The following is a 55221-nucleotide window of genomic DNA, read 5'->3' on the forward strand; positions in this document are numbered from 1 at the left end:
CGCCTTAAGGCGATGCGAGTTTGGCCCCCGGCCGCTCTTTTTGCCTGACGACGAGGGGAAGTCGCCCCATCCGGCGCGCCTTCTTTGCCTACTTTCTTGGCAAGACAAGAAAGTAGGTCGCCCCCCGCAGGGGGGTGAAACCGCCTTTGACTTTAGGCTTTTGAAGTTGAAATTGAAGTTGAAGTTGAGTCCAATCTCCCAGCCTCCTCATCGCTAAACAACTCCGACCGCGTCAAAAACCGCATCCCCGTCGGCCCCTCCAGCGAAAACATCCCCCCCGACCCCGCCACCACATCAATCACCAGCCGCGTATGCTGCCAGTACTCGAACTGCGCCCGCGTCATATAAAACCGCGCGCCGCCAATCTCGCCGAGGCAAACGTCGGCATCGCCGATAATCAGCTCGCCATCCGGATAGCACATCGGCGCGCTCCCATCGCAGCACCCCCCTGACTGGTGGAACATCAACGCGCCATGCTGAGCGCGCAAGCGCTCGATCAGCGCAAGCGCGGCAGGGGTGGCAACGACGCGTTGCACCGCGTCGGGTGAAGTGGCATCAGCGTTGGACATCGGGTGGCTCCTTGCCTACAGACCGTTCAGGCGATCGTTCAGGCCACAAACCTCAGGCAGCAAAGTCCATCACCACCCGGCCTTCGATATCGCCGGCGCGCATGCGCGTGAAGATCTCGTTGATCTTCTCCAGCGGCGCGGTGGACACGGTAGCCTTGACCGCCCCATGAGCGGCGAAGTCGAGTGATTCCTGCAGGTCGCTGCGGGTGCCGACGATGGAGCCGCGGATGGTAATGCCCTTGAGCACCACATCGAAAATCGGCGTGGGGAAGTCTCCCGGCGGCAAGCCGTTCAGCGCAACCGTGCCGCCGCGCCGCACCATGCCGATGGCCTGGCCGAACGCCTTGGGCGAAACCGCCGTCACCAGCGCGCCGTGCGCGCCGCCGATTTCCTTTTGCAGGAACGCCACGGGATCGGTCGTACGCGCATTGACCGTGACCTCGGCCCCCAGCTTGCGGGCGAGATCGAGTTTCTTGTCGTCGATATCCACCGCCGCCACGCGCAGGCCCATGGCGCGCGCATATTGCACCGCCACATGGCCAAGCCCGCCGATGCCGGAGATCACCACCCATTGCCCGGGGCGAGTATCGGTAACTTTCAAGCCCTTGTAGACTGTGACGCCCGCGCACAGGATGGGCGCGATCTCGACAAAGCCCACGCTGTCAGGCAGCAGCCCTACGTAGTTGGGATCGGCAACCACGTATTCGCCATAGCCGCCGTTGACCGAATAACCGGTATTCTCCTGCTTTTCGCACAGGGTTTCCCAGCCCTGCAGGCAGTGCTCGCAATAGCCGCAGGCGCTGTAGAGCCAAGGCACGCCGACACGGTCGCCTTCCTTCACGCGGGTCACGCCGGCGCCTACCGCCGATACATAGCCCACGCCTTCGTGGCCGGGGATAAAGGGCAGGGTGGGCTTGACCGGCCAGTCGCCTTCGGCGGCGTGCAGGTCGGTGTGGCATACGCCCGAGGCTTCAATCTTGACCTGGATCTGGCCGCGTCCAGGTTGCGGCACCGGTACTTCATCGATCGTGAGCGGGGCGCCGAACTCGCGCACCACGGCGGCTTTCATCATCGCTGTCATCTCGACTCCTGATGCTGTTGGCAAGGACGCCCGCGCTGCGCGGCAGGAGGCCGGCAGCCCGGGCACCATGCCGATCATGGCATGGGCGGATACGCCCATTCTTGCGCTATATCAAAAGAAGCCGAGCGCGTTCGGGCTGTAGCTCACCAGCAGGTTCTTGGTCTGCTGGTAGTGATCCAGCATCATGCGATGGTTCTCGCGCCCGATGCCGGATTGCTTGTAGCCGCCGAACGCCGCATGGGCCGGATAGGCGTGATAGCAGTTGGTCCACACGCGGCCAGCCTGGATGCCGCGGCCCATGCGGAAGGCGCGCGCGCCATCGCGTGTCCATACACCGGCGCCCAGGCCGTAGAGCGTATCGTTGGCGATTTCCAGCGCTTCCTCCTCATCCTTGAAGGTGGTGACAGAAACCACCGGGCCAAAGATCTCTTCCTGGAAGATGCGCATCTTGTTATGGCCGGCGAATACCGTGGGCTTGACGTAGTAGCCGCTGGACAGGTCGCCGCCCAGCGCGTTGCGCTCGCCGCCGATCAGGCACTGCGCGCCTTCCTGCTTGCCCAGGTCGATGTAGGAGAGGATCTTTTCCAGTTGTTCCTGCGAGGCCTGCGCGCCGATCATGGTGGCCTTGTCGAGCGGGTGGCCCTGCTTGATCGCCGCCACGCGCTTGAGCGCGCGTTCCATGAAGCGCTCGTAGATCGATTCCTGGATCAGCGCGCGCGACGGGCAGGTGCAGACTTCGCCCTGGTTCAGCGCGAACATGGCGAAGCCTTCCAGCGCCTTGTCGAAGTAGGCATCGTCGGCGGACAGCACATCCTCGAAGAAGATGTTCGGCGACTTGCCCCCCAGTTCCAGCGTGACCGGGATCAGGTTCTGCGAGGCGTACTGCATGATCAGCCGGCCGGTGGTGGTCTCGCCGGTAAAGGCAATCTTGCTGATGCGAGAGCTGGATGCCAGCGGCTTGCCGGCTTCCAGGCCGAAGCCGTTGATCACATTGAGCACGCCCGGCGGCAGCAGGTCGCCGATGATTTCCATCAGCACCAGGATCGAGGCCGGGGTTTGTTCCGCGGGCTTGAGCACCACGCAGTTGCCGGCGGCCAGCGCGGGCGCCAGCTTCCACGTGGCCATCAGGAGCGGGAAATTCCACGGGATGATCTGGCCGACCACGCCGAGGGGCTCATGGAAGTGATAGGCCACGGTGTCGTGGTCGATCTCGGAGATGCCGCCTTCCTGCGCCCGGATACAGCCGGCGAAATAGCGGAAGTGGTCTACCGCCAGCGGCAGGTCGGCCGCCGTGGTTTCGCGGATGGGCTTGCCGTTGTCGATGGTCTCGGCCACCGCCAGCGTGACCAGGTTGGCCTCGATGCGGTCAGCGATGCGGTTGAGGATGTTGGCGCGCTCGGTGGTGGAGGTACGGCCCCAGGTGCCCTTGGCGCGGTGCGCTGCGTCCAGCGCGGCTTCCACGTCCTTCTGGTTGGAGCGCGGCACGCGCGTGAAGGTCTTGCCGGTGACCGGCGAGATGGCTTCGAAGTACTGGCCATCGGCCGGGGCCACCCAGGCGCCGCCGATATAGTTCTCGTACTGTTCCTTGTAGGGATACGCAACGCCCAGCTGGGCGATTTCCGCCATGTTCATGTCTCGCTCCGATTTGTGATTTCGCTCTGTACTGCGTGTCGTGCCGCTTTGTTTGCGCACGGATACCCTTCCGCAAGAGCTGTGCCCGGCGGACATTACGGAGCGAGAACGCCAGAAACCGGGCAAAGACGGCGCTTGGCCGGGCTATGCCGGCTGTAGCCGATGTGCCACGGCGCGAGGCAGTGTTCCAATCTGGAACACCAGGTGTGGCGATGCGGCGCAGCGGCGCAGTCAGCTGCCGCTGGTGTGGATCAGGAACTCGCGCAGGGCGTCCGCCGCCTTCTCCAGCTTGCGCCCGGGCTGCCACAGCAGCCCGACTTCCATGTCCGGCACGCCGTCGGCAATCGGCCTTGCCTCGATCTGCCTGCCCTCCAGCGACCACGGGCGGTACACCATGTCGGACAACACGGTCACGCCGAAGCCGTGCGCCACCAGGCCGCGCAGCGCTTCCATCGAACTGGTGCGAAATGCGATCGACGGCGCCAGCCGCTTGCTGCGCCAGTAGCGCAGCGTGGAGCGCTCGCCTTCGTCCACCGTGAGCAGGATGTAGGGGTGCGCCGCGATGTCCTTCAGCGTCAGGCGGGGCAGAGCCAGCAAAGGGTGCGACGGCGACGCCCAGAGCTGCCGCCGCGAGCGGATTACCGTGTGGTGGGCAAACCGCGGCAGCTTCTCGATATTGGACAGCAGGCCGATGCCTAGCTCGATCTCCCCGGACAGCACGGCCTGCTCGATGCCCGGGCGGTCCATGTCGTGCAGGTCGAAATCCACATCCGGATAGTTGGTGCGAAAGCGCGCCAGCAGTCCCGGCAGCAGGTAGCCCAGCACGGTATAGGACGCCGCCAGCCGGACTTTGCCCTGCAGGTTGTGCGCCTGGAAGCGCGGCTCGCGCAGGGTGTCCTGCACGGCGTCCAGGATCTGGCGGGCGCGCTGGTGTAGCCGGTGGCCCTCCGCCGTCAGTGCCACGCCGTGTGGCAAGCGATCGAAGAGACGCACGCCGAGCTGCTGCTCGAGCATCAGCACGGCATTGGTAATGGCCGATTGCGACACATGCTCGGCCGTGGCAGCCATCGAGAACTGCCCGGTTTCCGCCGCCGCCGAGAAGTAGCGGAACTGCCGCAAGGTGATTTCCTTGGCAATGCGCTGCCCGCCTTCTTCCTTGCCGTGCCGTTCTTTCGCCATGTGCGCTCCAGCTATGTGTTTTTCAGATACCAGCTCTCTGAATTCGTGATTTTACGATATCGGCGCGCCTTCCTACACTCAGCTCCAGCCCCATAAGAGCGTACGGAGACAGCATCGATGAATGCCCCCCTATCCCAAGCCCAGCAAGATGCCCTGGCGTCGGTTACCCTCGACGACAAATACACCCTGGAAAAAGGCCGCGTCTATCTCAGCGGCACCCAGGCGCTGGTGCGCCTGCCCATGCTGCAAAAGGCGCGCGACCGCGCTGCCGGGCTGAATACCGCCGGCTTTATCTCGGGCTATCGCGGCTCGCCGCTGGGCGGGGTGGACCAGGCGCTGTGGAAGGCCAAGAAGCACCTGGCCGCCAGCGACGTGGTGTTCCAGCCCGGCGTGAACGAGGACCTGGCGGCCACCGCCGTGTGGGGCACCCAGCAGGTCAATCTGTTCCCGCACGGCACCCGCGACGGCGTGTTCTCGATGTGGTACGGCAAGGGCCCGGGCGTGGACCGTTCCATCGACGTGCTCAAGCACGCCAATTCCGCCGGCTCGGCGAAGCATGGCGGCGTGCTGGTGCTGGCGGGCGACGACCACGCCGCCAAGTCGTCCTCGGTGGCGCACCAGTCCGAACACGTGCTGCTGGCTTCCGGCATCCCGGTGCTGTATCCGTCCAATGTGCAGGAATACCTCGACTATGGCCTGCATGGCTGGGCCATGAGCCGCTACTCCGGCCTGTGGGTGTCGATGAAATGCGTGACCGATGTGGTGGAATCCACGGCCTCGGTCGAAGTCGATCCCGATCGCGTGAAGATCGTGCTGCCGGAGGACTTCGCCATGCCGGAAGGCGGCCTCAATATCCGCTGGCCCGACCCGCCGCTGGCGCAGGAAGCCCGCCTGCTCGACCACAAATGGTATGCGGCACTGGCCTACATCCGCGCCAACAAGCTCAACCGCGTGGTGCTGGATTCGCCCAACGCGCGCTTCGGCATCATGACCGCCGGCAAGGCCTACCTCGACGTGCGCCAGGCGCTGTCGGACCTCGGCCTGGACGACGACACCTGCCGCCGCATCGGCATCCGCGTGTTCAAGGTGGGCTGCGTGTGGCCGCTGGACGCGCACGACGCGCGCGACTTCGCCACCGGCCTGGAAGAGATCCTGGTGGTGGAAGAAAAGCGCCAGATCCTCGAATACGCGCTCAAGGAAGAGCTCTACAACTGGCGCGACGACGTGCGCCCCAAGGTCTACGGCAAGTTCGACGAGCGCGGCAACCACGGCGGCGAATGGTCGCTACCGCGCGGCAACTGGCTGCTGCCGGCGCACTATGAGCTATCGCCGGCGCTGATCGCCAAGGCCATCGCCACCCGGCTGGAGAAGAGCGACCTGCCGTCTGACGTGCGCGAACGCATCGCCGCGCGCGTGGCGCTGATCGAGGCCAAGGAGCGCGAAGCCGCGCGCCCGCGTATCTCGGTGGAGCGCAAGCCCTGGTTCTGCTCGGGCTGCCCGCACAACACGTCCACCCGCGTGCCCGAAGGCTCGCGCGCGCTCGCCGGCATCGGCTGCCACTATATGGCGATGTGGATGGACCGCAATACCGACACCTTCAGCCAGATGGGCGGCGAAGGCGTGGCGTGGACCGGCCAGATGCATTTCACCGGCGAGAAGCATGTGTTCGTCAACCTTGGCGACGGCACTTACTTCCACTCGGGCCTGCTGGCGATCCGCGCGGCCATCGCGTCCAAGGCCTGCATCACCTACAAGATCCTCTTCAACGATGCCGTGGCGATGACCGGCGGCCAGCCCGTGGACGGCGTGCTGACCGTGCCGCAGATTGCGCACCAGGTGCTGGCCGAAGGCGCCAGCAAGATCGTGGTGGTGACCGACGAGCCGGAGAAATACGGCGACGGCAGCATGTTGCCCGGCGGCGTCACGGTGCATCACCGCGACCAGCTCGACGACATCCAGGTCCAGCTGCGCGACACCGCCGGCGTCACCATCCTGATCTACGACCAGACCTGCGCCACCGAGAAGCGCCGCCGCCGCAAGCGCGGCACCATGGCCGATCCCGCCAAGCGCGCCTTCATCAACGACGCGGTCTGCGAAGGCTGCGGCGATTGCTCGGTCAAGTCCAACTGCCTGTCGGTGGAGCCGCTGGAAACGCCGCTGGGCACCAAGCGCAAGATCAACCAGTCCTCCTGCAACAAGGACTTCTCCTGCGTCAACGGCTTCTGCCCGAGTTTTGTCACGGCTGAAGGCGCTCAGGTGCGCAAGCCGGCCGCGGCGGGCGGCAAGGGCGCGGGCGCCGATTTCAGCGCGCTGCCGCAGCCGGCGCTGCCCATGCTCGAGCGGCCCTACGGCGTGCTGGTAACGGGTGTCGGCGGCACTGGCGTGGTCACCATCGGCGGCCTGCTCGGCATGGCTGCCCACCTGGAGCAAAAGGGCGTGACCGTGCTCGACATGGCCGGCCTGGCGCAGAAGGGGGGCGCGGTGATCAGCCATGTGCAGATTGCGCCGACTCCCGCCGCGCTGCATGCTACCCGTATCGCCACTGGCGAGGCGCGGCTGGTGATCGGCTGCGACGCCATCGTCTCGGCCTCGCCCGAAGTCCTGTCCAAGACCCGCGTCGACGTGACGGCGGCCGCCATCAATAGCGCCAACACGCCGACCGCCGACTTCATCAAAAACCCGAACTGGAAGTTCCCGGGCGCCTCGGCCGAGCAAGACCTGCGCGCCAGCGTCGGCGAAGCCTGCGACTTTATCGATGCCAATGCCTGGGCCGTGAAGCTCCTGGCCGATTCGATCTACTCCAACCCGCTGCTGCTCGGCTTTGCCTGGCAGAAAGGCTGGGTGCCGCTGCAGCGTGACAGCCTGGTGCGGGCCATCGAGCTGAACGGCGTGTCGGTCGAGAAGAACCTGCTGGCCTTCGACTGGGGGCGCTATCTGGCGCACCATGGCGAAGCGGCGCTGAGCGCGCAATTGCAAATGGCGCCGCGCGCGCAGGTGGTGGCCATGCCGGAAACGCTCGATAGCGTCATCCGCCAGCGCGAAGCGCTGCTCACGGCCTACCAGAACCCGGCATACGCCGCCCGGTACCGTGCCGTGGTCGACGGCGTGCGCGCCGCCGAGACGCGCGTGGGTGCCAATGCCCGCCTGCCGCTCAGCGAAGCCGTGGCGCACAACCTGGCCAAGCTGATGGCCTACAAGGATGAGTACGAGGTCGCCCGCCTGTACGCCGACCCCGCCTTCCTGGACAAACTGCGCGCGCAGTTCGAAGGCGAACCTGGCCGTGACTACCAGCTCAGCTTCCACCTGGCCCCCCCGCTGCTGGCCAAGCAGGACTCGCATGGCCACCTGGTCAAGCGCCGCTTCGGCCCGGCCATGCTGACCGCATTCCGTTTGCTGGCACGCGCCAAGGGCTTGCGCGGCACCGCCTTCGACGTGTTCGGCAAGACCGCCGAGCGGCGCGCGGAGCGCAAACTGATCGAGGATTACATCGCCATGGTGGAAGAGTTTGGCGCAACGTTGAGTGCCGATCGCCTGGACACGGCGGTGGCGCTGGCCAGCCTGCCCGACGACATCCGTGGCTTCGGGCATGTCAAGGAAGCCAATATGGAAAAAGTGGCGGCACGCCGGGCGGAGCTGCTGGCCCGGTATCGGGGCGAGGCGGTGCGCGTGGCGGCCTGAGCGGCCCCGGATGCACCGTGCCGGTCAGCGAGTGCGGCGGCGCGCCCGCTCCTGATCGGCAATCGCAAGCGCATCTGCAATGGCGTCCAGGGAGTCGACGCCCATCGCCACCACGAGATCGACGGCATCGCCTTTTCTGAAGATGATGACCCTGAGATTGCCGTTGCCAGCGCGGAACTCGTCGACGGCTTGAATGACGCTCGGGTCAAGGTCTTTCACCAGGTCCGCGCTCTCAATGCTCCCGGAGGACCAGTACGTGCGTTTCTCGTCAGGGCGGCCAACAATAAGGCGTTCTCTGGCAGGCAGACGTTCGACAAGACCGAACGCTTCAATCAGGGTCATCATATGAGTCAGGCAACGGCGGGCCGCCAAAGAAAAAAGTGCCGTCCGCGGGGGGGCGCGGCGTTCATTATAGCGAGGCCGTGCCTGCAGCCTCGTACCTATCCATGCCCGCTTTATCTCACCGTGGCTGGAACACGATAATCGCCATGCCCGCAATTGCCACCGCCACCCCGGCCAGATCCCAGTGGCTGGGCCGCACCCCATCCACCAGCCATAACCACGCGATAGCGACCGCGATGTAAATCCCGCCATAAGCCGCATAGACCCGCCCGGACGCGTCCGGGTGCAACGACAGCAGCCAGGCAAACAACACCAGCGCCAGGGCGCCGGGGATCAGGATCCAGGCGCTGGCGCCCTGGCGCAACCACAGGTAAGGCAGATAGCAGCCGAGGATTTCCGCGCAGGCAGTGACGAGGTAAAGGGCGAACGTTTTCATTCAACGGAAGAGGCAGCGGACTCAGACGTGTCTACAGGGGGCGCATCGGCCCGCGGGTTCGTCACGCGCTTGCGCGCAGCCGTACGCCGCTTGCCGCCGCCCAGTTCGCCGCCCTTATAAGGTACCCGCCCCGACGGCACCACCGCCGAAGCCAGTTCCACATGTCCCTCCTGGTCATCGAAGAACATATGCGCGCCGAAGGCCTGCAGGACCTGGTCCTTGGGCAGCCCGCCCAGGAAGAACGCCTCGTCGATGCTGACGTTCCACGCCCGCAAGGTATGCACCACCCGCGTGTGCGCCGGGCTGTTGCGCGCAGTCACGATGGCGATGCGCACCGGGCACTGTCCCGGCTCGAAATGCGACTGGATCTCCGCCAGCCGGAGCAGCAGCTTGGCGAACGGCCCTTCGGCCATGGCCTTGTGGCGGTGTTTCTGCTCATGCCGGGTAAAGGCCTCCAGCCCTTTCTGCTTGAAAATCTGCTCGGACTCGGGCGAGAACAGCACGGCGTCGCCGTCGAAGGCGATGCGGATCTGGCCGGCGGGGGCGTGATAGTCGGCGGGCGCGGCGTAAAGCTGGGCCGCGGCCACGCCACCGTCGATGGCGGCCTGTACGTCGGAGGCTTCGCGCGAGAGGAACAGGTCTACCTTGAAGGCTTGCAGGTATCGAGAGATCGGCTCGCCGCCGGTGAAGGCCGCGCGGGTGATGTCCAGCCGATGCGTCTCGATGGCGTTGAACGCGCGCAGCCCGGTGTCGGGCGAATTGCGTGAGATCACCACCACCTCGACCAGCCTGCGGTCCGGGATCAGGTGATTGAGTTCGAGCAGCGCCTGCACCAGCGGGAAGGCCGTGCCCGGCAGCAGGGGCTCGTCCTCATGCTGGCGCTGGTAGGCGGAGTAGGAAGCCACGCCTTCGGATTGATAGATACCGTTCTCGTGCTCGAGGTCGAATAGCGCTCGGGACGAGATGCCGATGACGAGTTTGTCGGTGAGATCGTAGGCCATGCCGCAGTATAAAGGCAGACGATTCGACGCTATGGCGCCAACATCGACATTGAGGATGGCGTGGGCGTGATCAGGGCCAAGTCTGCGCTGCGGTGGCTCAGGCGCGGGCAAGCGTCTGAGAATGCCTATCGAGCATGAGTGGTGCTTGATACATGCCGATGGCACGGTCCAGGATGACTCGGCCGGCCTGGTGGTGGCGTTCAGCCACAGCCGTCCTGCTGGCTAAGGCTAGCCGGCGGTAATACTGGCCCTTGCGCGGGTAATCTCAATTTGAGATACACTGCCGTCATGCGCGTGATCTCTAACAAAACCCTGGTGGATTTCGCGGCCCGATATCCGGATGCCAAAGTACCCTTACAGGCTTGGCGCAAACTGGTCGAGGCCACCAGCTTCGGCAGCTATGCCCACTTGAAGGCAACCTTTGACGCTACCGATCGTGTGGGAAATTTCTACGTCTTCGACTTTGGTGGCAACAAATACCGTCTCATCACCGCGATTCACTTCGACCGCCAGATGCTCTACGTGCGCGAAGTCCTGACTCACAAGGAGTACGACGAATGGAAGCCCTCTTGAACGTGGCTGCACTGACCGCTCACTTCCGCGCTTTGTCCGAAGTCGTACCCCTGCACCCCATCCGGACTGAACGTGATTATCACGAGGCCGTCAACGTCATGAACGCACTGCTCGATGCGGGCGCGGCAGACGAATCGCATCCTCTGGCGGATCTGGTCGCGACGCTCGGTGAGTTGATTGCAGACTACGACCAGGCACACTACGCATTTCCTGCCGTAAGCGGCGTGGATGCCTTGCGATTTCTGATGGAGCAGCACCACCTTACGCAGGCACAAGTCCCCGAAATCGGTAGCCAGGGCGTGGTTTCGGAAATCCTGAAAGGGCGCCGCGAACTCAACGTGCGCCAGATTCGGGCCCTCGCTGCCCGTTTTGGCGTCGCTGCATCCGTCTTCCTCCCGGCCGATGCACCTGTCGTAGCCTGAGGCCGCGATACGCCAAGCCCATCCGCCGCCACTTGCAGCCAGCGCGCCTGTCCCCGCAGCACGTTGCGCTGCCAGCGGCCCAGCCGCAGCACGCTACGCTGCCAGTGGCCGGTGTCGCTTGCCAATTCGGCAGCTTCTGCCGCGGCCTCCTCCCTACAATGAATTCCTCGATTCGCGGCATCCTTGACGCTGTCGCCGGATACAGAAGAACGAAGCCCACGGAGACCGCAATGAGTGCCCTGCAAAAGCCCGCCGCCATCGAGATTGCCTCAGGCCAAAGCCACGACCCCGACCACGAAGAGACCCGCGAATGGCTCGACGCCCTGGCCGGCGTCTTCCGCGCCAGCGGTGCCCCGCGCGCGCGCTTCCTGCTGGAACGCCTTGCCGAGCATGCGAGCCATCTCGGCCTGGGGCCAAGGGCGAATCCGTACTCGGCCTACCAGAACACGATTGGCGTGGGCGAACAGCAACGCTATCCCGGCGACCTGGCGCTCGAGCAAAAACTGACGTCGATCATCCGCTGGAATGCGCTGGCCATGGTGGTCCGCGCCAACAAGGCCTATGGGGAGCTTGGCGGCCACCTGGCCAGCTATGCTTCCGCCGCCGAGATCTTCGAGGTGGGCTTCAATCACTTCTTCCGCGCGGACGAGGGCGAGCGCAAGGGCGACCTGGTCTACTTCCAGCCGCATTCCGCGCCGGGTGTCTATGCGCGCGCCTTCCTCGAAGGACGGCTGTCCGAAGCCCAGCTCGCCAGCTACCGGCAGGAAACAGGCGGCGGTGGACTCTCCTCCTATCCGCACCCCTGGCTGATGCCGGATTTCTGGCAGTTCCCGACCGGCTCGATGGGCATTGGCCCGATCAGCGCCATCTACCAGGCGCGCTTCCTGCGCTACCTCGGCCATCGCGGCATTGCCGACACCGCGGCGCGCCGCGTCTGGGGCGTGTTCGGCGACGGCGAAATGGATGAGCCGGAATCGCTCGCCGCGCTCTCGCTCGCCGCGCGCGAGAAGCTGGACAACCTGACCTTCGTGATCAACTGCAACCTGCAGCGCCTGGATGGCCCGGTGCGCGGCAACGGGCAGGTGATCAATGAGCTGGAAGCGCTGTTCAGCGGCGCCGGCTGGAACGTGGTCAAGGTGGTCTGGGGTTCCGAGTGGGATGCCCTGTTCGCCCGGGATACCAGCCACGCGCTGCTGCGGCGCTTCGCCGCGATGGTGGATGGCGAATACCAGAACCTTGGCGCCAAGGATGGCGATTACAACCTCGCGCACTTCTTCAACCGCGACCCCGAACTGAAAGCGCTGGCCGCCAGCATGAGCAGCGCGGATATCGATGCGCTGCGCCGGGGCGGGCACGATTTCCGCAAGCTGTATGCCGCATTCCGCGCCGCGCAGGAACACAAGGACCGGCCGACGGTGATCCTCGCCAAGACCAAGAAGGGCTACGGCATGGGCGAGGCGGGCGAATCCCGCATGACGGCGCACCAGCAGAAGAAGCTGGACATCGACGCGCTGCTGGCCTTCCGCGACCGCTTTGCGCTGCCGCTGGACGACGATGCCGTGGCGGCGCTGCGTTTCTGCAAGCCGGCCGAGGACAGTCCCGAGATGGCCTACCTCCGCGCGCGCCGCCAGGCGCTGGGCGGTTACCTGCCGGCGCGTGCGCGAACCGCGCCCGCGCTGCGCATGCCGGAACTGATGCAGTACGGCCGCTTCGCCATGGAGCCGGACGACCGCGCGGTCGCCACCACCACCGGCGTGGTCCGGCTGTTCACCAACCTGATCAAGGACAAGACCGTCGGCCCGCGGGTGGTGCCTATCGTGGCGGACGAGGCGCGCACCTTTGGCATGGCCAACCTGTTCCGGCAGATCGGCATCTACTCGCCCATGGGCCAGCTCTACGAGCCGGAGGATGCCGGTTCGATGCTGTACTACAAGGAAAGCCAGCAAGGGCAGTTGCTGGAAGAGGGCATTACCGAAGCCGGGGCGCTGGCCTCGTGGACGGCCGCGGCCACGTCATACAGCGTGAGCGGCGTGGCCATGCTGCCGTTCTACATCTATTACTCGATGTTTGGCTTCCAGCGCGTCGGCGACCTGATCTGGGCGGCGGCGGACCAGCGCGCGCGGGGCTTCCTGATCGGCGCCACGGCCGGGCGTACCACCCTTGCCGGCGAAGGCCTGCAGCACCAGGACGGCACCAGCCAGCTGATTGCGGCCACGGTGCCGAACTGCCGCGCCTACGATCCGGCCTTCGCCAGCGAGGCTGCGGTCATCATCCATCACGGCGCGCGCAGCATGCTGGAAGAACAGCGCGACGAGTTCTACTACCTGACCGTCAACAACGAGAACTACGTGCAGGCGCCGTTACGCGAGGACGCGCATGACGACGTGATCAAGGGCATGTACCTTTACGGCACGCGCGGACCCGAAGGCGCCGCCACCAGCGTGAGGCTGCTCGGCTCGGGCGCCATCCTGCGCGAAGTCATCGCCGCCGCGGACCTGCTGGCGAGCGACTGGGATATCAAGTCAGAGATCTGGAGCGTGACCAGCTTCTCCGAACTGGCCAGGGACGCCCGCGAATGCGAGCGCGCCAGCCTGTTCGCCAGCGGTGGCGAAACGGAAAGCCATTTGCAGCGCTGCCTGCCGGGCGCAACCCCGGTCATTGCCGCGACCGATTACGTGCGGGCCTATGCGCAGCTTATCGCGTCGTACCTGCCCGCGCCGTTCACCGCCCTGGGCACGGATGGCTTCGGGCGCAGCGATACGCGCGCGGCGCTGCGGCGCTTCTTCGAGATCGACCGGTACCACGTGGCAATTGCCGCGCTGCGGTCGATTTCTCCGGCGCTGCATGCCAAGGGGCTGGAGCGCTATGGCGTGAGCACGGAGGTGGACGCGCCCTGGGCGCGTTAAGGCAGCGCCCGCGCGATATCCGCCAGCAAGTCCGTCGCATCCTCAATGCCCGCGCTGAGGCGGACCAGCCCGTCGGTCACGCCGTTCTGCAGGCGGATGTCCTCGGCTACCGCACTGTGCGTGGTGGAGGTGGGATCAGAGTGGCCCCGTACGCCGTTTTCATTCCATGCAACGCGACCGGCGTGCCACCAATGGTGTAGGCACGGTTGCCTTCACTGATCGGAAACACACCTTTGCATTTGGGACACGAAACCATGTGGCCACGCCCGGCGATCAGCCTGCCATTCAGATTGGTGCCAGCAAATCCCTCCAGCACCACACCACCGTGGTCGGTCATATCGCCGACGCAAGCAATGCCCTCCATCATGCGTTACTCCCGAAAGCCATCATTCTGCCAACAAACTACGACGAGCTTGCGCCAGCGCTGCCCGAAGCTTCTGCTGGCTTTCTAATGTGACTTTAAGCTTCGGCATCAAATCAACAGACCGGTTCAACGCATCGAAGATCATCGTCATCTGCTTTTCAGGGCTGGCCTGCTTGAACTCAGCGTGAAGAATGTGCAGGCGAAATTCCAGCGTCCGTCGCTTCAACGACCTTCGTACTATTTCTGGATATGCGTCCAAAAATTTTTCCGAAAGAATGATTGCGATAAACGACCACCTTTCCATACCTTCGGGGAACGACAGATCATCCAAGATCCGGTTAACTTCCGGCTCAACTATATTGAACCGTTTTCTGTAATCCTCCGCAGTGTCATCCTCCGTTTCTCCTGATATCCACAATTTCATTCCCACTCCTCAATAGTCATTTTTGTTTAGACGTGGCCGTTCGCCGCCATGCGCGGTCTTGTACTCCAGAATTTTCTTATGCTGCCAACAGTGCATCTCTCGCTTGGTACCTGCTGCCACAGGAATCATTTGGGCGTTCTCACTATTGAGGTACTGATCCATATATCTCGCTTTGCCGCGAGTGGTTTCCCCATACTTGAGAATCTCCCCCGTCGTCCGGTCTCGCAATATGTAGCCAATCGCCGGCACCTTGCTGTCCAGATCATTGCCGTGAAGGTCGCATCCCTTTGGTGGTAGTGGGGGCTTGTTCGGGTTCTGGCCTGAGCCAAACCGGCCATTCGAGCGTCTGGGCTGCCCTGGCCACAATCCTAATGGATCGACCCACTCGGTCGGGTTGGGCGCGTATTCGTGAACGTTGATCCCACCCGCCAACCCAATCGGGTCCTTGCTAATAAACCGCCCCGTACCCGGATCATAATACCGATGCCGGTTGTAATGCAGCCCCGTCTCATGATCGTAATACTGCCCCTGGAACCGCAACGGGTTATAGATCCCCGCCTTGCGCGCCGCCTCCGTCATCACCTGCTGCGCTGCGCCCCACGCCTTGTACTGCGCGCTCCACGCAATCTCGCCTGCCTCGTCCGTCAACTCCTGCGGCGTGCCCAGGTGGTCGCACTGGTACCACGCGATCGCGTCAAACGCCTGCGGCTCGACGGCCTGCGTCCATAGCGGATCCTCGTCAAGGTCGTAGTCCTCCTCCGCATAGGCCGGCTGCGCTTGCAGGGTGATGCCTTCGTGCCGCACCGCCTGCGCCAGCGGCACGAAGCTGCCGGGTTCATGCAGGTAGTGCGTGGTGCGCGCCGCCCCCGGCACAAACCGGAACGAATCCCCCACGCGCACCTCGGGCTCCTGGCGGCTTTCCCACGCCAGCTGGTCGCCATCCCACCCATAGAGCGTGAAGGCGCAGCCGTGTGCCTTGTTCAGCCGCGCCCGCTCGTTGATCCGGTAGCCCTCGCCGTCATGGGGGTTGTCGAAGTAGACGACCGACGACGACTTGCTGAGCCGCCGCCCCAGCGCATCGTACCGGTAGCGCACTTGCAGCTCCGGATTGGAGTAGCCCACCAGCCGGTTGAAGCTGTCCCAGATAAAGCGCCCGCCCGTGCCGTTGGTCACGCGATGGGTCAGGTTGCCGCGCTCGTCCCAGCGGTAGTGGGTGCCGGCATATTCCTTGAGCAGGTTGTCCAGCAGCGCCGGCCGCCCCGACAGGCGGCTGTGGAACTCCGGCCTGCCGCGCGCCGGGTCCGCGGCGAAGGTGCGCGTGGTCGGGTCATGGAGCAGGTTGCCCGCCGGGTCGAAGTCGAAGGTTTCCTCGCCCAGCGCGCTGTTGGCGCCCAGCAGCCGGCCCACCGGGTCGTAGCGGTATTGCAGCGCACCGCGCCGGGTGTCGCGGATATCGGCGAGTTGCCCCGCGGCGTCATAGCGGTACTGCCTGTGCAGCATCCGCTGGCCGCCCCGGGCTTGGTCCGCCTGCGAGAGCGTTTGCTCCAGCAGCCGCCCGGCCGGGTCGTACACCTGTTCCTGCGCCAGGCGGTTGCCCTGGGTACGGAACACCTCGCGGTGCAGGTTATCGCGTTCGAACTGCACCAGCTCCCGGTCGTCCAGCATCACCCCGTGCACATGGCCCGAGCCGTAGGTTAGTGCGCTCACGCGGTGCCCGTCCGGGCGCACGGTGGCGATGCGCTGGTTCAGCGCGTCGTACTCATGCCGCCAGACGGCCACCAGGGGCTTCGCCAGGCAGTGGTAGTGCTGGTGCTCGCGCTTTACGTTGCCGGCGGCGTCGTGGAACCATTGCAAGCGGCTGTCGGCGTTCTCTGCCAGGATCAGGCGCCCGTTGCCGTCGTAGGCAAAGGTCTCCACTTGCATATCGTTGGCCACGTTGTCCTCGTCCAGCAGGCCGGCGCGGCGGCGCGTGAGGCGGCCTGCGGCGTCGAAGTCGAGCGTGGTCAGCAGCTGGTTGGCCTCGATGACCTGCCTGAGCAGCCCGCTGGCCGGCTCGTAGTGGTAGCGGGTTGCCTTGCCGTCGAACCCGGTCTGATGCAGCAGGCGGCCTACCGGGTCGTAAAGGAACTCCGTCCTGGCGGCGTTCTCGTTGGTGAGCACGGCCAGCCGCCCCAGCTTGTCCCACTGGTAGCCCAGCGTCTGGTTGGCGGCATCGGTGCGTCCGGCAACCAGCCCCGCTTCGTTGTAGCGCCAGGCGGTGCGCCGGTGCAGTGCGTCGGTGTGCACCAGCAGCCGCCCCTCGGCGTCGCGCTTGAAGTGCTCCACCCGTTCGTCGGGGTGAACAATGCGGGCGAGCTGGCCGGCTTCGTAGTGGTACTGCGTGATGGCGCCCGCCGCATCGGTGAACTGGATCAGCTCGCCGCGCTCGCCGTGCTTCCAGGCGCTGGTCTTGCCCGAGCAGTCGGTGTAGTTGGCAAGTTGCCCCGACGGGGTGTAGGCCAGTTGCTTCTTGCCGCCCTTGGCGTCCGTGATCTCGACCGGCAGGCCCGCCTTGTTGTAGGCGTACGCCGTCTTGTGGCCCAACGGGTCGGTCTCTTCGGTCAGGTTGCCGTGCAGGTCGTAATCGCGCTGCCACAGGCCGCCCTCGGGGTCGCGGATCTTGATGAGCTGGTTCTTGTCGTCCCAGGCGTAGTGCACCACGCTGTCATCCGGGCGGATGTGCTCGACGAGGTTGCCGTTGGCATCGTAGGCATAGCGGTCGACCGCGCCATCCGTGTGCACGTGCTTGACGACGTTCTTCGCGTCGTCGCGGAAGAACCATTCGGACAGCCCGTCGGGGTACTTGATGCGATAGGTGTAGCCGAGGATGTCGTAGTAGTGCCAGGTCTCGTTGCCCAGCGCATCGATGACGTAGGTCAGGCGGATGTTCTCGTCCCACTCCAGGCGGGTATCGAAGCTGCCGTCGTCGGCCCATTCGCGCACCGCGCGGGCGTCCGGGCCATCGCCGAGCCACTGCAGGTTCATGCCGCGCCCGGTGCGGTCGGTGTAGCGGGTGACGAGGTGGCGCTGGTAGGTGTAGTCCCAGTGCGCGGCATGCTCATCCTGCGCCATCACCAGATCGCCGGCGTCGTCGTAGGTGTAGCGCGTGAGCTGGCGCACCAGCTTGCCGCCTGCGATCTGCCACAGCTCGGCGATGCGCCCCGCGTCATCCAGGCGGATGCCGACGTGGCCGAGCACGGTCTCGCCCTGGTAGGCGATCACCTCCGAGAGCACCGTGTCACCGTTCACGCGATGGTCATAGTGCAGCGCCACCCCGGCGCCGCTGCGCAGCGTGATGCCGGTCAGCCGGAAGCGCTGGCCGTGGCGCTGGTACGCTTCCTGGCTCTCGAAGCCCCGCGCCAGCGTCAGGGTCTGCTCCGAGACCCGCACCAGGGTGACGTCCTCGATGGGATCATGGTGGAACTTGCCGACGTCCGGCAACGGATAGGCTTGGCTGCGGCCGTCCGCGCCGTGGTAAAGCACCCCGTCCTTGACGATGTCGAAACGCGTCGTGTAGAGCGTGATCCAGCGCGCGCCGGCTTCGCCGTGGTCATAGGCGGCCAGGCTGGAGCGGTAGGTGCGCGTCCATGCGATGGGGAACAGCCCCGGCAGCACAAAATCGGTGTGCGACAGGGTTTCGTCGCCGGTGGCAAAGCTGATGCTGGGTCCGGTCCCGGCCGGTGCCGGGCAGTTCTTGCAACCGGGCGCACCCTTGGCCGGTACCTGGTTGTTGATCGTGCCCAGTTCGCCGTCGTGCGCCCGCTTCCTGGCTTCGCCGGTTTGACGGGCAGGCACGTTGGTGCTTTGCCCGGCGCCTTTCTTCTTGCGCCAGCGCGCCACCGCCTGGGCCAGCACCGCCAGCAGCCAGCCAATGCTTTGCTGCGCGGCCGGATCGCCGAGCCGGGTCATCTGCGCGCGCAGCAGCGGCCCCATCTGGCGAAGTTCGGCCGCGCTGGCGACCACATTGCGCTGGACTTCGTCCGGCACGGCCAGCCTGACCGCGGTATTCGCGGCGGCTTTCCCGGCCGCCTTGTAGACGTTCCACGCGGCATCGAAGATGTTGACGATGGCCGCCTTGGGATCGTTCACGATCTGCTTGGCGGCGGTGCGGGCTTGCTTGCCCGCCGCCTGCGCGTTCCCCGCCGCATCGAGTTTGCCCAGCGCCGCCCGCTCCAGGCCGCTGGCGATCTCCAGCGTCATCTTCTCGCCCAGCACCCCGGCGTCGTTCAGGATGCCGGCCAGCTTGCCTTGCGCCTTTTGCACGAAGTCGTCGATCTCGCCGACGATGGTCGCGTTCAGGTGCCCCACCAGCACGTCGATCAGGCCATCGCCCAACATGCCCCTCGCGCTCTGGCGCAGCTCCTGGCGCACCAGCGCCAGCGTGGGCCGCAGGCTCATGCGCGCCGCCGCCATGGTCGGCGGCGCGGGCAGCACGCCGATCAGGTTGATGCCGAGGCTCACCCAGTCGAGGAAGTGCCGCGACTTGCTGCGCGCAAGCGTCATCACATCGCCCAGCGCATCCACCAGCGCCATCGCGTTGCCCACCACCGGCAAGCTGCCTGCCACCATCTTGATGCGCGCCAGCGTCACCACGCCGCCGCTGGCGCTTTGCAGCCAGGCATCGACCTTGGCGGCGCCCTTGCCGACGTCCTCGACGGCGATCGTGTTCAGGGGAGCAACTGCGGATTGCGGCTCGCGCGGCTTGGCTGCGGGGGTCGGGTCTGCCATGGATTCAATGCGAAGACGTGAAGGGGGAAGTGAAGGGGGTCGCGTCGCTCAGGCGAAGCCGGGCGTGTGCAGGGAGGGGAGCCGGGGATGCTGCGTTGCCTTGGCCAGCGCCGGCGCGCCTGCCGCCGGCATGGCGCCGAGCAGCGTTTGCACACCGGACAGGCCGAGCGCGGCGGGCCCGGCCTTCACCGCCCCCGCTACCTGCTGCGCCACCTGGACCGCTTGCGTGGCTTGCCTGGTGGTGGCCAGCAACTGGCTGGCTACGGCGCCCGCAGCCGGCGCCGGCGCGCCGTCGGTAAGCGCCTGCGCCGGCGGCCACGTCGGCTTGGCGACGTAGCTGCCCTCGGCCCAGGTGTCCGCCGGGTCGATGCCAAAGACCACCTTGGCGGGCCCTGGCGCAATGCCGCTGGCAACCGCGAAGCCCCGTGCGTCGAGCTTGCCGATGGTCACCTGGCCCAGCGCGTCCTCGACCCGGAAGTCGCCGCCTTGGATCCCGCGCCGGTTGGCGTAGTGGTTGAACAGTTCCAGGTTGCCCTTGCCCGGCTTGGGCGCGTCGGGGAACTGCGCGGCGTGCGTCTGCGCGCCGATGAAGGCATAGCTGCCCGCGTGGATCGTGTAGGCCGCGCCCGTGCGGTGCGTGATGCCGCCCGCGTTGTAGGTCGTGGCGCTGCCACCCCCGCTGACGACCAGCTCCTCCTTGGCCGACAGCGTGATGCGGTTGGCCGTGGCCGTGACATTGAGCTTGGCGAGCAAGTTGATGCTGTCCTGCAGCGCGCGCAGGTCGATGTCGCCGCCCGCGGCCACCAGGCGCCAGCCCATGCTCTGGATAAAGACGCGCACCCCGCGGCTCACGCTGACCAGCAGGCGCTGGCCAACGGCAAGGCTGGTGTGGCCACCACTGGTCAGCGCCAGGTGCTCGCCCGAGGCCAGGTGTGTCGAGCGCGCCGTGCTGGCCTCGATGCCGGCGGGGCTGGCCAGCACCAGGTGGGGCGCTGCCAGTTCGGGGAAACTGCCGGCCTCGCCGCTGCCGCGGATGTCGTCGTTCTGCGCCTTGATGGTCTTCGCCACCTCGGCCTGGTCGGCACTTTCCTGCGCCTGGTTTTCCTGCGCCAGCTCGGCCAGCGTTGCCTGCTGGCCGCGCGCCTGCGTCAGGCGCTGGACCGTTTCGCCCATGTCCTTGTGGTGGGCGCTGGCGTTGCGGCGCGGCTCGGTGGTGACCAGCATGCCGTTGGCACGCACCACGCCCTGCCCGTCGGTGCGCAGCTCGAACCCCTCGCCGCGCTTGTCCTTGCGTCCGCTGCCGCGCAGCACACGGGTGAGAAATCCCAGGCCCAGCCACGAAGTCTGGTGGTCGCTCTGAAGCTGGGTCTGGATCTCGCCCTCGGTGTCGTCCTGCACGAAGGTGTTGGTGCGCTCGCCGCGCAGTTCCTTGCTGACGAAGCCCGAGAGCGCATGCTGGCCGGGCATCGGCCACTGCGGCATGTTCAGCTTGTTCGGCACACTGCCCGTTACCAATGGGCAATCGGGGTCGCCATTCAAGTGTTCAACGATGACCTCCTGGCCGATGCGTGGCACGTGCATCGCGCCAAAGCGCTCGCCCTGCCACGACGAGGACACCCGCACCCAGCAGGAACTGCCGGCGTCGCGCTTGCCCTGGCGGTCCCAGTGCATCTGGACGCGGATACGCCCGTATTCATCGGTCCACGTCTCCTCCCCGGCAGGGCCCACCACGGTGGCCGTCTGCGGCCCGCCGGTACTCGGTTTCGGCTGGGTGCGTTCCGGGCGGAACAACGCGTTGGAAGGCTGGGCGGTGAAGGCCACTTCGCAGCGCCAGGACTGCTGGCCGCCCGAGGCCTCGGGCACCTCCTCGATCAACAATCGTGCAAAGAGAATCAGGTACTCGCAATTGGCCTTGCTCTGGATGAAATGCGTGAGACGGAAGGTGCAGCCCGGCACCATGGCGCGCACGTTGCCACGACCGCGCGCGCGGGTGCCGTGCTGGCGCAGCGTCTCCATGCGAATGCGGGCAATCTGCTCGCCTTCCTGCCACGGGTCGTTACCGGTGGCGGCCTGGCTGTGGTCGCCAGGGAACGCATAGATTTCCGCTTTGGCGTGCGCGGTATCGAGTGGATCGGATGCCCGTACCGTCAGGTCAGCGCGCGACTTGACGAAGTCGTAGTCCGAGCTGGTCCATTGGCCCGATACCATCCGGTCGTGCAACTCGAACTCATGCAGGTGTTCTTCGTCGATCCGGTCGGCAGTGCCCTGCCAGCGGATGTCGTGATAGGCGGAGCTGGCGAAGGGCACAAAGGCGCTGTTGCCATCGGTCAATACGAGCCGGTGCCGGCCCTCGCTGTGTTCCATGTGCCAGGCAATCCCCCACTCCTGCGTCAGGCGCTGGAAGAAGTCGAAGTCGCTCTCGCCGTACTGGACCTGGTATTCGCGCTTGGGGTAGCGCGCCACATTCAGGCGCCGCTCCACCGGGAAGGTGTAGTCGGACAGCAGCGTATCGAGGATTTGCACCACGCTTTGCTGCTGGAAGATGCGGAAATCCGTGGTGAGGGTCGCCAGCCACAGCCACGGGCGCAGCGTGAGGCGATAGACAATCTGCCGGCCCACCGGGATCGGGCCGCGCACGTCGGTGACAAGCCCCGTGATCTCGCGCTCGCCCGCACCCACACCACCGGACGATCCGCTGCCGCTGCCATCGAGCGCAATCGTCACCGTCAACTCCTGTCCGCGCAGGGCCTTGGTATCAAGATCCGCCGCCGGGCCAAAGTGGGCATTGCGATCGTCGGGGGTCTTGAGCTCCAGTTCGTATTCGAACAGGCTGCAGATCCCTTCGTTGCCAGACAGCTTGGAAAAAACCAGGGCGGGTCGCCCAAGGATTTCAGGCATGCCCGGACCCGTCACGCGCACGGTACGATTGGAAGCCGATGGCAAACGAATACCCATGCGAAAACGCTCCGCCGCAGGTGAAGTTGCAAGATCCGCAAGGCCATGAGGCTTGAACCCGATGTGCCTTGCGCCAGTGCTGGCGCACAGACCCGCAAGTGATTTCATAAATACCAGAGCGGCATCGTGCAGCGAGAAACGCTATGCCGCAATCGGACAAGTACGAAATTCGATGAGAAATTAGGCGATGAGGGCGGCTATGAAACAATCAGAAGAGCGGCTACCGTTCAGTTCATTCAGCACACTGTGGGTGCTCAGGCGCGAACAGGCGGGATGCACCATTGAGGATGTGAAAGCGTTCTAACCTCCTACGGAACACCCTGCCCCTCACAAATGCGCTGGCGCTAGCCATTCACCGATAGCGCCTGCTTGCGCAACATCGGTTGCACGGCCGGCCCCAACCGCTGCGCACTGCCTTGCACCAGGGCACGAACCAGCCGCGGCTCAGTCCGGCTGAGCTTGCTGTACAGCGCGGTGATGGAAACCGGCAGCGCCGGACTGGCTTTGGCATGCCGCATGCACCGACGGGCGCAGCCCCACGGCGACCAGCGACATGATTTCCACCGTCGTCGAGAGCAATATTTCGTCACATTGAAAGGGATGCGCCCAAGTCCTCCATGCAAAACCCGCCGCGGCTTCGCCGCCTTCCAGCGCTGCCATCTTGGCTTCGAAGGTCAGCACGGTCGGGTTGGCGAAGCGGCTGTACAGGAAGCCCGGCTAGTCGCTGGAGAATCGCTGCACACCCGCATCGAAGTCGTCGTAGGCATAGGCGGAGGTGGCGACGACGGACGGGGCGATGGCGATGAAGCGGGCTTTTGAGAACGCATGACTGCGCCTTGGCGATGTGGGTTCGATAGCCATCCAGGTCTTTCCCGGAGGCAGGAAGACTATGCTTCTCGTTGAAAACCTCGGCCGGCTGCCCTGGTGCGTGTGCCGATGCATTCCTTGTGCATCGGCGTGCGCAACATGCATCACGCGTTCGCCCGCGACGGCAGCCGCGCAATATCGCGGATGCACTCGGCGATGATACGGCGCAAGGGGGTCGACGGCAGATCGATGAAGGAAGCGAAGTATGTCTGCGTCGGGAACGGCCGGGAGAGCCCGAGAAATCTCAGCGTCCCCGTCTCGAGCTCGTTGCGGATGAGGTCAACGGGCAGCACCGCGTATCCAACGCCAGCACAGGCGAGGCGCAACATCACGGACAAGGAGCTGAGAACGTTCAGCTTGAAGCCGGCCAGATGCGGCGTGTCAAAGTAGGTGGCAACCGAGGCGAAGAGGTCCGAATCGACTGGATACGAGAGCAACATCTGCTGTTTTAGCGCCTCGACCGACGGCGATACGTTGCCGGGAATCAGGCGGGGGCTCGCGACCCAGGCGTAGTCAAGCTCTAGCAGCTTACACTCATGCCACCGAGATGCCGCATGCCCAAATTGTTCCACCTCGCCGCCGCCAGTCTCGCTTCACTGTGCTGCGCGGTACCAACCCTTGCTGTGTCGGCCGACTGGCCGGCCAAGCCCGTGACGCTGGTTGTGCCATTTCCCGCGGGAGGAGGGAACGACTTGGTCGCGCGCCTGATCTCCGCCGCGATGAGCACGGCGCTCGGGCAGTCCCTTGTTATCGACAACCGGCCCGGCGCCGGTGGCACGATCGGCGCGGGATTCGTCGCCAAGGCGCCGCCGGATGGCTACACCTTGCTGCTTTGCTCTACCGGGAACCTGGCGGTCGCCACGGCGCTATACCCAAAGCTGTCCTATGGGATCAAGGACCTGGTCCCGGTGAGCCACATCGTCAATACGCCGACCATCTGGGTGGCAGCCCCGCAAATTCCCGCCAATACCCTCAAGGAATTCATCAACCTGGCCAAGCGCGAGCCCGGCAAGTACAACTTCGCATCTGGCGGCAACGGGACGACGCCGCATCTTGCCGGGGTGGCCATGAAAATGCGGAACCACCTGGACATGCAGCATGTGCCTTACAAAGGCTCGACGCCCGCATATACGGACCTTACCGCCGGTCGCGTCAGCTTGATGATGGATAGCGTCATCTCCGCGTTGCCTTTCGTTGAATCCGGCCGCGTGAAGGGCCTGGCGACAGGGACGGCCAAGCGCCTGCCGCAGCTTCCCGCGGTGCCCACGCTGGCCGAGCAGGGCCTGAGCGAGCTGAGTTTTACGGGGTGGGTAGGAATATGCGCCCCCAGTGGAACGCCGGTCCAGGTGGTGTCCAGGATCGGCCAGAGCGTGAAGGAGGTACTCGCGCGGCCAGAGGTGCGCGATGCCTTTGCCAGGCAGATTGCGGAGCCGATTGGCGATGGCCCCGCGAAATTTGCAGAGACGATCCAGCGCGATGCCCTGACCTGGCGCAAGATCGTTACCACCTCACACGCGGAAATGGACTGAAGCGGAGAGCCGGAAAATGAAAATCGCCGCCATTCAAATGGTGTCTTCTCCGAGCCTGCCGGACAACCTTGCCGTCGCGGAAAACCTGATCGATGAAGCCGTGCACGGCGGTGCCACGCTTGTCCTTCTGCCCGAGTACTTCTGCCAGATCGGTCTTCACGAGACTGACAAGTTCGCGATTGCCGAGGCGTTCGGCGAGGGGCCGATCCAGGCTTGCCTGGCCGCCAAGGCGAGGCAGCACGGCGTATGGATCGCGGGCGGCTCGCTCCCGCTGGCTACCACGCAAGCGCCAAAGGTCACCAACACGATATTGTTGTTCGGGCCCACGGGAGAGGTGAAGGCGCGCTACGACAAGTTGCATCTGTTCAGTTACCTGGATGGCACCCGCGACATTGACGAGAGCCGGACGATGGTCGCGGGCACCGAAATGGTCACGGCGCGGACGGAGTTCGGCTGCGTGGGGCTATCCATTTGCTATGACCTGCGCTTTCCGGAGCTCTACCGGGCCATGCGGCAAGTGGACCTCATCCTCGTGCCGTCGGCATTCACGCAAACCACTGGCCGTGCGCACTGGGAGATCCTGCTCCGTGCGAGAGCGATCGAGAACCAGTGCTATGTGCTGGCCGCGGCGCAAGGCGGGACGCACGCCAATCAGCGGCAGACGTTTGGCCACAGCATGTTGATCGACCCATGGGGAGACGTGGTTGCCAGCCTGCCCCAGGGCGAAGGCGTTGTCATCGGCGAGATGAGCCAAGACCGTTTGCGCAGCGTCCGCGAAGCCATTCCGGCTCTCAAGCACCGACGGATTCCGGGGCCGACGGCCATCGGCTTGTAGTACAGCAGGCCACGTCGGCGCACCTCAAGCCTCAAGCACTTCAATCAAGCGTTCCAATTCTTCCCTCCCTCGTTCCAGGCGGGGGTGTGGCCCTCGTATTGCTTAACGGTTTGAAAGCTATGAAGACAAATGCCGCAACATTGGCTGCTGTGACGGGGCTGAGCATCTCGGTCTGCACCTCGGACGCAAAGGCCGAATCGGCGGTCTTTGGTGTCGTGGATATGGCACTCGATATCTCGAAGCAAGGACTGGGAACGCTGACACGCCTGCAGAGCGGCAGCGATTGGGGTTCGCGTTTCGGCATCAAGGGGGTCGAGCGCATCTCGCCGGGCCTGAGCGCCGTTTACTGGCTGGAGAGCGGCTTCGGGGCAGACGACGGGATGTCCCAGCAAGGCGGGAGGCTGTTCGGGCGCCAGGTATACATGGGTCTTTCCAGCGAGCAGCTGGGCCGGCTGACGTTCGGTCGCCAGTACTCTCCCGAGAACCGGATGTTCTGGAACATCGATGCGTTCAACGCAGGGCTGGCCGGCGGCCTTCCGGCCATTATTCCCGCCGGCGTGGCGCGTGCCACGCTCGGGCGGGTCGACAACTCCATCCTATGGACGTCCCCGGATCGCTGGCCGGGTGTCACTTACGTGATGTACGCACCAGGAGAGGTCGCGGGGAACCAGCGGGCCGGGCGGATGTGGGGCGTGTCCACGCGGCAGAAGAACGACCTCGCCGACTTCAACATCGGCTTCGTGACACACCGCAACGCGACCGACACGGGAAAGCTGCAGGCCTTCACCATGGGGGGAAACTACACGGTGGGGCCGGCGAAGCTGTTTACCGGCTGGCACCGCGACTGGAATAGCCAGGCGAATACGCCGTCAACAAAGGGGCCGGAGCAGGTCTACGACATGTTTCCCTTCGGCGTGAAGTACGGCGTCGGTGCGCAGGCCACGCTTATCGCCCAGTTCGTGCTGGTCAAGGACCGTACGCAAGGCGTGGCCAACAGAAACACCAATCTCATTGCCATCGGCGGCCACTACGCATTGTCAAAGCGCACGGTCTTGTTCGCCGCGTCAGGGCGCATTCTCAATAAAAATGGGTCACAGTACTCCCTTGGCGGTGGCTTGTACGCCGGGGGCACTGTCGGACCGGGTAACCCAACGGCTCGCACTGTCCAGATCGGCATGCGGCACAATTTCTGAGAGATTCCATGATTTCAAACTGGATCGCGCAGCATATAGGATGCATCCGCGTATTTAGATTCGAGGTGTTGCCTGGCCAGGAACTGGCCTACCGGCAATACTTGAGGAATGTGGTGGAGCCCATCGACGAGGTTGCTTTTGCCGATGGTGCCTTCCTTGAGGTGCTTTGCCTGACCCAAGCCAATCCGTGCGGCAAAAGCGGGACGCAGTGCCGTGTGTTCGCATTCCGCGACGTGGCGCAACGCAATGCCTTTCCCGGGCTGATTGCCGAAGCCGCCAGGCAGTTCGATCGGACCGGGGAAGCCCGCAATCTACGCAAGGCCTACGCCGATACGCTTCGGACCGTGGTCGGGGTCGACGACTATGAATTGAGCGCGTAGGTAGGGACGCCATTCCGCGACATGGGGAGCGTCGACGCCCACTGTCGCCGGCGATCTCCCTCCGTGCCCCTTGCCCGCCTCAGCGCGCAACGCCAGGACGATAGCGAAGTCTCTGCGGAAGATTCATTTGGTGTGTCGATGCGATTTGCGCGTTGCATGGAAAGCTGCGCTTGCCATGCGCCGCGGCCTAGATCAATCCCCGCTCGCATCCTCTGAACGTTCGTGCAAGACGTGCCCGAACTCATCCAGTTCCTTCTGGATCCTCGCCATGCTAGCGTCAATGGTCTGCTGCGTAACTTCGCCATCGACGAACTCAACCGAGACGCGGGTAATACGGGAGTCCTTGTCGACGATGCCTTGCAGCACCTTGTCAAATAGCTTCTCCCCCGCACGCAAGCCGAGCGGGCGGGGAACAAGCACCTTGACCAGCAGGATCTCCGCCTCACTCTCCGCTTTCTCCGTTTGCGCCGCATCGGCAAAGGCAGTCCGCAGATACGATTTGAGTTTCAAGACACTCAGGTTGCCGGGAACACCGATATGCGACACCCGAACCTTTTTCTCCGCCATGCTATCTCTCCACCGAAATTGAACGCGAGGACTATACCGCAGGCGGCATCGGTCCAACAAAGCGCAGCACTGTCGCAATGGATTACGCCAACGAGGATGCAGGTGCGGGTAAAGGGCTGAGCGTGACCGTGCTCATTCCTACGGCTGCTGCGCGCTAGGAAGCAACTGGTCCGGCAGCATGCCTGAGCGTGCGCAGGCGCCGCCGGTTGGCGTCCAGCGCCGCGTCATACTCCATGATGCGGGCGGTCTCGTGGCTCACTTCGGAGCCGAGGTACCGCTCAAGGAGGTAGAGCGTCAGGTCAATGCCGAGCGTCACGCCGCCGCCGGTAATGACATCGCCTTCATCGACCACCAGCGCCTGGACGGCTTGCGTGTCCGGATATAGTCTGGCCAGGGTGGTGCCCGGGCATTCCTCTGGTCCTGTGACAGGAAACTTTGTCGTGGCGGTCTTGCCTTCGAGCAGGCCGGAGGCCCCGAGGATCATGGCGCCCGTACATACGCTCGCCACGCGCTCGCCGCTGGCGTGACGCCGGCGGATAAACGAAAGCATGCCATTGTTATGCACCTGCTCGCGCCAGCCCGGGCCTCCGGTCACGATCACGACATCCGCCGGCGGCGCATCGGCGAACGCGTAGTCGGTTTCGACGCGCAGCCCGTTCTGCAACCGGACCATGCCGCCGTGCTCTGAAACGGTGAAGTACGAGAGCTTCTCCGTCACGCGTTTCGCCATCGATAGCGTCCCGATGACAGCGAGTTCGATGGGCTCAATGTGTTCATACAAAACGACCGCGATGCGCATGGTGTTGTCTCCGAGTGGGTTGTTTCCCAATCTTATGACATTGTTTCCTTTTGGGCAACTTACTCATTTCGCTAGCCTGCTGTTTTGCTACGTCTCACTTGAGGTCTGGCTCGGCAGGCTCCATTACAACCACCACTGCCTGTGCATCGCCCTCCAGGGCGCGGCCCCGATGCGGCGTGCTGGACTCGAAGTAAAGGCTGTCGCCAGCTTCCAGGATGCAGCGTTGAAGCTTGCCTTTGACCTTGAACTCGAATTCGACTTTCCCCGACAGGAGAAAGACGAATTCCTCTCCCGCATGCTCGAAGAAGAAGTCGAGATTGATCTCGGAGGGGAAGGTAAACATGAAGGGGTCCATGTGCTTGCGCTGCTTCTTGTGCGCCAGGCTCACATAGTCGTACCCGTAGGCGCTGCCGCCGCGAAACACGGGTTTGCGCTCCCAATGATGTACCACGGAGACGGGGGTGTCGGCACTTTCGGGCGAGACCGCGTCCGCGGCATCCGTGTCGACAAAGAAATAGCTCAGTTCCATGCCCATTGCGCGTGCGATGCGAGCCAGCGAGCCAATCGGCGGCGCCTTTTTCCCGTTCTCGATCTTGGATAGATAGCCCTTTGTGAATCCGGATAGCTCCGCAAGGGCTTCAAGCGTAAGGCCATGCTCGATGCGTGCCGTGCGCAGGCGCAGGCAGACGGCTTCTTCATCATCTGTTGGCGCCGTGCTCACATCCTGAGCGGCTTGCTTCTGCCGTGATGCGAGAAGTGTTTTATCGAGGGTTTTTGCCGTCATGGCTTGCAAGTTCCGTTCGCCCGTCTGGTAGGGGAATGGGAAACTTGGGCAAGTTTCCCGGTTGGAATTGTAAGCCTTGTTGCGTGGCGTTTGTTGCCCAGGGGGTTTGGGCGCCGCTTGCGCTGCCCTTGCGCCAGGAAGGCGACGGCACCGCAAGCAGCCATCCGTCAGGATTCGTAGAGGTTGTCCCGATAGGTTTCAGTGCTGGCCGCGGTAGCGATCAGGGTAACGAGGCCAAGCACGGCAATCATGATGGCCACGCCGACGAAATGTCCTTGCCTGGCCAGCAGGGCGGTCGCCAGCATGGGCGCAAGGCCGCCCCCGATGCCCGCCGCCACCTGGCACCCCAGCGATGCCCCGCTGTAGCGTACCTTGGTGCCGAACAGCTCGGGAAGCAGGGCGGCTTGTGGACCGTACATGGAGCCGTGGCCCAGATTCATGCAAATTGCCACGGCCAGCGCAATGATCGCGGGATTGCCGGTCTGGATGCACATGAATAGCGGATAGGCCGCCGCGATGGTGAAAAGGGATCCCAGGAAATACAGCGGGCGCCGGCCCCAGCGGTCCGACAGATGGCCGAACAACGGGATCGTCAGCAGTTCCAGCGCGGCACCAAGCAGCACGCCGTCCAAAATGACCGTCTTGGGAATTTTCAGTACGGTGGTCCCGTACACGACGACGAACACGGTGAGGATATAGACCCAGGCAACTTCGCAGACTTTCAATCCAATACTGATGACGAGGTTGCGGCGGTGCTTGGTCAGCACCTCGAGCAGGGGGATCTTCGGCGGCTCCTTGTCCTGCGACGCCGCGGCAAAGACCGGCGATTCCGAGACCTTCAAGCGGATATAAAAGCCCAGGAAGACAAGAATGGCGCTCAGCAGGAACGGGACGCGCCAGCCCCACGCCAGGAAGTCGGCGTCCGCCATCCTGCTCAGGTAGGCAAAGATGCCGGTAGAGGCAAGCATGCCCAGCGGGAATCCCATCTGCACCAGGCTCCCATAAAAGCCGCGCTTGTCTCGCGGCGCATGCTCGATCACCATCAGCGCCGCGCCGCCCCACTCCCCGCCGATGCCGATGCCCTGGATCACGCGCAGCAAGATCAGCAGCACCGGCGCCCAGATGCCAATCTGGCCATAGGTGGGGAGCAAACCGATGGCGAACGTGCCGCCGCCCATGAGGAACATCGTCGTCATCAGCATGGTCTTGCGGCCGACCTTGTCGCCGAAGTGCCCGAATACGACGCCACCCAGGGGGCGCGCGATAAAGCCAACGGCAAAGGATCCCAGCGCGGCCATGGTCCCCATCAACGGGTCTAGCGATGGAAAGAACAGCTTGTTGAACACCAGCGCGGCGGCTGTGCCATAGAGCAAAAAGTCGTACCACTCGACCATGGTGCCGATGACGCTGGCCGTCACCACCTTGCTCATGCTGTCCCTGCCGCTGGATCGGTGCGCTGTGTCGACCAAACCTGCGGCGCCCTCCGTGTTTGTGTATGCATCCATCGGTGTCTCCTGTCTCCTGTTTGCTGCTTGTCATTGGCTTCGGGGGCGCAATCTCGCGAGAACTGCGCGTTCATAGTAGTCAATTGGGAAACATTTTCAAGCAATGTAGGGTAAACAAGGAAACTAAAGTTACTAATAAAGCATAAATATCAAAACACATTGAAGGTGGGTTGACTAAAAGGAAACTATTGAGTAAATTAGTTTCCGTGCGACGCATCGTGTTTGCGCGCTTGCACTTACCTAACTGTCCAGAGGAGACTGCCGTGATTGAGAACCAACACTTCAGCGAGCGTTTGAAGGGCAAACTGGAGCCGACCCCCGGCGGTTCGGTTTATGTCGATCCAGATACCCTCGAATGGGAGCCCTCCCAGTTCGAGAAGATCTCGATGAAAGTCCTGTATCGCAACGACGCCGCCGGCGAAATGACCGTGCTCCTCAAGTGGGAGCCAGGCGCGGTGCTGCCATTCCACAAGCATCCGGAGATCGAGCAAAGCTATGTGCTCGAGGGATCGTTCTACGATCACGACGGGATCTGCCGCGCCGGCCAGTTCGTCTGGCGCCAGCCTGGTTCATTGCACGAAACCCGTTCCGACGAGGGCTGCCTGCTGTTCGCGGTCTATCGCAAGCCGAACGTCTTCTTTGGTACGGCCGGCTTCCGCAAGACCTCCTGAAATTGCCGGCGTCCTATCCCCGGGGCGTGGTGCTCCGGGATTTGTCATTGGAGTCGCCATGGCTTGCGTCGTCACTGAAGCTTGCATCAACTGCCGCTATGGAGATTGCGCGGAAGTCTGTCCCGTGCATGCGTTCCATCAGGGGCCGAACTTTATGGTGATCGACCCGTCGGTCTGCCTGAATTGCACGATTTGCACCCTGATATGCCCGGTCAATGCCATCAAGAATGACTATGACCTGACAGAGGAGGAACTCGGTTTCGTTGAACTCAATGACAAGCTGGCGCAGAAGTGGCCGGTGGTGAAAATTGGGGACGGGCCGCTGCCGGATGCCGACGATTGGGCGTTTCTGGAAAACAAGAGGGCGTTGCTGGTCTAGGGAGCAGGTGAGGGGCCATCGCCACGGAGAGCTGCCGTCCATGCGGTCAGCCGTGCAGAGGATCAGGAAGCGCCTGACAGCTTTGGGTGCTCGGCACACTAGCCAGTCGTCCCCGCTCTCTGGTGGCAGCACAACGATCGAGCGCGCGCAGATAACGCGCCTTGGCGTCGATGGCAACGCTGGTAAATGACTGTTGCAAAATCAAACAAAATGTCAGGTACCTCGGCGCTACAGTGGTCCTTCCCATGCCTGAAGGCGTTCTTTGGAGGTACACGAATGAAGCAACATCTGGCGAAATCCCTGTTGATGGCTGGCGCGACGATCGCGTCCTACCCGCTGTTCGCGCAGCAGGCCCAGCCCATTCAGCCGGCCCAGCCGATGCCGATGACTCAGCCGATGCAATCCACCCAACCTATGCAAACCGCCCAGTCGGTGTCATCCGCGCAGCCTGTGCAAGCCACGCCGGCGGCAGCGCCGTCGGCCCAGGCGACGCTGCCGGCCGCGCGCGATCCTTATGCGCAAGGTGCCGAACAGCCGGTTCAGCCGGGCGTTGCGCCCGCACCGGTCGACCCGACGCTGGCCCGCAGCCCCAACCCGGCAATGGACGCCGCCAGCATGAGCCTGGCTCCCGATGCGCTCGGGACGCGCCTGGGCCAGCGCAACCCCTTCCTCGACGGCGCCTGAGCGCCCGGCAGCCTTCCTGAGCCCCAACCCTTCGGAGTGCAACGTCCCGTGAACCGGGCAGTGCGCCGGCACGTCCGCGCCGGTGCTCTCCCTCAATGGCCCTTGCCCGCTTCCGCGCGCAGGGCCTTCACCTTGTCCGCGCTCACATCGCCGGGTTGTCCGCCGTAGCTCGCCCGCAGGTAGTTGGCCAGGTCGGCAAGCTCCGCGTCGCTCATGCGCGACGCAAAGCCGGGCATGTCCTGCAGGCTCTCCAGCCCGGGGAATTTCTGGGCTTCGATGCCGTCGAGCATGGAAACGATCAGGTTGTGCGGGTCGGCGTTGCGCACGGTGGAGTTGCCCAGCATCGCTACCGCCACGTGCGGCTTGCCCTCGCCATCGCGGCCGTGGCAGCCGGCGCAGACGGCCAGGTAATGCTGGCGGCCGGGTTTGAGCAGGGCCGCGTCCGCGCTGACCGGCTTGAGCGGCTGGGGCTGCGGCGGCCGGTCGCCCAGCAGGTAGGTCGACATCGCGGCGAGGTCGGCCTTGTTCAGGTACTGGCTGCTGAGATGGACCACGGGGAACATCTCGCCGTAAGCCGAGCCTTGCGGCGCGATGCCGGTGGCGAAGAAGGTCTGCAGGTCGGCGCCCGTCCAGCCGCGCGCGGCCAGGCCGGCGGGCGTGATGTCCGGCGCGGCCACGCGGCCGAGCGCGGCGCCGGCCAGTGGCTTGGCCGCGTCCAGGCGGCCGAACGCGGCGCGCGGCGTGTGGCATTCGGCGCAGTGGCCCAGTGCATTGGACAGGTAGCGGCCGCGCTGCCAGGGCGGGGTCTGGCCGGTGGAGGCGTCGGGCAGCTGGTCCTTCAGGAACAGCAGGTTCCAGCCGGGCAGCGTCACGCGCATGTTGTACGGGAAGCTGAGATCGTGTGGCCTGTTGGCCACGGCAACCGGTTTCAGCTGCATCAGGTAGGCGTACATCGCATCGGTGTCGCCACGCGACAAGCCGCGATACGAGGTGTAAGGCATGGCCGGGTAGAGATGCTTGTCCGGCGCGACCCCGTCGTGCAGCGCCTTGTAGAAATCGTCCGCGCTCCACTTGCCGATGCCGTGGGCCTTGTCCGGCGTGATGTTGGTGCCGTAAAAGGTGCCAAATGGCGAGGCTAGTTCCACCCCGCCGGCAAACGGCGCGCCCTGGGCGCTGGTATGGCAGGCGGCGCAATCCGCGGCGCGCGCCAGGTAGCGCCCGCGTGCGATCTGGTCGGCGGGAGAGAGCTTGGTGGCGGGCTGCTGGTCGGCGGCGGTGTCGATCGGGGCGGCGTGGTCGCCGCAGCCAGCCAGCAGGGCCGCGCCCAGCGCGGCCATTGTCGCCAGCGTGGTGCGCGCGTGCCGGAGGAAGTCGGGCTGGCTCGTCATCACTTGTCTTCCTTTACCAGGCCCGGGGTGTTGACCACCACGTCCTTGACGGCTTCGAAGTAACGCACGTAGCCGGTGCAGCGGCAGATATGGTCGTCGAGCGCCGCGGCGATGGTCTCGTCGACCTTGCCCCGCGCTACCGGCTGGCGCTTCAGCCGCTCCACCAGGATGGTCGCGCCGTTGACGAAGCCCGGCGTACAGTAGCCGCACTGGAAGCTGAAGTGCTCCAGGAACTTCTGCTGCACCGGCGACAGTTCCACTACCTCGCCCTTGTCGTTGCGCCTGGCGTGGCCTTCCACCGTGCGCACCTTCTTGCCCTGGAAGTAGTGCGCGCCGGTGATGCAGGCGCGCACTTCCTCGCTGCTGCCGTCGGCTTTGTCCAGGATCACCACGCAGGCGTGGCAGATGCCCTGGCCGCAGCCCAGGCGCGAGCCGGTGAGTTCCAGGTACTCGTGCAGGAAGTCGATCATCATCAGGCCTTCCGGCACGTCGATGGGGCCAACGTCCTTGCCGTTGATGTTGAGGGAAAGCGGTTGGGTGGCGATGCTCATGCCAGGACCTCCTGAATCTTTTCGGCGCTGACCGGCAGGGCGGTAAAGCGATGGCCGATGGCATGCGCGATGCCGTTGACGATGGCGCCCACCACCGGAATCATCACCACTTCGGCGATGCCCTTGGGCGGATCGGTGTCGGACACGGGCGGCAGGACTATCCCGGTTTGCGACCACACCGCCACGTCGCTGGCGCGCGGCAAGTGGTAGCGGTTGAAGTTCCAGGTGCCGTTGCCGGGCCCGTCCTCATAGAGCGGCAGGATCTCGTGCAGCGCGTGGCCGATGCCCATGGCGATGCCCCCCTGGAGTTGCCCGGACACCAGTTCCGGCGACAACTGCGAGCCGCATTCCATGATGGAGTGGTGGCTGAGGATATCCACCTTGCCGCTGGCCTCGGCCACCGACAGCTCCACCAGCGTGGCCACCGCGCTGTAATAGGTCACGGTCGCGTTGTTGCGCTGGGTCGGGGCGATGTAAACCTTCTTGCGGTCCAGCACCTGGTAGCCACCGCTGGTGGTCATCCGCGCCTTGCGCGCGGCGTCCGCGCCATCGCCGTAGCGTACCGAGAGCCCGTCGATGGGCAGCCGGGCAGCCGTGCCGTCGACCTCAAAATCAGCCTCGCTCCATTGCCATCGATTGAACACGTGCACCGTGGCGCCCGTGACCAGGCCCAGCTCGTGCGCCTTCCTTGCCAGTTGTTCGTAGGGCAGCGCCTGCAGGCCGCCGGCGGTGAGCTTGCCCTTGACCCAGCGCGCATCCTCCACGCGCACCACCAGCGAGGCGGCCTGACCGCCGCCGACGCCCTGGCTCCAGATCGCCATGGCAGCGGGCCATAGGCCGTGCATAAAGACCACGCGCGCGGCTTCGCGGGTGCTGTGGGTGAAGTAGTAGGCTGAATTGGTCGCGCTGGAAGGCGAGGCGTAGGCCGGCGACCAGCGCGGATTGGCCGACAGCTTGTCCTGGTCGGCTTGGCTCATCAGGTAAGGATCGCCGGTGGCGGTGACGGGAAGGTCGGGCCAGTCGGTGATCGCCACGCGCACTTCGGTGGCTGGCTTGCCCAGCCAGCGCGTCACGGCCACCGCCTGCGAGGTCGACATGCCGGTGCCGATCTCGGCGCCGCAGTGATGCAGGGCGATGGTGCCGTCGGCGCGCATCTCCACCTTGGCGAACGAGGCTTCCGCGCCGGTGCCGAAGTCCTTCTGCACGCAGGCGAAGCCCACGCCGTAGCGCCGGCCGGGATGGCTCGCCTCGAAATCCGCCTTCTTCTTCGCGCGGCCGGTCCAGAGCGGATGGGCCCTGGCCGCCTCCAGCACTTCATCCACGCGGATGGCGCCGGCGGGGATCGCGCCCTGCGTATTCTTCATGCCCGAACGCAGCGCGTTCCTCAGGCGGAACTCGATGGGGTCGAGCTTGAGCTGCTCGGCGAACTCGTCGACCATCATCTCGGTGGCCGCCATGCTTTGCAGCGTGCCGTAGCCGCGTGCCGAGCCGGCATCGATGGCGCGCGAGGCGATTGCCACGGCGGTCAGGTCGTTCTTCGGGAAGTAATAGATCGACTGCGCCGCGGTGGCGCCCACCATTGCCACCGAGGGCGAGAAGTTGGCGCGGCCGCCGCCATTGGCCTCGAAGTCGCCCTGGAAGGACTGGAACAGGCCGGTGTTCTTGTCCACCGCGATGCGGTAGCGCATCCTGAAGGCGTGCCGCTTGATCGCGGTCTGGAACTGCTCGTAGCGGTCGTTGGCCAGGCGCACCGGCTTGCCGTCGGCGTAGAGCGCCGTCACCAGGCCATAGAAGGGGAAGTTGTAGTGATCCTTGGAGCCATAGCCCACGGTGTAGCAGGGATGGACGAACACCTGCTTCACCGGGAACACGCCCTTGGCCCTGGCCATCATCTCCGCCGCGCTTTCGCCGACTTCGATGGGGGACTGGGTCGGCACGACCATGTGCAGCGCCTGCGTGCCGGCGTCATACCAGCAGTTGGCGTTGTCTGGTTCCAGCGCGGCGGTATCGACGGACTGCGTGTTGTACTCGCGCTCCAGCACCAGCCAGTCAGCCGGCGGCTGGTCCAGTTGCTGGCGGATCTGGCCGGCGTGGAACATGCCCTGCTCGCCGAGCTGGCCGTGGTCCTTGCCGTCGGGCCAGACCGGTTCGTGCTTGCGCATCATGCTGGGGAACAGCGGCGCATTCTTCAGGCTGGAAAACACATCATCGTCGAACGGCGTCTCGCCGCCCACCCGCACGAAGCGGAAGGTGCCCCAGGGATCGCGCTCCAGCGGGCCGGTCGAGGCGCCGTAGCGGATGATCTCGTCGTGGAACTTGAGCTTGTCCTTGGCAAAGCGGAAACGGGCGAAATCGTGATAGATCAGGATCGCCACGGCATGACCGAGATAGGCCGGCGTCTTGCCTTCCGGCAGCAGCATGTCCTCGCCATAGAAGGCGGGAAAGGCCACGCCGTCGCGCGTCAGGTCCGCGGCGGTGACTACGCGGTCGGGCTTGAGATCGTCGCCCAGCAACGCCAGGTCGAAGCCCGCATAGCTGCGATCCGCCTTGGTGGCGCGCAGGATGAAGGCATGCGATTGCGCCTTGGGCCAGTGCGGCATGTCACGCGAACGGATATCGCGGGCGAAGACCTTGTCGCCAGTGACCTTGGCCATGCCGTCGATGCGGAAATTCGGGGCGCCGGTCTTGGGGTCCCACTGGACCGGGGTCAGGATTTTTTCTTCGAACAAGGCCGCGAAGGCCTTGCCGCCGATCGGTGCGATATACACCGATACCCCGGCCACGACGCTGGCCTTCAGGAACGTGCGGCGCGAAGGGCTGAAATTAGCCATGGATTTTCCTTGGGAATGCGCCGATGCCGCTGCGGCGGCGTCCGGACGAGATACACGGCCTGACACGTCCGGCCTGGGTAGCCGGGCGAACAAGACGGGAAGAACCGGAAGGCGAGGCGCAGCGGCAATCTAGGTCTCCGTACATGAGGGCGCGGGCACGAAGTACGGCACCGGCGCGGATTACGACGCAAGACTGGGCTGGTGATCTGTGGGGCAATGCAAGCATTTATTCTAGGCGTGGAAGTGCACGCCGGGGCGCGGATTCTGCGCCGTCGGGAGTGCGGCAGCAACGGGGCGGGCTGAATAATGCTTATCACGGCCGTGTCATCCCGTTGCGGGCGACATTGAAGTAGCGCGTTGTGCGGAGCACAAACCAGCGTCGCACGGGCGTGCCGCGCGATCGTCGTCCGGCATCGTCCGCGATGCCTGATCGTTGTAGCATCGCAGCCATGGACAACCTGCTCAGAAAACTCGACCTGACCTCGCTGCGGCTATTCGTCGCCGTCTGCCAGGAACAGAACATTGCCCGCGCCGCCGAGCGTGAATTCATTGCACCGTCGGCGGTCAGCCGCCGCATCGCCGAGATCGAGGCGATGATCGGCCTGCCGGTGATCCAGCGGCATCCGCGCGGCATCACGGTCACGCCAGTGGGCGAGACGGTGCTGCGCCATGCATTGGCCATCATCGGCAATATCGAGGCGCTCGGGGCGGAATTGTCGCGCTTTTCCTCGGGTGCGCGCGGGAATGTGCGGATGGTATGCAATCTCGGCGCCATCGTGCAGTTCCTGCCGGAGGACCTGGCGGCCTTTGGCCGGGTGTATCCCGATGTTGGCATCGAGCTGGAGGAGCAGCATAGCCCCGAGGTGCTGCGCATGGTGGGCGAGCGCAGTGCGGATTTTGGAATCTGCAACGCCATCCCGGGCGTCGAGCAGTTCGTCTCGCTGCCGTACCGGGAGGACCAGCTATGCGTACTGGTGCCGGGCGGCCATCCGCTGGCCTCGGCGCTGGCGGTGCGCTTCGCGGACTTGCTGGGCGAGACGTTTGTTGCGCTGCGGGATGAGAGCGCACTGAGCCGGCTGTTGTCGGATCAGGCTGCACGCCTGAACGCAGCGCTCAGGATCAAGATCCGGGTGGCCAGCCTGGATGCGCTGTGCCGCATGGTGCATGTCGGGCTGGGCATCGCCATCGTGCCGCGCCAGGTGGGCGAGCTTTACCTGAACACGCTCGATGTGGCGGCGCGGCCTCTGGCGGATGCCTGGGCCACGCGGCAACTGGTGGTGGTGTTCCAGTCGCACGAGCAGCTTTCGGCCAGTGCCGCGGCATTGGTGGGGTTTCTCTGCCGGCAATAGCGCCAATGGTGCCAATAGCGGTATTGGCAATAGCAACGATAGCAAGGCATGGCAGCCGTCTCGAACCGAGACGGCTGCCATGCCGACTCCGCACTTTGCCCGTCCGGCGCCAAAACATATAGTGGGGCCATCAGAACGAGAACCCCCATGATGGAAGACACCATTCGATTCAGCGGCCGCGTGCTGTACCTGTCGCAAGATCCCGCCTGCGTGCGCGCCCAGCTTGAGGGCAGGCCGATGACCCTGGCCGCAGCGGGCCCGCTGCGCGACAACATCTCCACCGATGAGATCACGCCTGTCACGATCATGCTCGCCTATGACGAGCGCCTGGGGCAATTCCCTTATGTGGGCTTTCAGGCCGGCGGCGAGCAGCCGATCGGCCGCGATGCGATCCGCAACGGCGGCTTCGCGGTCACTGTAGCGGGCAAGCGCTACGGCAAGGGGTCTTCGCGCGAGTCCAGTCCGCTGGCCGAGTTGTCGGCCGGCATCCGCCTGATCGTTGCCGAGAGCTTCGAGCGCATCTACCAGCAGAACTGCGACAACATCGGCATCCTCACCACCACGGACTTCACGGTGCTCGACCGGGTGCTGGCGGGCGAAGCGATCCCCATCGAGGCGTTCCTGACCGGGCGCGACGCGCTGACCCGGCAGGTGATCCGCGCCGGTGGCCTGCTGGCCTATAGCCGCGCGGCGAACTGGCCGGCGGCGGGCGAGGGTGCGCAGGCCACGGAGGCAACGGGCGATGCCGCACCGCGCACCCTGGTGGAAAAGATCATCGCCCGCCATCTGCTCCCTGGCACGCCGAGTGCTGAGCGCGGCCAGGGCGTGTTCGTGATGGCGGACTGGCGTTTCTCGCACGACTATTTCACCGGCATGTGCGCGCACCTGATGCATCGCGCCTTCGGCAAGCCTGCGGCGTTGCACCGGCCCGACCACATCATTGCCTTCCAGGACCACCTTGTGCTGGCGGCCCAGAGCTTTCCGCATGTGCGCGACGGCCTGCTGCCCGGTGTGGCCAACCTGATGCAGGGACATAGCAGTTTTGCGCACGACTACCCGGTGCGCTCGCATAACGCGCTTCCGGGCGAAACGCCGGGTTCGGAAGGCATCTGCCATGCGCTGATGGCCGAGCAATACGCGTTGCCGGGGCAGGTGGTGGTGGGTACCGATTCGCATACGCCGCATTCCGGCGCGCTCGGCTGCCTGGCGTTCGGCGCCGGCGCCACCGATGTCGCCAATAGCTGGGTCACCGGCTACGTGCGCTGCAAGGTGCCGGAGACGCTGCGCGTGGAGGTCGAGGGCGAACTGGCCGAGGGCGTGACGGCCAAGGACATCGTGCTCTACCTGCTGCAGATGGACGCAATCCGCTCCGGCGGTGCCATCGGCATGGTGTTCGAATATGCTGGCAGCACGGTACGGGCCTTGTCCATCGACGAGCGCGCCACGCTGACCAATATGGTGGCGGAGCTGGGCGGCTTTACCGGCATCGTCGAACCCGACGACAAGACCGTGGCCTTCCTGAATGCACGGCGTGGCGTCGACTTCGCCGTCGAGGACTGGATGCGCAGCGATGCAGGCGCAACGTACCGCGACGTGATCCGCATCGACGCAGGCGTCATCGCGCCCATGGTTGCGCGCCCCGGCGATCCTGGCAACGGCATCGCGGCGGACACCCTGGACCAGCCGGTGCCGGTGGACATCGCCTACGGCGGGTCCTGCACCGCCGGCAAGCGCGAGGATTTCGACTACTACCACGAGGTATTGCGCTGGGGCCTGGAGCATGGGCTCAAGGTGTCACCGCGCACTCGGCTCTTCCTGCAGTTCGGCACCCTCGGCGTGAAGGACTACTGCGAAGCGCGCGGCTACATGGACACCTTCGCCGCCGCCGGCGCCACCCTGGTCATGCCGGGCTGCGGTTCATGCGCCAACTGCGGGCCGGGCGCTTCCACCACCAGCGGGCAGGTCACCATCAGCGCCATCAATCGCAACTTCCCCGGTCGCTCGGGGCCGGGCCAGGTCTGGCTCGCCAGCCCCTACACCGTGGCCGCGAGCGCGCTGGCCGGGCAGATCAGCACCTTTGGGCAATTGCAGGCCAGTACCGCCCGGCCTGCCTCGTAGTCATTCACCCCAGGCCCCCGCGGCAGCGAGGGCATCGCGGCACCTGAGCGGGGCGACAGATCCCGGCCGCCATTCACAGCATTCACAGGAGACAGACATGTTCCCCATCACCTCGCGCGCCCTGCGCGCGGCGGGGCGGTTTTTTGCCGCCACTGCCATGCTGTCCGCGGCAGCCGCACTGCCGGTCATCGGCACGCCCGCCGCCCGCGCCGCCGACAAATATCCCGCCAGGACCGTGCGCCTGATCGTGCCGAACTCGCCGGGCTCCACCGCCGACGTGGTCGCGCGCGTGGTGGCCGAGGGGCTGGGCCAGGACCTCGGGCAGCCGTTCTACGTGGAGAACATTCCAGGGGCGGCCGGCATTCCCGGCACGCGGCAACTGGTGTCCGCCGCCGCCGACGGCTACACGCTCGCGGTGGTGTCGTCCAACCATGCCATCAACCCCGGCTTGTATCGCAATATTCCCTACGACAGCGTAAAGGACATCACGGCCGTGGCGCTGATCGGCACGACGCCGCTGGTGCTGGTGGTGGGTGCGGGCTCGCCGTACAAGACAGCGCAGGAACTGATCGCCGCGGCGCGCGCCCATCCGGGCAGCCTGAGCTACGGTTCCTCTGGCAAAGGGAGCGTGCTCCACCTTGCCGGCGAACTGCTGAAATCCAAGGCAGGCATCGATATGCTGCACGTGCCCTACAAGGGAGTGAATACGCTGATGACCGATGTGCTTGGCGGACAGATCAATGCCGCCTTCCTGGCCACGCCATCCGCCTTGCCGCAGATCAAGGCCGGCAAGCTGAGAGCCCTGGCGGTCAGCACCCCGACGCGGCTGGATAGCCTGCCCGGCGTGCCGACCCTGGCGGAGTCCGGCGTCAAGGACTATGCCTACGACGCCTGGATCGCGCTGGTCGGCCCCGCCGGCTTGCCCAGGGACATCACCGCGCGGCTACAGCAGGCGATGGCCAAGGCGCTGGCGGCGCCCAAGGCCAAGGAACTGTTCGCCGCGCAGGGCTTTGTCGTGAAGAGCGGCAATGGCGAAGAGACCGCCCGCCTCATCCGCGACGAACTGGGCAGGAGCCAGGCGCTGATCAAGAGCGCGTCGATTGCCGTGGAGTGAGGGTGCACCCACCAGGGACCAGCGGGCATCTCTCGATTCAAGCCGTCTTTCGCTCGCAGAGTGACCAGCCACGAAGTTGCAAGCGATACCGGTTTCGTCGTGGGCGCGGTGGCACCGGATTGATAAGCCCGAGGGCTTCACCTCCGCGCTCGCCCAACCACAAAACCATCACGACGTGATGTGTTGTGATGGTGCGCACCGGCACCGGCACCGGCACCGGCACCGGCACCGGCACCGGCACCGGCACCGGCACCGGCACCGGCAGATGGGCGAATGGGCGAATGGGCGAATGGGCAAGGATGCCGATGCCGATACACCAGCCTCCTGCAAGGATCGCTTTCTTTTGGGTGCGCCCGGCAGGGCGCACTTACTTTTCTTCATGTCACGCAATACCTAGCTGCTACAGCGCAACAATTCTAGTGGTGGCAAATGTTACTGCCCAATGCGTGAGAATTGTCGCCACCAACGCCACGGCTAGCAGGCCGGTTCTCTCGACGCGCGTGCTGAGCACGAACCCCAGCACCCCAAACAGAACCGGTGGAACGGGTATCAGCAGGATCAAGCCAAACAGCATCCGGACATCAGCAGGGCACACGTCTATTCCAACGCATGCCCCAGGCCGCGGCGTGCACAGGCGCAGGAACACGTCACAGAGGTACGCATCAATGACGGAACATGCGACTACACTGGCCACGCCGACGCCGGCAAATGCTGCCGTCACAACGAAGCGCCGCCAGCCTACTTGATTTCCCAAAAGAGTATCTCCGTTGATCGCCCGAGATCCGACCACCCATAATGGGTGCCGGGAAAGAACGCATCCCATCCCAAGCTGCGACCGATTGTTGAAACGACGCCGGGAGTGCTGCTGATCGTCAGCCGCGACCCATTCCACAGGTCAATGTGACCGCCGCTGGCGTTGCCAGCCGTTTCGCCATCGCGCCTCCAATAGTTCCTGAACGCGGCGATGCCAGTGCGTCCCGCGAATCAGACCCGGTGATGTTTTCCGGTGCGCCGATGCCAGCCATAGGCTTGAGCTCCCGTAGCTGTGAACCCCGGATTACCGGAGCCACGCAACCCGGATGCCCCGTCGCGCGCGCCCATATCTTCGAACCACTTTTCGCCGGCAAGCAGAGCAACAATGCGCGGCGGCGTGGGGCACTGGCACAGGACAATATCGCCGTCCAGGGCAATCTCGCCCATGAACTGCATCCGGCGCGGCCCGCCGGACTTAGCAATCGTGCCGGTGCTCTTGCAGGTTTCGCAGTAAGCCTGGCCTCCGATCAGTGCGGCCTGGTGGCCTGGGTCGCCAAAGGTACAAGCTAGGCCTGCATAAGGCAGGATCTTCCCGCCGCGCTCCAGTACGTCGCCAACGCAGGCAATTCTTCGCATCATGGTTGAGCCTCCCAAATGCCGATGGGCTGCATGTCTTCCTGCATACGATCTCCCTCAAGATGGGCTATGTGCGCAAATCGCCCCCCATTTGTGCCTAGTGCCTCATCGAGATCAATCGGACAAGTCCCGATGCGTGATGAATTTTCTTATTATCAGTGCTGCACAATTTCTATTTCGTCGCGGGCGCGGTGGCACCGCTTTGATAAGCCCGAGGCCTTGACCACCGCGCCCGCCCCACCACGAAACCACTGGCGGGCGATGTGTCGTGGTGGTTCGCGCCGGTAACGGCAGATGGTCGAATGGGCAAGCATTCGGCTACCGGGGGCTCCACCACGAATCCTGGAAACTGGCAGGTTCGTGGCCTTTCAAGCCGGTACCGGCAGAAGCCAGCAGAACTGTGGCCGTACGACGAATCCCCTGGACCTCGCATTCGCGATTGCTCTGCCCCCGGCAGGGTCGGCTTTCTTTTCGTTAGTTTTCTTTGCCGAACGCAAAGAAAAGTGACCGGCGTCCCCCGCAGGGGGATGTCGTATTCCTTTGGGTGCAAGATGCCGACATCGCTCAAATAAAGCCCCCCTAAATCTCCACAAACACCCCCCCACCCTCAACCCTCACCCCAAACACCTCAATATCACCAGTCAGCGGCTCACACATAGCCCGCCCGGTGCGCACATCGAACCTCCCCTGATGCAACGGACATTCAATTTCGTGTCCATCGAGAAACCCATCACACAGCCGCGCGTTACCATGACTGCAAGCATTATCCGTCGCGTAAATCTCATCCCCCACGCTATAAAGCGCGATCTCCCGGCCACCAGCATTAACCGCCACGACATCATCCTTGGGAATCGCGACCAGTGGCATCACTTGAATCCATTGCTTCGGCATGGCACACCTCAAATCGGGTAAATAATGGAATTGGCGATCATCTCGCTATCGAAAACGCATAGCCGGGACTCAAACTTCAAGCCCTCCCCGGTGCGCCGGATCACATCGATATAGCGGCCCACGTTGTACACGGTGGACAGCCCGTCCGGCTTGGTACGAAAGACCGCATAGCTGGCCTCGGCGTCGATCCGCTCCGCATCGGCCTTCAGGATGCGCGGGATGCCGACCACATGCCGCTGATAGTACGGATCATGGAAGATGGTCTCGGTCGCACCGTAGATGCGGTCCCTGAGCATGCCGCGGCTCTCGAAGGAAAGTGTGGCAAGCGGGAAGCCGCCATCGTAGTTCTCGCGCGGCTGCAGCTTGTAGACGCACGCCTCGGTGAAGAAGTCCGGCCACATCCCCCATTCGTTGTTGTCGAGCGCCGCGGCGTAGTCCGCATACAGCGCCAGCACTTGCGAGTAGGTTTCAAAGTCGAGCATGTCTCAAGCCTCCATCACGCGCCGCCAGTAGTTGTACATGCCGCGAATCAGCGTCTCGGTCACCATGTGGTCCGTATCGCCGATCTCGCGTCCTCCCAGTTCCGCCACCGTCCGGTGGAATGGTTTCTGCTCGAAGCCCTGCTGGGAAAACTCGATCACTTCGCCGTCGTCGGCCGAGACAAAGCCGGCCGGACCGAACAGGTTCGCCTGGCGCAGCCGGCGCCGGGTCATGTCGGCATCGTCGTCCTCGAAGCCGAAGTGCGTCCACACGAAGTTGAACGTGCCGTGGCCGGCTGGCTGGATATGCCGGGTGGAAACCGAGTTCACCTGCTGCTGGATGATGACGCTGGGGAACAGTGTCATCATCACCGCCGTGGGCGTGCCCCACCAGTCTTCCTTCACCACGTCGAGGAAGCGGTCGTCGTGCAGGTTCATCTGCTCCTTGAAGCTGGACACGCCGCTGGTCACTTCGCCCTTGCCGCCCTGGCCGCGCGTGGAGATCATCGCCGCGTGGCGGAAGTGCTCATCCATCCTGAGCTCCGACTTGTTGTCGGCTCGCCAGAGCCCGAACGTCACGAACCAGGTGTGCAGCAGCCCGGGGTGGTACGGATCCTTGATGTTTTCCTGCATCAGCTTCCAGTTGCCGGGAATCTGCTGGCGGCTGTAGCCGAGGATGGTCAGCTTGCGGCCATCGAAGACCCTGTCGAAGTAGGCCAGGATGGCCGGGCCGAGATAGTCCTCCAGTTCGGGCACCGCATGATCGAACGAGGCGAAGATCACGCCGTTGCGCCGCGCGACCTTGAGCTTGGTCAGGCCGTGCGCCTTCGGGTCGAAGTCGGCTGGCATGCCGCCATTGACCTTGCCGTCGAGCTTGACGCCGCGCCGGAACGGCACGCCGACAAGGTTGCCCTTGAGGTCGTAGTTCCACTGGTGATAGGGGCAGGTGAAGTCCTTGCGATTACCGGAGCGCTCGCGGCAGAACTGCACGCCGCGGTGCGCGCAGACGTTTTCCACCACATAGATCTCGCCGTCCGCCGCACGGCTGGCGATCACCGAACGCTCGCCGACCGCCGTGCGCTTGAAGTCGCCCGGGTTCGGGATTTCCGCTTCCAGCCCGATGTAGCACCAGTGGCCCGAGTAGAAGAAGCGTTCCAGCTCCTGCCGGTAGATTTCGTCGTCGGTATAGGCCCAGAACGGAATCCGGCTTGAGCCTTCGTCCTTCCATTCCTTCTTCCTGAATGCAATAGCCTGTTCGCACATGGCCTGTTCGTGCATGGCTTGTCTCCGTGTGGTTTGTTGTCGGGATGTCTCAGACGCCGCTGGCATGGAATGCGTCGGCGTGGATGTGCTCGGGATCGATGCCTCTCTGCCTGAGCAGGATGGAGGCGGCGTCGACCATGACAGGGGCGCCGGCGAGATAGGCGCGCCAGCCGCCCATATGTGCCCAGTCGTCAGCGACCGCCTTGGTCACCACGCCGCCCCGGAAGCCGTCGCCGTCGCCGGCTGCCGCCACCACTACATGCACGTGCAGCGCGGCGTGGCGCGCCTGCAGTTCGCGTAGCCACTCCAGGCCATACACGTCCGCCTGCGTGCGGACACCAAAGTAGACATGCACGGGATTGCGCATGCCGGCATCGAGCATGCCGCGCAGGATCGACAGGATCGGGGCGAGGCCGGTGCCGCCGGCAATGCACACTACCGGGCCGTCGCACTTGCGCCGCAAGTAGGCCGTGCCCAGCGGACCGCTGACGCGGATGGCATCGCCGACCTTCAACTCCGACGCCACATAGGACGTGACGCGCCCGTCGGGCACCAGCCGGATGTGAAACTCGAGTTCATCGGCGCCATGGGCGACCGCCATCGAGTAGGGGCGGATATGGCGCGGCGTGAACTGCAGCGTCGCGTACTGCCCGGGCGAGAAGTCGAGCGGCTTCGGAATTCCCACGCGAACGCGCTTGATGTCATGTGTGAGGTCATCCAGGCCGGTCACCGTGCCTTTGAGGATCTTTGCCGGGTGCACCACGACTTCGTCGAGTTCGGGAATCTCGATCGCGCAGCTTTCCACCAGCGTGGTCTGGCACGCCAGCACCGTATCCCCCGCCGCCATGGGCGCGCGGGAATCCTCCGGCCCGGCAACCAGCGCGCGGCCGCCCACCATCTTGCAGCGGCAGGTGCCGCATCGTCCCGCCATGCAGCTGTATGAAATAGGAACCTGGTTGGCGCGCAGCACGTCCAGCAGGTTGTCGCCGGGCTGCACGTGGAGCGTGCGCGCGAGCGGATGAATGGATACTTCCATGGGGCTTTGTCTCCAACGATGCTTGCTGTCGTTGTCCGCATATTGGCGCGGCAGGTAAAATAAATAAATAGAAGGAAGGTGATACGTCATATCACTGTGAGTGATAAAGGAGGCGGAATGGAACTGCGGGAAATCGACCTGAACCTGCTGGTCGTGTTCAACGAATTGCTTCGCCTGCGCCGCGTTTCCGCGGTGGCGGAGGCGCTGGGCATTTCCCAGCCCGCCATCAGCAACGCGCTCAATCGCTTGCGCAAGCTGCTTGGCGACGAACTGTTCCTGCGGACATCCAGGGGCATGGTGCCCACGCCGTTCGCGGAGAATCTCGCGGAGCCGATCGGCTATGCGCTTGGTGCCATCCACAACACGCTCAATGCGCAGTCAGCCTTCGAGCCGGCATCGAGCACGCGCAACTTCACCATCGCCATGACGGATATCGGCGAGATCTATTTCCTGCCTGACCTGATGAAGCGGCTGTCGAAGGTGGCGCCGGGCGTGACCATCAGCACGGTGCGCAACCATACGGTCAACTTGCGCGAGGAGATGGAAAGCGGGCGCGTCGACCTGGCGATCGGCTTCATGCCGGATCTCAAGGCCGGTTTCTTCCAGCGGCGCCTGTTCCGGCAGCGTTACGTCTGCATTTTCAGGAAGGGCCATCCGCTGGCGCGCGAGGGCATGACGATCGGTTCGTTCAGCAACGCCGAGCATGTGGCGATCGTGGCGGCCGGGACCGGCCACAGCATGGTGGACGAAGTGATCCAGCGCGCGGGGGTGCCGCGGCAGGTGCGCCTGCGGGTGCCGCACTTCGTGGCGGTGGGCCATATCCTGCAGACGACGGACATGATTGCGGTAGTGCCGGAGGCCTATGCGGAGCGGACGCTAAAGCCCTTTGGCCTGGAGGCGGCGGCGTGCCCGGTCAAGATTCCCGATATTGTGATCAACGTGCTCTGGCATGCCCGGAACAATCGGGAGCCGGCCAGCCAGTGGTTGCGGCAGTTGGTGTTTGAGGCGTTCTCGAAGTAAATGTGTCGCCGGAGGCGATTCCTGATTCCCGCTCCCATGGGAAAGGCGGCGTCAGCATTCCCCGCCTGCCCACAAGACCCACCCTCAAGCCCCCAGAACTTCCGCGCATACCGACAACCACGCCCGCGCCGCGTGCGACTGATACCGTCCCTGCGCCCAGATATGCGCCAGCGCCCAGTCCATGGTGGGCTCCGTCAGCCGCGCCACGGCCAGCTTGTCCTCGAGCTGCAGCTTGGACAGCAGCGGCTGCGGCAGGAAGGTGGTGCCCAGCCCGGCCGCCGCCATCGAGGCGAGGAATTCCCAGTGTCCGCTTTGCGCCACGACCCGCGGTTCGATGCGGGCCTCGAGGAAGGCTTGCCGCAGCTTCCGGGTCAGGGAGAAGTCTTCTGTCAGCAGCAGCAGGGGCTCGTCGCGCAGCGCCGCCAGGGTGACGGTCTTGTTCTTGGCCCAGCTGGCCTTGCGTGATCCCGCCACCCAGATCGGATACTTGGCGAACTCGCGCGTGGCCAGGGCAAGGTCGCTATCCCTGGGCAACACCGTTGCGCCGACTTCAAGCTCCCCACTCGCCACTTGCTGTTCCACCATGTGGCCGCCATGCTCGGCGAGGTTCAGGTCCAGGTTGGGATAGCGCTGGCGGAAGGCGCTGACGGCCGGCGAGAAGAACAGGTTGGCCATGGGCGGAATCCCTACCGTGAGCTGGCCACGGCCCAGGGAGGAGAGGTCGGCCACTTCCAGCGTGAGCCGGTGCACCACGCCCAGCGCTTCCTGCCCGCGTTCGTAGACCACCCGCCCCACGTCGGTCAACTGGACCTGCTTGCCCGCGCGGATCAGCAGCGGCTGGCCAATCTCGTCTTCCAGCTGCCGCACCATCTTGCTGATGGTGGACTGCGTGACGAACAGGGAGGTTGCCGCCTGGGTGAAGCTCTTGAGGCGCACGGTTTCCACAAAGTACCGCAGGGCACGGATATCGATGGGCATGGGGGACTTCCTTTGCCATGAAAAAAGCGAATATGATTGGCAATTTTAAATCATGTTCGGAATGGCCGCCAGTTGGCTACACTTCTTTTCTATGCGGCGCCGGGCTGCCGTTGCAGGAACCCGGCGCCGGATCTGGAAGCCAAGGAAGACAAGATGAATGCCCGTGCGCAAACGCGCCCAACCGCCATCGCCGCCCCCCGTGCGATGCGCCTGCGTCCCGTTGCACGCCGCCTTGGGCGGAACACCTAGCCGGCCGGCCCGATCGTCCTGGTTCATCGCCCCTGTCCGCCAGCGTGCCACGCCGGCGTGAATACATCGAGCGCCCCCCAAAAAACAACAGGTTCGCGTCATGCCTAGCTGGCCGAGCGCACGGCAGTGGCTCTTTTCGCTGAAAGCATTCGCCGCTTCGATGCTGGCGCTTTATATCGCGCTGGCACTGGGCTTGCCCCGCCCGTACTGGGCCATGGCAACCGTCTATTTCGTGTCGCATCCGCTGACGGGCGCCACCCGCTCCAAGGCGGCCTATCGCGTGGTGGGCACGCTGCTGGGCGCGACCGCCGCCGTGGTCACGGTGCCCTTGCTGGTCAACGCGCCCGTCATGCTGATGGGGGCGATCGCACTCTGGACCGGCGCCTTGCTCTATCTCTCGCTGCTGCAACGCACGCCGCGCAGCTATGTGTTCCTGCTGGCGGCCTACACGCTGCCGATCGTGGCGCTGCCCTCGGTCAGCGAACCCGCGCAGGTCTTCGACATTGCCGTTGCGCGCATCGAGGAGATTGTCATCGGCATCGTCTGCGCCGGCATGGTGGGCGCCATCGTCTTTCCGGCAAAGGTGGCACCGGCGCTGCGCGCCCGCTCCGCCACCTGGCTGGCGGACGCGGCGCTCTGGGCAACCGACATGTTGTCCGCCGATCCAGACGCCAATGCCACGCGCCATGGCAGCCGCCACCGGCTGGCCGCCGATATCCTCGCGCTGGACCAGTTGATCACACAGCTGTCCTACGACACGGAAAGCGCGGACACCCTGCGCCATGCGCGCGCCTTGCGCGAGCGGATGACGATGCTGCTGCCTGTGCTGTCTTCGCTGGCGGCTGTCCTGCAGGCCCTGCGGCGCCACACGGCCGGCATTCCGGAGCACCTGGCACGCCATATGGCCGACATGTCGGGCTGGATCCGCGCTGGCTTCGATGGCCCGCCGCCCGCGCTGGAGCCGGCGGCCGGGCCGTGGGCCGGATACGGGAAGGCGCCGGGCTGGCATGCCGGCCTGGTCGCCACCGCCAACGATCACCTGCGCAAGCTGGCGGAGGTGTGCGAAGACTGCCACGCCTTGCAGCGCGGCATCGGCGACCAGGCGGCGGGCGCGGCGGCGGCGCACCGCGGCCGCAGTAGCCACCGAGCCGACCGTGCGGACCGGGCGCATCACCACGATCACGCCATGCTGCTGTTCTATGCGTGCTCGACCAGCCTCGCCGTGTTCTGCGCGGGGATGCTGTGGATCGTCTCGGGATGGGAGGACGGGGCGGGGTCGGTCGCGGTGGCGTCGATCGCGTGCTGCTTCTTTGCCACCATCGAGGAGCCGCGGCCGGTGGCGCATTCCTTTTTGCGCTGGAGCTGTTTCTGTTTCGCCGTCTCTTCCTTCTACCTGTTCCTGGTGGTGCCGAACGCGCACAACTTCGAAACCCTGGTGGGCATGCTGGCGGTGCCCTACATGGGCATCGGCATGCTGATCTCGCGGCCGGGCTTCAACCTGATCGCCATGCTGCTGTCGGTCAATACGGCCTCCTTCGCCAATGTGCAGAGTGTCTACGATACGAATTTCCTTGGCACCTTCAACAGCAGCCTTGCCAGTATCGGCGGCATGCTGTTCGCGCCGCTGTGGGCCATGGCCACGCGGCCGTTCGGCGCCCGCGTGGCCGCGCACCGGCTGATCCGCGCCAGCTGGAAGGACCTGGCGCAGGCCGCGACCCGGCGCGAGCCCGGCGAGCAGGCAAAGCTGGGTGGCCGCATGCTCGACCGGCTCAGCCAGCTCGTGCCCCGGCTCGCGGCCAGCGACGACAAGATGTCGTCGGATGGCTTTGCCGAACTGCAGGTCGGGTTTGGCGCGCTGGCGCTGCAGCGCAACCTGCCAGCCTTGCGCCCGGCCGCGCGCCGGGGCGTGACCAGGGTGCTGAATGCGGTTGCGCTGCATTTCCGCGCACGGCTGAAAGCCGGGCATGCGATGGCGCCCCCGGACGCGCTGTCCGAGCGGATCGACAAGGCGATTCGCGAGGTCGCCCTGCAATCCGACAGCGCGGGAGCCCTGGGCGAGAGCGCCCGCCATGCGCTCGCCGCGCTGATCGCCCTCCGTGTCACCTTATATCCGGCGGAGCCGGCGACGGCGCGGCCGGCGGATGCCTTGCCCGGCTTGCCGCTTCCCTTGCAGGCGGAACACAAATGCTGAGCGCGGAAATCGATATCTACGGCGTGTTCGTGCCGGGCCTGCTCGCGCTGATGCTGCTCACCTTTGCCATCACCGCCGGCATGCGCGCGGTGCTCGCCCGCGTGGGTTTCTACCGGCTGGTCTGGCACCGGTCGCTGTTCAATCTCGCCCTTTACCTGATCGTGCTGGGTGGCGTGGTCGCCATGGCCCGCTCGCTGCAATCATGAAACTCAAATTCCGTTTGTTGGGCCCCGTACTGCTGACCGTGCTTGCCACGGTTGCCGCCCTGTTCGTCGTCCGGCACCTGTGGGACTACTACACCATCGCGCCATGGACGCGCGATGGCCACGTGCGCGCCGACGTGGTGCAGGTTGCCCCCGATGTTTCCGGGCTGGTCACGCACATCCTGGTCAAGGACAACCAGCGCGTGCGGCGCGGGCAGGTGCTGTTCGTGATCGACCAGGACCGCTATCAGCTGGCGCTGCAACAAGCCATGGCGACGGCAGCCGCGCAGCGCGCGACGCTGGCGCAGGCGCGCCGGGAGGCCGCCCGCAACCGCAACCTGTCCGAGGTGGTCGCCACGGAAGTGGTGGAGGAAGGGCAGGCCAGGGTGCAGCAGGGCGAAGCGGCGCTGGCGCAAGCCGAAGCCGCCGTCGCCCTGGCGAAACTCAACCTTGCCCGCACCAGCGTGGTCAGCCCGGTGGAAGGCTTTCTCAACGACCGCCTGCCGCGGCTGGGCGACTACGTCACCACGGGCCGGCCCGTGCTGTCGATGGTCGACACGGACTCCTTCCACGTCGAAGGGTATTTCGAGGAGACCAAGCTGCACGGCATCCGCATCGGGAACCCCGTCACGGTGCGCATCATGGGCGAGCGCACCCTCCTGCACGGACATGTGCAGAGCATTGCCGCCGGCATCGAGGACCGCGACCGCAGCAACGGCTCCAACCTGTTGCCGAACGTGAACCCCACTTTCAACTGGGTGCGGCTGGCGCAGCGGGTGCCGGTGCGCATCGTGCTTGACGACGTGCCATCCGGGGTGCGGCTCGTATCGGGCCGCACGGCGACGGTGTCCGTGGCGGAGCCCCGCAAGGGCATTCCCGTCCTGCGTGACGAGGAGGGCGCGCGATGAGCAAGTTCCGCCTGGCCTTGCTGCCCACGCTGGCGCCGCTGCTGTTCGCCTGCACCACGGTGGGCCCCGATTACCACGTGCCCGAGCAAGCCGCCGTGCGCGCGCCGGAGGCCAACGGCCCCTTGCTTGGCACGGCGAACCCGGCCGTCTCCGTCGCGCCGGTGCCGGACGACTGGTGGCGCCTGTATGACGACCCCAGGCTCGACAAGCTGGTCCGGCAGGCGCTGACCGCCAATACCGACCTGCGCGTTGCCGCCGCCAACCTGCGGCGCGCCATTGCGATCTACCACGAGGTCGAGTCGGAGAACCTGCCGCAAGCGGCGTTGTCAGCCAAGGCCGAGCGCGCGCAGATCGCCGGCGAGAGCTTCCTGATCAAAGAGAAGATACCGGTCTTCAATCTGGGCGATTTCGGTTTCTCGGTGTCCTACCTGGTGGATTTCTTCGGCAAGCTGGCCCGCGCCGACGAGGCCGCGCTGGCCAGCGCGGAGGCGAGCCAGGCCGCGCTGGACGCGGCCCGGGTCAGCGTGGTGGCGCAAACCGTGCGCGCCTATGTGCAGGGCTGCGCCGCCACGCATGAGCTGGAAGTGGCGGAGCACCAGCTTGCCTTGCAGTCGCGTGGCGTGGAGATCGCCGGCAAGATGGTGGCCGCCGGCCGTGGCCAGCCCACCGACATGCTGCGTGCCCGGGCGCAAGCCGAGACCCTGCGCGCGGCACTGCCACGCTTCAGGGCGGAAAAGGAAAGCGCGGCGTACCGGCTCGCGGTCATGCTGGGCAAGCCGCCGGCGGCACTGCCCGAGGCCGAATCCGAGTGCAAGGAGGAACCGCGGCTGCGCCAGGCGATTCCGGTAGGGGACGGTGCGACGCTGCTCAAGCGCCGGCCGGACGTACGGCAGGCGGAGCGCGAACTGGCCTCCGCCACGGCGAAGATTGGCGTGGCCACTGCCGATCTCTACCCCTCCATCCGCATCGGCGCGTCGGCCGGCCTGAGCGGCCTGCTCAGCGACCTCGGCACGGGTCCGACCGCCCGCTGGAGCATGGGCCCGCTACTGACCTGGAACCTGCCCACCAACGGCGTGCGCCCGCGCATCCACGGCATGGAAGCCGGCGCTGACGCCGCGCTGGCCCGCTTCGATGGCGTGGTGCTGAAGGCGTTGCAGGAAACCCAGACGGCGCTCAGCGCCTACACCAGCGAACTGGAGCGCAACCAGTCCTTGCGCGTGGCGCGCGACGACGCCAATGAAGTGGCGCGGCAGCACCGGATGCTGTACCAGGCGGGCCGCGTGCCCTATCTGTCCAGTCTCGATGCCGACCGCACACTGGCCGGGGCCGATGCCGCGCTGGCGGCATCGGACAGCCAGGTCGCCATTAACCAGATCAACCTCTTCCTGGCGCTGGGCGGAGGATGGCAGAACAGCCCCAAGGTGGAGGAGCACACTGCGGCAGGCGAGCACCCAAGCGAGCACCACTAGGCATTGCCGCGTGCGGATTTCGCCTTCTTGCCGGTGACGTGCCGCACGGACTCGATAAAGCGCTGGACGCGCGGCGAGCGGCGCGCCGCCGAGTACACGAACTCGATATCGACGCGCTCAGTCAGGTCGGCCAGCGCGATGAAGGCAACAGCCGGTGGCGCATGCAGCTGCGAACTGGCTGGCACCAGCGCGCATCCCATGCCCGCGGCCACCAGCCCGAGGATGGTCGGCGTGTCGGTGCCGATCTGGACGATGTGCGGGGCAAAGCCCGCGTTCGCGCAGGCCGCCATCAGCAGGCTGTGCTGCGCGCTCGATTTTTCCCGGCTGAACCAGACAAAGCGTTCGCCGGCGATATCGGCCAGCCGCCTCGGGCGCCTGGCGGGCGGCGAGGCTTGCGCCGGCACCGCCAGCACGAAGTGCTCCCGGTACAAGCGGATGCCGCTCAGGCTGGCATCGTCCGCCGTGCGCCAGGCCATGATGCCGCCGTCGAGCTCCTCGCTTCTGAGCGCCTGCGCCTGTTGCAATGACAGCAGAGGCTCGATCGACAGCAGGATCTCCGGGTTGTGCTCCCGATAGTGTTCGAGAATCGACAGCGTGACCGGTGAAGCCAGGTAGCTCGGCATGATGCCCAGCCTGAACGAACCGGTCTGCCCCTGCGCAATGCGATGGGCGCGATCGCGCGCCTGTTCCAGCTGCAGCAGGGATTGCTTCGCATCCTGCAGATAGCTCACCCCGGCATCGGTAAGCTGCACCCCCTTGGCATGCCGCTCGAACAAAGGGACGCCAATGGCGCCCTCCAGGTCCTGGATCTGCCGCGACAAGGCTGGCTGGGTGATGTTCAGGGCCCGGGAGGCCGCAATGATGCTGCCTTCCTCCGCGACGGCGATGAAGTAGCGTAAGTGCCGGGTTTCGATGTTGCGCATTGGTGCTGTCTTTGCTCCGGGGATCTCGTGCCGCTGGCGAATCCCGTCGCCATGACGGTGCCAGGCCTATGCCTTGAAAGTATAGCTTCCGCATTCAGCAAGCATTTGACCGCATGGCGGTCCGGCTCCTACCATGCAGCATCCCTCATTGCCGAACCAACACGCTTCACATGTCCCATTCTGACCACGCACTGCCGGGCGCCCCTGGCGGGGCAGCGCACGAACCTGACCTGCATATCGTCACGCCGCTGCTGAGATCCACGTCCTATTCGCAGCGGCTGGGCCGGTCGGTGTGGTTCAAGATGGAAGCGCTTCAGCCCCCCGGCTCGTTCAAGGCGAGGGGAATCGG

Annotated in this window: 53 protein-coding genes (1 of these 53 only partly in view); 20 read left to right on the forward strand and 33 right to left on the reverse strand. The window is 65.0% G+C overall.

Going from position 1 to position 55221, the window contains the following annotated elements; genetic code table 11:
• Positions 1-152 precede the first annotated feature (152 nt).
• The 4 genes from AC1DS6_RS29085 to AC1DS6_RS29100 form a co-directional block, all read right to left on the reverse strand.
• Complete coding sequence (locus tag AC1DS6_RS29085) at positions 153-569, reverse strand: DUF779 domain-containing protein (protein ID WP_441634957.1); 417 nt, start codon at positions 567-569, stop codon at positions 153-155.
• A gap of 52 nt (positions 570-621) precedes the next feature.
• Positions 622-1650, reverse strand: a complete 1029-nt coding sequence (gene adhP, locus AC1DS6_RS29090; protein ID WP_477103680.1) for an alcohol dehydrogenase AdhP — start codon at positions 1648-1650, stop codon at positions 622-624.
• Between the two features lie 111 nt (positions 1651-1761).
• A complete protein-coding gene (gene adh / locus AC1DS6_RS29095; RefSeq protein ID WP_441634961.1) occupies positions 1762-3282 on the reverse strand; it encodes an aldehyde dehydrogenase in 1521 nt (506 codons plus the stop codon).
• Positions 3283-3513: 231 nt separating this feature from the next.
• Positions 3514-4461: a LysR family transcriptional regulator gene (locus AC1DS6_RS29100; RefSeq protein WP_441634963.1), complete on the reverse strand. Its 948-nt coding sequence runs from the start codon at positions 4459-4461 to the stop codon at positions 3514-3516.
• A 117-nt stretch (positions 4462-4578) separates the two neighbouring features.
• On the opposite strand from AC1DS6_RS29100, the gene AC1DS6_RS29105 reads away from it, so the two are divergent.
• Positions 4579-8139, forward strand: coding sequence for an indolepyruvate ferredoxin oxidoreductase family protein (locus AC1DS6_RS29105; RefSeq protein WP_477103681.1), 3561 nt, complete (start codon positions 4579-4581; stop codon positions 8137-8139).
• 24 nt (positions 8140-8163) lie between these two features.
• Here AC1DS6_RS29105 and AC1DS6_RS29110 read toward each other — a convergent pair whose 3' ends face one another.
• The 3 genes from AC1DS6_RS29110 to AC1DS6_RS29120 all read right to left on the reverse strand — a co-directional run bounded on the left by AC1DS6_RS29110 (position 8164) and on the right by AC1DS6_RS29120 (position 9918).
• Positions 8164-8484, reverse strand: coding sequence for a hypothetical protein (locus tag AC1DS6_RS29110; protein ID WP_441634967.1), 321 nt, complete (start codon positions 8482-8484; stop codon positions 8164-8166).
• Positions 8485-8599: 115 nt separating this feature from the next.
• Entirely contained in the window at positions 8600-8917 is a 318-nt protein-coding gene (locus AC1DS6_RS29115) for a YnfA family protein (protein ID WP_441634969.1), read from the reverse strand.
• Positions 8914-9918, reverse strand: a complete 1005-nt coding sequence (locus AC1DS6_RS29120; RefSeq protein ID WP_441634971.1) for a 5'-nucleotidase — start codon at positions 9916-9918, stop codon at positions 8914-8916. The genes AC1DS6_RS29115 and AC1DS6_RS29120 overlap by 4 nt, the downstream gene beginning before the upstream one ends.
• A gap of 288 nt (positions 9919-10206) precedes the next feature.
• Between AC1DS6_RS29120 and AC1DS6_RS29125 the strand changes: the two genes are divergently transcribed.
• The 3 genes from AC1DS6_RS29125 to mdeB all read left to right on the forward strand — a co-directional run bounded on the left by AC1DS6_RS29125 (position 10207) and on the right by mdeB (position 13819).
• Positions 10207-10491 carry a type II toxin-antitoxin system HigB family toxin gene (locus AC1DS6_RS29125; protein WP_477103682.1) on the forward strand — a complete coding sequence of 95 codons (285 nt, stop codon included), beginning with the start codon at positions 10207-10209 and terminating at the stop codon, positions 10489-10491.
• Complete coding sequence (locus AC1DS6_RS29130) at positions 10476-10913, forward strand: helix-turn-helix domain-containing protein (protein ID WP_441634975.1); 438 nt, start codon at positions 10476-10478, stop codon at positions 10911-10913. Before AC1DS6_RS29125 ends, AC1DS6_RS29130 begins: the two co-directional genes overlap by 16 nt.
• Before the next feature lie 230 nt (positions 10914-11143).
• Positions 11144-13819, forward strand: a complete 2676-nt coding sequence (gene mdeB, locus AC1DS6_RS29135) for an alpha-ketoglutarate dehydrogenase (protein ID WP_477103683.1) — start codon at positions 11144-11146, stop codon at positions 13817-13819.
• Here the strand turns inward: mdeB and AC1DS6_RS29140 are convergent.
• The 8 genes from AC1DS6_RS29140 to AC1DS6_RS29175 all read right to left on the reverse strand — a co-directional run bounded on the left by AC1DS6_RS29140 (position 13816) and on the right by AC1DS6_RS29175 (position 23768).
• On the reverse strand, positions 13816-13899 hold the full coding sequence (locus AC1DS6_RS29140) for a PLP-dependent transferase (RefSeq protein ID WP_477103712.1): 84 nt from the start codon (positions 13897-13899) through the stop codon (positions 13816-13818). The genes mdeB and AC1DS6_RS29140 overlap by 4 nt on opposite strands.
• A gap of 26 nt (positions 13900-13925) precedes the next feature.
• Positions 13926-14186 carry a PAAR domain-containing protein gene (locus tag AC1DS6_RS29145; protein ID WP_477103684.1) on the reverse strand — a complete coding sequence of 87 codons (261 nt, stop codon included), beginning with the start codon at positions 14184-14186 and terminating at the stop codon, positions 13926-13928.
• Between the two features lie 19 nt (positions 14187-14205).
• Complete coding sequence (locus AC1DS6_RS29150; RefSeq protein ID WP_477103685.1) at positions 14206-14607, reverse strand: hypothetical protein; 402 nt, start codon at positions 14605-14607, stop codon at positions 14206-14208.
• Positions 14608-14616: 9 nt separating this feature from the next.
• Positions 14617-19374 (reverse strand): RHS repeat-associated core domain-containing protein, encoded by a 4758-nt coding sequence (locus tag AC1DS6_RS29155; RefSeq protein WP_477103686.1) that lies wholly within the window; start codon positions 19372-19374, stop codon positions 14617-14619.
• 48 nt (positions 19375-19422) lie between these two features.
• On the reverse strand, positions 19423-22329 hold the full coding sequence (locus tag AC1DS6_RS29160) for a type VI secretion system Vgr family protein (RefSeq protein ID WP_477103687.1): 2907 nt from the start codon (positions 22327-22329) through the stop codon (positions 19423-19425).
• 444 nt (positions 22330-22773) lie between these two features.
• A complete protein-coding gene (locus tag AC1DS6_RS29165) occupies positions 22774-23010 on the reverse strand; it encodes a hypothetical protein (protein WP_477103688.1) in 237 nt (78 codons plus the stop codon).
• Between the two features lie 36 nt (positions 23011-23046).
• The gene (locus AC1DS6_RS29170; RefSeq protein WP_477103689.1) at positions 23047-23190 is read right to left on the reverse strand and encodes a hypothetical protein; all 144 of its coding nucleotides are present in this window, start codon (positions 23188-23190) and stop codon (positions 23047-23049) included.
• Positions 23191-23300: 110 nt separating this feature from the next.
• Entirely contained in the window at positions 23301-23768 is a 468-nt protein-coding gene (locus tag AC1DS6_RS29175; RefSeq protein ID WP_477103690.1) for a LysR substrate-binding domain-containing protein, read from the reverse strand.
• Between AC1DS6_RS29175 and AC1DS6_RS29180 the strand changes: the two genes are divergently transcribed.
• The 4 genes from AC1DS6_RS29180 to AC1DS6_RS29195 all read left to right on the forward strand — a co-directional run bounded on the left by AC1DS6_RS29180 (position 23751) and on the right by AC1DS6_RS29195 (position 27133).
• Positions 23751-24725, forward strand: coding sequence for a Bug family tripartite tricarboxylate transporter substrate binding protein (locus AC1DS6_RS29180; protein WP_477103691.1), 975 nt, complete (start codon positions 23751-23753; stop codon positions 24723-24725). The genes AC1DS6_RS29175 and AC1DS6_RS29180 overlap by 18 nt on opposite strands.
• A 16-nt stretch (positions 24726-24741) precedes the next feature.
• Positions 24742-25560, forward strand: coding sequence for a carbon-nitrogen hydrolase family protein (locus AC1DS6_RS29185; RefSeq protein ID WP_477103692.1), 819 nt, complete (start codon positions 24742-24744; stop codon positions 25558-25560).
• 119 nt (positions 25561-25679) lie between these two features.
• A complete protein-coding gene (locus tag AC1DS6_RS29190) occupies positions 25680-26753 on the forward strand; it encodes a porin (RefSeq protein ID WP_477103693.1) in 1074 nt (357 codons plus the stop codon).
• A gap of 8 nt (positions 26754-26761) precedes the next feature.
• The gene (locus tag AC1DS6_RS29195; RefSeq protein WP_441634993.1) at positions 26762-27133 is read left to right on the forward strand and encodes a hypothetical protein; all 372 of its coding nucleotides are present in this window, start codon (positions 26762-26764) and stop codon (positions 27131-27133) included.
• 192 nt (positions 27134-27325) lie between these two features.
• Here AC1DS6_RS29195 and AC1DS6_RS29200 read toward each other — a convergent pair whose 3' ends face one another.
• From AC1DS6_RS29200 to AC1DS6_RS29215, 4 genes are all read right to left on the reverse strand, one after another.
• Entirely contained in the window at positions 27326-27700 is a 375-nt protein-coding gene (locus AC1DS6_RS29200; protein ID WP_477103694.1) for a hypothetical protein, read from the reverse strand.
• Between the two features lie 154 nt (positions 27701-27854).
• Positions 27855-28499 (reverse strand): DJ-1/PfpI family protein, encoded by a 645-nt coding sequence (locus AC1DS6_RS29205; protein ID WP_477103695.1) that lies wholly within the window; start codon positions 28497-28499, stop codon positions 27855-27857.
• Between the two features lie 94 nt (positions 28500-28593).
• Positions 28594-29283, reverse strand: a complete 690-nt coding sequence (locus tag AC1DS6_RS29210) for a helix-turn-helix domain-containing protein (RefSeq protein WP_477103696.1) — start codon at positions 29281-29283, stop codon at positions 28594-28596.
• 167 nt (positions 29284-29450) lie between these two features.
• Positions 29451-30788, reverse strand: a complete 1338-nt coding sequence (locus AC1DS6_RS29215; RefSeq protein ID WP_441635001.1) for an MFS transporter — start codon at positions 30786-30788, stop codon at positions 29451-29453.
• Positions 30789-31051: 263 nt separating this feature from the next.
• On the opposite strand from AC1DS6_RS29215, the gene AC1DS6_RS29220 reads away from it, so the two are divergent.
• From AC1DS6_RS29220 to AC1DS6_RS29230, 3 genes are all read left to right on the forward strand, one after another.
• Positions 31052-31459, forward strand: coding sequence for a cupin domain-containing protein (locus AC1DS6_RS29220; protein WP_400092867.1), 408 nt, complete (start codon positions 31052-31054; stop codon positions 31457-31459).
• A gap of 58 nt (positions 31460-31517) precedes the next feature.
• A complete protein-coding gene (locus tag AC1DS6_RS29225; protein ID WP_477103697.1) occupies positions 31518-31838 on the forward strand; it encodes a DUF3470 domain-containing protein in 321 nt (106 codons plus the stop codon).
• Positions 31839-32114: 276 nt separating this feature from the next.
• Positions 32115-32522, forward strand: coding sequence for a hypothetical protein (locus tag AC1DS6_RS29230; protein ID WP_477103698.1), 408 nt, complete (start codon positions 32115-32117; stop codon positions 32520-32522).
• A gap of 92 nt (positions 32523-32614) precedes the next feature.
• On the opposite strand, the gene AC1DS6_RS29235 is transcribed toward AC1DS6_RS29230, so the two are convergent.
• From AC1DS6_RS29235 to AC1DS6_RS29245, 3 genes are read right to left on the reverse strand one after another with little or no spacing between them, the layout of a single operon-like run.
• Entirely contained in the window at positions 32615-33910 is a 1296-nt protein-coding gene (locus AC1DS6_RS29235) for a c-type cytochrome (protein WP_477103699.1), read from the reverse strand.
• Positions 33910-34461 carry a (2Fe-2S)-binding protein gene (locus tag AC1DS6_RS29240; RefSeq protein ID WP_441633189.1) on the reverse strand — a complete coding sequence of 184 codons (552 nt, stop codon included), beginning with the start codon at positions 34459-34461 and terminating at the stop codon, positions 33910-33912. Before AC1DS6_RS29240 ends, AC1DS6_RS29235 begins: the two co-directional genes overlap by 1 nt.
• Positions 34458-37292, reverse strand: a complete 2835-nt coding sequence (locus AC1DS6_RS29245; RefSeq protein ID WP_441633191.1) for a xanthine dehydrogenase family protein molybdopterin-binding subunit — start codon at positions 37290-37292, stop codon at positions 34458-34460. The genes AC1DS6_RS29240 and AC1DS6_RS29245 overlap by 4 nt, the downstream gene beginning before the upstream one ends.
• Positions 37293-37741: 449 nt before the next feature.
• Between AC1DS6_RS29245 and AC1DS6_RS29250 the strand changes: the two genes are divergently transcribed.
• The 3 genes from AC1DS6_RS29250 to AC1DS6_RS29260 all read left to right on the forward strand — a co-directional run bounded on the left by AC1DS6_RS29250 (position 37742) and on the right by AC1DS6_RS29260 (position 41873).
• A complete protein-coding gene (locus AC1DS6_RS29250) occupies positions 37742-38641 on the forward strand; it encodes a LysR family transcriptional regulator (protein ID WP_441633193.1) in 900 nt (299 codons plus the stop codon).
• 150 nt (positions 38642-38791) lie between these two features.
• Positions 38792-40759, forward strand: coding sequence for an aconitase family protein (locus tag AC1DS6_RS29255; protein ID WP_441633251.1), 1968 nt, complete (start codon positions 38792-38794; stop codon positions 40757-40759).
• Between the two features lie 97 nt (positions 40760-40856).
• The gene (locus AC1DS6_RS29260; RefSeq protein ID WP_477103700.1) at positions 40857-41873 is read left to right on the forward strand and encodes a Bug family tripartite tricarboxylate transporter substrate binding protein; all 1017 of its coding nucleotides are present in this window, start codon (positions 40857-40859) and stop codon (positions 41871-41873) included.
• Positions 41874-41910: 37 nt separating this feature from the next.
• Here AC1DS6_RS29260 and AC1DS6_RS29265 read toward each other — a convergent pair whose 3' ends face one another.
• From AC1DS6_RS29265 to AC1DS6_RS29300, 8 genes are all read right to left on the reverse strand, one after another.
• Positions 41911-42240: a hypothetical protein gene (locus AC1DS6_RS29265; RefSeq protein ID WP_477103701.1), complete on the reverse strand. Its 330-nt coding sequence runs from the start codon at positions 42238-42240 to the stop codon at positions 41911-41913.
• A 33-nt stretch (positions 42241-42273) separates the two neighbouring features.
• On the reverse strand, positions 42274-42627 hold the full coding sequence (locus tag AC1DS6_RS29270; RefSeq protein WP_477103702.1) for a hypothetical protein: 354 nt from the start codon (positions 42625-42627) through the stop codon (positions 42274-42276).
• Entirely contained in the window at positions 42612-42839 is a 228-nt protein-coding gene (locus AC1DS6_RS29275) for a T6SS effector amidase Tae4 family protein (protein ID WP_441633253.1), read from the reverse strand. The genes AC1DS6_RS29270 and AC1DS6_RS29275 overlap by 16 nt, the downstream gene beginning before the upstream one ends.
• 18 nt (positions 42840-42857) lie before the next feature.
• Positions 42858-43265, reverse strand: coding sequence for a PAAR domain-containing protein (locus AC1DS6_RS29280; protein ID WP_441633198.1), 408 nt, complete (start codon positions 43263-43265; stop codon positions 42858-42860).
• 576 nt (positions 43266-43841) lie between these two features.
• The gene (locus AC1DS6_RS29285) at positions 43842-44153 is read right to left on the reverse strand and encodes a non-heme iron oxygenase ferredoxin subunit (RefSeq protein ID WP_441633200.1); all 312 of its coding nucleotides are present in this window, start codon (positions 44151-44153) and stop codon (positions 43842-43844) included.
• Between the two features lie 8 nt (positions 44154-44161).
• Entirely contained in the window at positions 44162-44635 is a 474-nt protein-coding gene (locus AC1DS6_RS29290; RefSeq protein WP_477103703.1) for an aromatic-ring-hydroxylating dioxygenase subunit beta, read from the reverse strand.
• A gap of 3 nt (positions 44636-44638) precedes the next feature.
• The gene (locus tag AC1DS6_RS29295) at positions 44639-45895 is read right to left on the reverse strand and encodes an aromatic ring-hydroxylating dioxygenase subunit alpha (RefSeq protein ID WP_441633255.1); all 1257 of its coding nucleotides are present in this window, start codon (positions 45893-45895) and stop codon (positions 44639-44641) included.
• 49 nt (positions 45896-45944) lie between these two features.
• The gene (locus tag AC1DS6_RS29300; RefSeq protein WP_441633204.1) at positions 45945-46931 is read right to left on the reverse strand and encodes a 2Fe-2S iron-sulfur cluster-binding protein; all 987 of its coding nucleotides are present in this window, start codon (positions 46929-46931) and stop codon (positions 45945-45947) included.
• Positions 46932-47048: 117 nt separating this feature from the next.
• Between AC1DS6_RS29300 and AC1DS6_RS29305 the strand changes: the two genes are divergently transcribed.
• The gene (locus AC1DS6_RS29305) at positions 47049-47951 is read left to right on the forward strand and encodes a LysR family transcriptional regulator (RefSeq protein WP_441633206.1); all 903 of its coding nucleotides are present in this window, start codon (positions 47049-47051) and stop codon (positions 47949-47951) included.
• 84 nt (positions 47952-48035) lie between these two features.
• Here the strand turns inward: AC1DS6_RS29305 and AC1DS6_RS29310 are convergent, their stop codons facing one another.
• On the reverse strand, positions 48036-48929 hold the full coding sequence (locus AC1DS6_RS29310) for a LysR family transcriptional regulator (protein WP_441633208.1): 894 nt from the start codon (positions 48927-48929) through the stop codon (positions 48036-48038).
• 45 nt (positions 48930-48974) lie between these two features.
• Positions 48975-49205 carry a hypothetical protein gene (locus AC1DS6_RS29315; protein ID WP_441633210.1) on the reverse strand — a complete coding sequence of 77 codons (231 nt, stop codon included), beginning with the start codon at positions 49203-49205 and terminating at the stop codon, positions 48975-48977.
• Between the two features lie 73 nt (positions 49206-49278).
• On the opposite strand from AC1DS6_RS29315, the gene AC1DS6_RS29320 reads away from it, so the two are divergent.
• From AC1DS6_RS29320 to AC1DS6_RS29335, 4 genes are read left to right on the forward strand one after another with little or no spacing between them, the layout of a single operon-like run.
• The gene (locus AC1DS6_RS29320) at positions 49279-51369 is read left to right on the forward strand and encodes an FUSC family protein (protein ID WP_441633211.1); all 2091 of its coding nucleotides are present in this window, start codon (positions 49279-49281) and stop codon (positions 51367-51369) included.
• Complete coding sequence (locus tag AC1DS6_RS29325) at positions 51363-51575, forward strand: DUF1656 domain-containing protein (protein ID WP_045235883.1); 213 nt, start codon at positions 51363-51365, stop codon at positions 51573-51575. Before AC1DS6_RS29320 ends, AC1DS6_RS29325 begins: the two co-directional genes overlap by 7 nt.
• The gene (locus AC1DS6_RS29330) at positions 51572-52480 is read left to right on the forward strand and encodes an efflux RND transporter periplasmic adaptor subunit (RefSeq protein ID WP_441633213.1); all 909 of its coding nucleotides are present in this window, start codon (positions 51572-51574) and stop codon (positions 52478-52480) included. Before AC1DS6_RS29325 ends, AC1DS6_RS29330 begins: the two co-directional genes overlap by 4 nt.
• Complete coding sequence (locus AC1DS6_RS29335) at positions 52477-53949, forward strand: efflux transporter outer membrane subunit (RefSeq protein WP_441633215.1); 1473 nt, start codon at positions 52477-52479, stop codon at positions 53947-53949. The genes AC1DS6_RS29330 and AC1DS6_RS29335 overlap by 4 nt, the downstream gene beginning before the upstream one ends.
• Here AC1DS6_RS29335 and AC1DS6_RS29340 read toward each other — a convergent pair.
• A complete protein-coding gene (locus AC1DS6_RS29340; protein ID WP_477103704.1) occupies positions 53946-54872 on the reverse strand; it encodes a LysR family transcriptional regulator in 927 nt (308 codons plus the stop codon). The genes AC1DS6_RS29335 and AC1DS6_RS29340 overlap by 4 nt on opposite strands.
• Before the next feature lie 170 nt (positions 54873-55042).
• Here AC1DS6_RS29340 and AC1DS6_RS29345 point away from each other — a divergent pair, with 170 nt between their 5' ends.
• Positions 55043-55221, forward strand: the beginning of a protein-coding gene (locus tag AC1DS6_RS29345) for a pyridoxal-phosphate dependent enzyme (RefSeq protein WP_477103705.1). It continues 793 nt past the right edge of the window; 179 of the gene's 972 nt are visible here — the first part of the coding sequence; the start codon lies at positions 55043-55045; its stop codon lies off the right edge, out of view.

The organism is Cupriavidus sp. 05L310 (assembly GCF_056398185.1).

Excerpts from the sequence above, each read along its gene's own strand:
- AC1DS6_RS29085 (WP_441634957.1), bottom strand. The coding sequence starts at position 569 with ATGTCCAACGCTGATGCCACTTCACCCGACGCGGTGCAACGCGTCGTT.
- adhP (WP_477103680.1), bottom strand. The coding sequence starts at position 1,650 with ATGACAGCGATGATGAAAGCCGCCGTGGTGCGCGAGTTCGGCGCCCCG.
- adh (WP_441634961.1), bottom strand. The coding sequence starts at position 3,282 with ATGAACATGGCGGAAATCGCCCAGCTGGGCGTTGCGTATCCCTACAAG.
- AC1DS6_RS29100 (WP_441634963.1), bottom strand. The coding sequence starts at position 4,461 with ATGGCGAAAGAACGGCACGGCAAGGAAGAAGGCGGGCAGCGCATTGCC.
- AC1DS6_RS29105 (WP_477103681.1), top strand. The coding sequence starts at position 4,579 with ATGAATGCCCCCCTATCCCAAGCCCAGCAAGATGCCCTGGCGTCGGTT.
- AC1DS6_RS29110 (WP_441634967.1), bottom strand. The coding sequence starts at position 8,484 with ATGATGACCCTGATTGAAGCGTTCGGTCTTGTCGAACGTCTGCCTGCC.
- AC1DS6_RS29115 (WP_441634969.1), bottom strand. The coding sequence starts at position 8,917 with ATGAAAACGTTCGCCCTTTACCTCGTCACTGCCTGCGCGGAAATCCTC.
- AC1DS6_RS29120 (WP_441634971.1), bottom strand. The coding sequence starts at position 9,918 with ATGGCCTACGATCTCACCGACAAACTCGTCATCGGCATCTCGTCCCGA.
- AC1DS6_RS29125 (WP_477103682.1), top strand. The coding sequence starts at position 10,207 with ATGCGCGTGATCTCTAACAAAACCCTGGTGGATTTCGCGGCCCGATAT.
- AC1DS6_RS29130 (WP_441634975.1), top strand. The coding sequence starts at position 10,476 with ATGGAAGCCCTCTTGAACGTGGCTGCACTGACCGCTCACTTCCGCGCT.
- mdeB (WP_477103683.1), top strand. The coding sequence starts at position 11,144 with ATGAGTGCCCTGCAAAAGCCCGCCGCCATCGAGATTGCCTCAGGCCAA.
- AC1DS6_RS29145 (WP_477103684.1), bottom strand. The coding sequence starts at position 14,186 with ATGATGGAGGGCATTGCTTGCGTCGGCGATATGACCGACCACGGTGGT.
- AC1DS6_RS29150 (WP_477103685.1), bottom strand. The coding sequence starts at position 14,607 with ATGAAATTGTGGATATCAGGAGAAACGGAGGATGACACTGCGGAGGAT.
- AC1DS6_RS29155 (WP_477103686.1), bottom strand. The coding sequence starts at position 19,374 with ATGGCAGACCCGACCCCCGCAGCCAAGCCGCGCGAGCCGCAATCCGCA.
- AC1DS6_RS29160 (WP_477103687.1), bottom strand. The coding sequence starts at position 22,329 with ATGGGTATTCGTTTGCCATCGGCTTCCAATCGTACCGTGCGCGTGACG.
- AC1DS6_RS29170 (WP_477103689.1), bottom strand. The coding sequence starts at position 23,190 with ATGGCTATCGAACCCACATCGCCAAGGCGCAGTCATGCGTTCTCAAAA.
- AC1DS6_RS29180 (WP_477103691.1), top strand. The coding sequence starts at position 23,751 with ATGCCCAAATTGTTCCACCTCGCCGCCGCCAGTCTCGCTTCACTGTGC.
- AC1DS6_RS29185 (WP_477103692.1), top strand. The coding sequence starts at position 24,742 with ATGAAAATCGCCGCCATTCAAATGGTGTCTTCTCCGAGCCTGCCGGAC.
- AC1DS6_RS29190 (WP_477103693.1), top strand. The coding sequence starts at position 25,680 with ATGAAGACAAATGCCGCAACATTGGCTGCTGTGACGGGGCTGAGCATC.
- AC1DS6_RS29195 (WP_441634993.1), top strand. The coding sequence starts at position 26,762 with ATGATTTCAAACTGGATCGCGCAGCATATAGGATGCATCCGCGTATTT.
- AC1DS6_RS29200 (WP_477103694.1), bottom strand. The coding sequence starts at position 27,700 with ATGGCGGAGAAAAAGGTTCGGGTGTCGCATATCGGTGTTCCCGGCAAC.
- AC1DS6_RS29205 (WP_477103695.1), bottom strand. The coding sequence starts at position 28,499 with ATGCGCATCGCGGTCGTTTTGTATGAACACATTGAGCCCATCGAACTC.
- AC1DS6_RS29210 (WP_477103696.1), bottom strand. The coding sequence starts at position 29,283 with ATGACGGCAAAAACCCTCGATAAAACACTTCTCGCATCACGGCAGAAG.
- AC1DS6_RS29215 (WP_441635001.1), bottom strand. The coding sequence starts at position 30,788 with ATGGATGCATACACAAACACGGAGGGCGCCGCAGGTTTGGTCGACACA.
- AC1DS6_RS29225 (WP_477103697.1), top strand. The coding sequence starts at position 31,518 with ATGGCTTGCGTCGTCACTGAAGCTTGCATCAACTGCCGCTATGGAGAT.
- AC1DS6_RS29230 (WP_477103698.1), top strand. The coding sequence starts at position 32,115 with ATGAAGCAACATCTGGCGAAATCCCTGTTGATGGCTGGCGCGACGATC.
- AC1DS6_RS29235 (WP_477103699.1), bottom strand. The coding sequence starts at position 33,910 with ATGACGAGCCAGCCCGACTTCCTCCGGCACGCGCGCACCACGCTGGCG.
- AC1DS6_RS29240 (WP_441633189.1), bottom strand. The coding sequence starts at position 34,461 with ATGAGCATCGCCACCCAACCGCTTTCCCTCAACATCAACGGCAAGGAC.
- AC1DS6_RS29245 (WP_441633191.1), bottom strand. The coding sequence starts at position 37,292 with ATGGCTAATTTCAGCCCTTCGCGCCGCACGTTCCTGAAGGCCAGCGTC.
- AC1DS6_RS29250 (WP_441633193.1), top strand. The coding sequence starts at position 37,742 with ATGGACAACCTGCTCAGAAAACTCGACCTGACCTCGCTGCGGCTATTC.
- AC1DS6_RS29255 (WP_441633251.1), top strand. The coding sequence starts at position 38,792 with ATGGAAGACACCATTCGATTCAGCGGCCGCGTGCTGTACCTGTCGCAA.
- AC1DS6_RS29260 (WP_477103700.1), top strand. The coding sequence starts at position 40,857 with ATGTTCCCCATCACCTCGCGCGCCCTGCGCGCGGCGGGGCGGTTTTTT.
- AC1DS6_RS29280 (WP_441633198.1), bottom strand. The coding sequence starts at position 43,265 with ATGATGCGAAGAATTGCCTGCGTTGGCGACGTACTGGAGCGCGGCGGG.
- AC1DS6_RS29285 (WP_441633200.1), bottom strand. The coding sequence starts at position 44,153 with ATGCCGAAGCAATGGATTCAAGTGATGCCACTGGTCGCGATTCCCAAG.
- AC1DS6_RS29290 (WP_477103703.1), bottom strand. The coding sequence starts at position 44,635 with ATGCTCGACTTTGAAACCTACTCGCAAGTGCTGGCGCTGTATGCGGAC.
- AC1DS6_RS29295 (WP_441633255.1), bottom strand. The coding sequence starts at position 45,895 with ATGTGCGAACAGGCTATTGCATTCAGGAAGAAGGAATGGAAGGACGAA.
- AC1DS6_RS29300 (WP_441633204.1), bottom strand. The coding sequence starts at position 46,931 with ATGGAAGTATCCATTCATCCGCTCGCGCGCACGCTCCACGTGCAGCCC.
- AC1DS6_RS29305 (WP_441633206.1), top strand. The coding sequence starts at position 47,049 with ATGGAACTGCGGGAAATCGACCTGAACCTGCTGGTCGTGTTCAACGAA.
- AC1DS6_RS29310 (WP_441633208.1), bottom strand. The coding sequence starts at position 48,929 with ATGCCCATCGATATCCGTGCCCTGCGGTACTTTGTGGAAACCGTGCGC.
- AC1DS6_RS29315 (WP_441633210.1), bottom strand. The coding sequence starts at position 49,205 with ATGAACCAGGACGATCGGGCCGGCCGGCTAGGTGTTCCGCCCAAGGCG.
- AC1DS6_RS29320 (WP_441633211.1), top strand. The coding sequence starts at position 49,279 with ATGCCTAGCTGGCCGAGCGCACGGCAGTGGCTCTTTTCGCTGAAAGCA.
- AC1DS6_RS29325 (WP_045235883.1), top strand. The coding sequence starts at position 51,363 with ATGCTGAGCGCGGAAATCGATATCTACGGCGTGTTCGTGCCGGGCCTG.
- AC1DS6_RS29330 (WP_441633213.1), top strand. The coding sequence starts at position 51,572 with ATGAAACTCAAATTCCGTTTGTTGGGCCCCGTACTGCTGACCGTGCTT.
- AC1DS6_RS29335 (WP_441633215.1), top strand. The coding sequence starts at position 52,477 with ATGAGCAAGTTCCGCCTGGCCTTGCTGCCCACGCTGGCGCCGCTGCTG.
- AC1DS6_RS29340 (WP_477103704.1), bottom strand. The coding sequence starts at position 54,872 with ATGCGCAACATCGAAACCCGGCACTTACGCTACTTCATCGCCGTCGCG.